The sequence below is a fragment of the Streptomyces candidus genome (assembly GCF_014207445.1).
In the GTDB taxonomy this organism is placed as follows: Bacteria; Actinomycetota; Actinomycetes; order Streptomycetales; family Streptomycetaceae; genus Streptomyces; species Streptomyces candidus.
Map to the genome: position 1 here is coordinate 1 of NZ_JACHEM010000015.1, position 56,805 is coordinate 56,805.

A 56,805-nucleotide genomic window follows, 5' to 3' on the forward strand; every position below is an offset into this window, starting at 1 on the left:
GGGGGGACCCTGTGGGAGAGTAGGACGCCGCCGAACAATCATTGCGAAGAGCCCCGTGCCGGGGATACCGGTACGGGGCTTTTCTGCGTTCACGGCGTCCATTACGCTGGCTGCGTCGGCGCGCACCCGTCACGGGGCGCGACCATTTTCTCGCAGGAGTGTGAACGCTGTGCTGCGCACCATGTTCAAGTCGAAGATCCACCGGGCCACGGTGACCCATGCAGACCTCCACTACGTCGGCTCCGTCACAGTCGACGCCGATCTCATGGAAGCCGCCGATCTGTTGGCCGGCGAGCTCGTGCACATCGTGGACATCACCAATGGGGCCCGGCTGGAGACGTACGTCATCGAAGGTGAACGCGGCACCGGAGTCATCGGGATCAACGGCGCTGCCGCCCATCTCGTTCACCCCGGCGACCTTGTGATCCTCATCAGTTACGCCCAGGTCGACGACGCGGAGGCACGGAAGCTCACGCCGACCGTCGTCCATGTGGGGGAGGGCAACCGGATCGTCGGCACAGGCACTGACACCGCCGAACCCGTGCCGGGCGGTACCGCCCGGCGGCCCGCCGGTGCCGCGAGTGTGGACTCGGCGGGCGGGGGCAGCCGCATGGGGAGAGAGTGGTGAGCAACCGCCCGACAGAAGGCGGTTCCCGACACTCGACCAGACTCCGCAACCTGGAGGTCGATCAAGCATGACCCAGCCCCACCCCGATCCCGTACCGCCCGCGCCGACTCCGTCGCCCGGACCCACGGGCCCGGACCCGGGACCGCTTCCCGGCCCGCTGCCGGGGCCGTCGCCCGTACCGCCCGGCCCGGCACCGGATCCCATTCCGCCGGGGCCGCTGCCCGGCCCCGTACCGCCCGGCCCCGGCCCCGACCCGGCCCCCGAGCCGGCGCCGGGTCCAGCAAGCTGACACAAGGGCCCATGGAAGGCCGTAGGGCCGCCCGGAGGCCGTTCCGGGGCGGGGTACCGAGGCGTGTGACAGCCTGGGTACCCCGCCCCGTTGCGTTCAGAGGCGCGGCTCCGAAGTGGCCTCCCGCGCATGGGCGCAAGATGCCCCGCGATCGAGTAGCGGCTCCCCGGGCACAGCGCACGCAATGCGAGTGCGGGCAACCCCCAAATGGTTGGACCCAGTCCGTGGCGCCCCGCTAATGTGCGAACGTGTCCAGCCCCGAGGCGTCAAGACTCTAGCCACCGGCCGTCCGGTGGCCTTCCCACGTGAACGTGTACGGCTGTGCGTATGCGTCCGTTGCCATGCCACTGGACCGTCGGCGTCGTCAGTAAGAGTCGGAACACGACGTCGTTGTGGAATCCTGCTGTGCCGTTCGCTCTCTACCTGCTCGGGCTCGCCGTCTTCGCCCAGGGCACTTCCGAATTCATGCTGGCCGGTCTCGGCCCCGACATCGCCCGGGACCTGGACGTCTCTCTGCCCGCCGCCGGGGCGCTGACCTCTGCGTTCGCCGTGGGAATGGTGCTTGGAGCGCCGCTGACGGCCCTGCTCAGCGTGCGCTGGCCGCGGCGGTTCGCGCTGTTGGTCTTCCTCGCGGTCTTTCTGCTCGTCCATGTCGTCGGCGCGGTCACCGACAGTTTCGCGGTGCTTCTGGTGAGCAGGGTCGTCGGGGCGCTGGCCAATGCGGGTTTTCTCGCGGTCGCCCTTGTGACAGCTGTGGGGATGGTTCCGCCCGATGCCAAGGGGAGGGCCACCTCGGTGCTCCTCGGCGGAGTCACCCTCGCCTGCGTCGTGGGCGTGCCCGCGGGTGCCTGGATCGGTCAACTCCGGGACTGGCGTGCCGCGTTCTGGGCGGTCGCCCTGCTGGCGGTGCCCGCCCTGGCGGCGGTCCCGTACTCCGTACCGGGGGGCCGTCCCCGGTACGGACGGGTCGGCGTACGGCGGGAACTACGGGCGCTGCGCAGTGGGCGACTGCTGCTGACGCTCTTCCTCGGCGCCCTCGTCAACGGGGCGACCTTCTGCACCTTCACCTACCTCGCGCCGCTGGCCACCCGGATCGGCGGAGTGGCGGAGGCATGGGTGCCCGCCGTACTGGCGCTCTTCGGCCTCGGGTCGTTCGTGGGCGTGGCGGTGGGTGGCCGGATCGTCGACGTACGGCCGGGTTCCGTGCTGGTGGGTGGGGGAGTGGTGCTGTGCGGGGGATGGGCGCTGTTCGCCGTGGTGGCGGGGAATCCGGCCGTGTTGTTCGTGCTCGTGTTCGTGCAAGGGGCGTTGTCCTTTGGGGTGGGGTCCGCGCTGATCTCGCAGGCGCTGTACGCGGGCGAGGGCGCACCGACCCTGGCCGGGGCCTGCGCGACCGCCGCCTTCAACGTGGGCGCGGCCATGGGGCCATGGGCCGGAGGTGCGACGATCGGGGTGGGGTGGGGCCTCCGTTCGCCGTCGGCAGTGAGTGCCCTGCTGGTGCTGATTGCCCTCGTCAGCGCGGGTGCGGGGCGCCGGGTGTGGCAGAGGCAGCGGGGGCCCGTTGCAACTCTCGTGGAAGTGAAGTGAGTTGGCACCCTTGTCACGACCTGCGCCGTGCCCGTACTTTTGCCGATTGCTACGTGTCGGACAGTGCGAGTGGAGGACGCGAGACATGGCCTCAACCGGTCGTCACCGGCGGTACCAGCCAAGTCGTATCAACAACGCCTCGTTGACGGCTGCGGCGGGTGGCGTCGGCATCGCCCTGCCACTTGTCGCCCCGGGCGCGGCCGGTGCGGCGCCCGTGGATGTCTGGGAGAAGGTCGCCGCGTGCGAGTCGACCAACAACTGGAAGATCAACACGGGCAACGGCTACTACGGCGGGCTCCAGTTCCGTCAGGCCACCTGGCAGGCGTACGGCGGCCGGGACTACGCGCCGCGCGCCGACCTGGCATCCAAGGATGAGCAAATAGCCGTTGCCGAGAGAGTGCTGAAGGGGCAGGGGCCCACGGCCTGGCCCGTCTGCTCGGTCAAGGCCGGTCTGGTGCGGGGCGGAGCCGCACCCGACATCACCGTGACCACCCAGGGCTCGGGCAAGGGCAAAACCACGCAGCAGGAGGGGCGGAAGTCCGCCCCGCCTCCGGCCAGGAAGGCCCCCGCTCCTCCCGTCAGGAAGACGCCCGCGCCGCCCGCCCAGCAGACGCCACCGCCCCGTGCCGAGCCGCAACCGCAGCGCCCTTCGCCCGGCCCCGTCGGCAAGAAGGACACGTACACCGTCGCCCGCGGCGACACGCTCTCGGGGATCGCGCACACGGAGCGGGTCAGCGGCGGCTGGCAGCGGCTGTACGAGAGCAACCGGCAGGTCATCGGCAGGGACCCGGACGTCATCCAGCCGGGTCAGCGTCTGCTGGTGCGCATCGGTGCCCCGGCCAAGCCCGACCAGGCCGGCCGTGACAAGCAGGGCGGCGGATCCGACCGGGCCGGCCAGGACAGCCGTGCGAGCGACGCGGCGGCGAAGGCGAGCGCGGCCGTGGAGCGGGCCGAGGCCGCCGAGCGCGCGAGGAAGGCAGAGCAGCGGAAGAAGGCTGAGGCGGAGCGGAAGCGCGAGGCCGACAGGCGCGAGTCGGACAAGCGCGAGGCGGAGAAGAAGAAGTCCCGTACGGAGTCCGTCTCCTCCCGGTCCGCACGCAAGACCTCGCTCAGCTCCCCGGTGGAAGCCGGGCCCAGCACGCCCTACCGCGCCGCCGGTTCCTCCTGGTCGAAGGGCTACCACACGGGTGTCGACTTCCCCGTTCCCACGGGCACCTCCGTGAAGGCCGTCGCGCCGGGGAACGTGGTGTCCGCCGGTTACGCGGGAAGTTACGGCTACCAGGTGGTGATCCGCCACACGGACGGCAGGTACAGCCAGTACGCGCACCTGTCCGCCCTCACCGTGCGCGAGGGACAGAAGGTCGACTCGGGCCAGCGCATCGGACGGTCCGGTTCCACCGGCAACAGCACCGGCCCCCACCTGCACTTCGAAGTGCGCACAGGGCCCGGCTTCGGCTCGGACATCGACCCGGTCGCCTACCTGAGGGCCGGTGGAGTAGCCCTCTGACCGGCCGGTCGAAAGGGAACTCACCCGTTGGCGCACGCAGTTCCGTCGTTCCGGCGGCACACCGGCCAGGAGCCCTACAGGCCTCGTCCCGGTGTGCCGCCGTCCGCGTCGTCATGGGCCGGGTGCGGCCGCCAGGAACAGGCGCGGCGTCGGGCTGCTCGGGGACCAGCACGTCGTCGGCCACGAGGCGGCGAGGCGGCGACGGGCGGTGGCGCCGGCGCGGCACGGGCGTACAGCCGAGGCGGATCGTCCCGACCGCCGGGGTGACGCGGGCTGCGGCTGTCGGTAATTGCTTTCGGCGGTCGCCCGTCATGCATACGGTGACCGGAAACGCGGTGCGGACAACCGTCCCCCGCGGCGAAAGGTGACAAACGTGGACTTGACGGGACTGGCCGCGGTGAACGGCTTCTTCGCGCTGCGGGCAGGGGAACCGCCCACGCCGGCCGACGGCCAGGTGCCCCTCTCGCAGGTGTACGCGGGTGACCCCGCCCCCCTCGCGTTCCGCATCGACAAGGTGTCCGCCAGGCTGCGAGCCCCCGAGCGGAGGGTCGCCGCCTCCATCGCCCACCTCGGGATCGCGGCCCGGCTCTGGTCGGTGGCGCTCGGGTCCGCAGCCCTGTACGACGAGGTGCCCGACCTCGCCGCCGACGCGCTGCACTGGGACCCGGACGGCAGCAGCCCCGACGACCTGTGGCTCGTGTCCGAACGGCCCGCTCTGCCCGCGACCGCCGAGACGCTGCGCGAGACGATCCAGAACGGCCACCTCGTGCCCTTGGCGGCCGCGTTCCGCCGGGACGGGAACATCTCGCCGCAGCTCCTGTGGGGCAACGCCGGCTCGGCGCTCGCCGCGGCGGTCTCGCAACTCCGTTCGTGGGCCCGGGACGCGGAGCGGCCCGAGGTCGGCAAGCGGGCCGCCGTGATCGCCCACGAGCTGTTCGCGCACCCCGACCTCCGCTCCACGGGCGCGCTCAGGGCCGGAGCCTTCCGCCGCCACAGCTGCTGCCTCTACTACCGGTGCCCCGACGGCGGACTGTGCGGCGACTGCGTCTTCGACCGCCCGCCGAAGCCGAGCACGACGCGGTCTTCCCCAAAGCTCGTATCTGAGTGACCATCGTGGAGTGAAGGTGGGGCTGCTTACACGCGAGTATCCGCCGGACGTCTACGGAGGCGCCGGTGTCCATGTGGAATTCCTGGCGCGCGAGTTACGGCACCTGGCCGACGTCGAGGTGCACTGCTGGGGCGACGGCGGGGACAGCGCGGGCGTGGAGCGCGGGGTGGTCCGGCACCCGGTGTGCACCGGACTCGACGGCGCCAACGACGCCCTGCGCACCTTCTCCGTCGACCTGGCCATGACCGCCGCCCTCGAAGGGCGCGAGATCGTCCACTCGCACACCTGGTACGCCAACCTCGCCGGTCACCTCGCCAAACTCCTTTACGGAATTCCGCATGTGATGACCTGTCACTCGCTGGAGCCGCTGCGGCCGTGGAAGGCCGAGCAGCTCGGCGGCGGTTACGCCCTGTCGTCCTGGGCCGAGCGCAGTGCCGTCGAGTCGGCCGACGCCGTGATCGCGGTGTCCCGCGGCATGCGCACCGACATCCTCGACTGCTACCCGGCACTCGACCCGGCGAAGGTCCGCGTCGTGCACAACGGCATCGACACCGACCTCTACCGTCCCGCGCACGGCACCGCGGTACTGGAGCGCATCGGGATCGACCTCGAACGCCCCTACGTCCTCTTCGTCGGCCGTATCACCCGCCAGAAGGGCGTCCCGCACCTGCTGCGCGCCGCCCGCGCCCTCGACCCCGCCGCACAGCTCGTACTGTGCGCCGGAGCGCCGGACACCCCGGAGATCGAGCGCGAATTCCGTGAGCTGGTCGGTGAACTGGAGCGGGTCAGGGACGGTGTGTTCTGGATCCCCGAGATGCTCCCGCGGCCCGAGATCGTGCAACTCCTCACCCATGCAGCGGTGTTCGCCTGCCCATCGGTGTACGAGCCGCTCGGCATCGTCAACCTGGAGGCCATGGCGTGCGGCACCACCGTCGTCGCCTCCTCGGTCGGCGGCATCCCGGAGGTCGTGGACGACGGCCGGACCGGGCTGCTCGTGCCGTACGACGCCGGGCGCGCCCAGCGGCATCCGGAGGAGTTCGAGGACGGGCTCACAGAGGCGCTGAACCGGGTGCTCGACGAGCCGGAGGCGGCACGGAGGATGGGTGCGGCCGGGCGGGAGCGCGCGGTGCGTGAGTTCGGGTGGGACGCCGTGGCACGGCGGACCGCCGACGTGTACGCGGAGTTGGTCAAGTGACCCTTGCTGGTTGACCCTTGGGAGCGGCGATGCGCGGTGGACCTTCGGTGCTCGGGATCGTACTGGCGGGCGGGGAGGGCAAACGGCTGATGCCGCTCACCGCCGACCGGGCGAAACCGGCGGTGACCTTCGGCGGCACCTACCGCCTCGTGGACTTTGTCCTGTCCAACCTCGTCAACGGCGACATCCTGCGCAACTGCGTCCTCACGCAGTACAAGTCGCACTCCCTGGACCGGCACGTCACCACCACCTGGCGGATGTCGAGCCTGCTCGGCAACTACGTCACCCCGGTGCCCGCCCAGCAGCGGCTCGGCCCGCGCTGGTACCTGGGCAGTGCGGACGCCATCCTGCAGTCGCTCAACCTCGTGCACGACGAGCAGCCGGACTTCATCGCCGTGTTCGGTGCCGACCACGTCTACCGGATGGACCCGCGGCAGATGCTCCAGCAGCACATCGACAGCGGTGCGGGCGTCACCGTCGCCGGGATACGGGTGCCGCGCAAGGAAGCCCCGTCCTTCGGGATCATCACGCCGGGTTCGGACGGTCGCAGGGTCGAACAGTTCCTGGAGAAGCCGACCGATCCGCCAGGACTGCCCGGCGACCCGCGCCGCGTGTACGCCTCCATGGGCAACTACATCTTCACCACGAAGGTCCTCGTCGACGCGCTGATCAGGGACGCCGAGGACGAGGAGTCGGCCCATGACATGGGCGGCAGCATCCTGCCCCAGCTCACCGAGCGCGGCGCCGCCCAGGTGTACGACTTCGACGACAACCACGTCCCCGGCGAGACCGCCCGCGACCATGGCTACTGGCGCGATGTCGGCACCCTCGACACCTACTACGACGCCCACATGGACCTGGTCGCCGAGCAGCCCGAGTTCAACCTCTACAACAGGCGGTGGCCGATCTACACCCACTTCGGGCAGCTGCCGCCCGCCCGGTTCTGCGCGGCCGGCATCGCGAGCGAGTCCATCGTCGGACCGGGCTGTGTGATCAGCGGGCAGGTCACCGGGTCGGTGCTCTCGCCAGGCGTGATCGTGGAGCCGGGCGCGGTCGTGCAGGGCTCCGTACTGCACGACAACGTGCGGATCGGCCGGGGCGCGGTCGTACGGGGTGCGATCCTCGACAAGAACGTGGACGTACCGCCCGGAGCCACCATCGGCGTCAATCCGGAGCGCGACGCCGAGCTGTACACGGTCTCCGGGAACGGGGTGATCGCCCTCGGCAAGGGCCAGCAGGTCTCGTAACGCTGTGTGCCCGCACACCTCGTGGTTTGTCGCAGCCGCCCCTGTCTCCGTACGCTTTCGCTTTTGAGGACTCAATCAGGCGCAGGCAGGCCTGGGCGGGCGACACGTGAACGAGAGACGGCAGCGGCGATGACGGTGACAGAGGACAGCCCCGTGCACGGCGGCGACGAGCCGACCGGCCAGGACACCCCTGTGGAGTACGGCCCCGGAATCGACCCGGAGCGCATGGCCCTGTGCCTGGAGGTGCTCGCCGAACTCGACACGCTCGACGTCGACCACCCGGACGCCATCGCCGTGCGCCGTGCCACCGCGGGCATCTACCGCACGGTGAAGCAGCGCCGCCGCCAGGAGCGCCGGGCCGCCAAGACCGCCAACGACAAGGCCGTCACCGAGGCCACCGCCACCGGCTCCGCCGTGCGCATCGACGACGAGACCGAGGGCCTGCTGCCCCAGTCGGCCACCGAGGAGGGCCGGATCGCCGGGATACTTCAGCGGCCCCGCTCCTGCTACATCTGCAAGACCCGGTACGTCGAGGTCGACTACTTCTACCACCAGCTCTGCCAGCCCTGCGCCGCCCAGAACCGGGCGAAGCGCGACGCCCGCGCCGACCTCACCGGCAAGCGCGCACTGCTCACCGGCGGGCGCGCCAAGATCGGCATGTACATCGCGCTCAGGCTGCTGCGCGACGGCGCGCACACCACCATCACCACCCGCTTCCCCAAGGACGCCATCCGCCGTTTCAAGGCGATGGAGGACTCGGCGGACTGGATGCACCGCCTGGAGGTCGTCGGCATCGACCTGCGTGACCCCGCGCAGGCCGTCGAACTCGCGGGACGCGTCACCGAGGCGGGCCCGCTGGACATTCTGATCAACAACGCCACCCAGACCGTGCGCCGCCTGCCCTCCGCGTACGCGGCCCTGGTCGACGGCGAGAACGCCCCGCTGCCCCCCGGCGAGCTGCCCGCCCACCAGGTCATCGGCGCGTTCAACTCCGGTGCCGTCGACGGCCTCACCGCCCTGCCCCTGGGCGTCAGTGGCCTCGACGCGCAGCAGGTCGCCGATCTGGCCCTCGTCGCGGGCAACGCCAGTGTCGAGCGGCACCGCGACGGCAGCGCCATCGACGCGGGCGGCCTGGTGCCCGACGTCGTCGACACCAACACCTGGGTGCAGACCATCGAGCAGATCTCCCCGGTGGAGCTGCTCGAAACCCAGCTGTGCAACTACACCTCGCCCTTCATCCTCATCAGCCAACTCCGGCCGGCGATGGCCGAGGCCGCGAAGAAGGCGGGCAGCGGGCGCGCGCACATCGTCAACGTCTCCGCGATGGAGGGTGTGTTCGGCCGCGGCTACAAGGGCGCAGGACACCCCAACACCAACGCTGCCAAGGCCGCCATGAACATGGTCACCCGAACCAGCGCCCAGGAGATGTTCCAGACCGACGGCATCCTCATGACCTCCGTCGACACCGGCTGGATCACCGACGAGCGCCCGCACTTCGACAAGCTGCGCCTCGCCGAGGAAGGCTTCCACGCCCCGCTCGACCTGGTCGACGGCGCGGCACGCGTGTACGACCCGGTGGTGCGGGGCGAGGCCGGCGAGGACCTCTACGGGGTCTTCCTGAAGGACTACGCACCCGCCGGCTGGTAGCGCCCGCGCCTGCGGATTCCGTCGCGCCGGGGGAGGCCCGACGGGTGTCCCGTGACCCCTGGGCAAGGTGTGCCGTGCGCGGCCCGGCGCACCTGAGGCCGAAAGTCGACGGAATCCATCGAGCGCGCGGGCGCTCATATGGGTACTCTGTTCGTCACGGACAGAGCAACACCCTCGGCCCGTACCCGGAAGCGGCCCACCACCACGGCCGCTTCCGAACGCGTAACACCGGCGCCACCGCGACCGAAGATCCACTTTCTTCCCGCCCTCGGGCGGTCCGGCGGCCCTGTCGAGGGCGGCGCGGAACCGTCCGACGGGTTACGACCCAAAGGAGTGCGCGGTGACACCGAAGATGGCCGAACAGGATCAGCGACGGTCGGAGCGTTCGACGACGTACAAGGCCGGTGCCGGAGGCCGGGCGGGCACGCCCAAGGAGATCGGCAACCTGGAGGTGTGGGCCAGGTCCGCCCCGATCCGGCTCGCCGGATACGAGGACGACCTGGCGGAGTCGCACATCCTGCCCGGCGTCGACTGATCCGCGCCCCGGTCCGGGCGGGCCCACCCCGCCGGCCGGACCCGACCGTACGGGCCGTACCCCCGGAGTCCCGGGGGTACGGCCCGTACGTGTCACGGCGGGCCGGGCCGCCGTGGAGCGCGGGCACAGCATCCGCGCACGCGGCCCGTGCGGGGGCGATGAGCCGAGAGCGAATCCGCTGGCGCCCGGCCGCAGCCCGTGGGCAGGATGATCGACATGCCCACAACCCCCAGCGGACGCACCGCATTCCACGACCTGTCCACCTTTCTGGCGACCTCCCGGGTGAGCTCCCTCGCCCTGTCGCCCGACGGCAGTCGCCTCGTCGCCGCCGTGCAGGACCTCAACGGGGAGGGGACGGCATACGTTTCCGGCCTCTGGGAGATCGACCCGGCGGGCAAGCGCGAGCCGCACCGGCTGACCCGGTCCGTGACGGGCGAGTCCGCGCCCGCGTTCGCCGCCGACGGCACGCTGTTCTTCCTGTCCGGCCGCGGGAACACCGACCCCGGCGCGGACAAGGCCGAGGACAAGGACGGCGCCACGCTGTGGGCGTTGCCCGAGCGCGGGGAGGCCGTGCAGGTCGTCCGCCACTACGGCGGGATCTCCGGCTACGCGCTCGCGGCCCGCGGCGCGGCTCTCGCCTACACGGCACAGCTGCTGCCGGGGGCGGCCGACGCACAGGCGCATGCCGAGCGCAGCAAGGAGCGCGCGGAAGCGAAGGTCACGGCCGTGCTCTACGAGGCCGGGCCCACCCGGTTCTGGGACCACGACCTGGGACCCGCCGAACCGCACGCCCTCGTGCGGCGCCTCGCGGACGACGGGATGACGGCCGAAGAGGCGACGGTCGACGCCGGAAGCTTGGGAGCCATCGCCGATACGGAGACGGCCCTGTCGCCCGACGGTTCCCGCGTCGCTCTCGTCCGCTTCGTCCCCGGGGACGTGCCCAACGGCAACCGGACGGCCCTGGTGGTCGCCGACGCGGCCACCGGCGAGGAACTGCACGTCCTCGACCACCTCGAACACGACTACCACGAGGCGGTGTTCAGCGCCGACGGGCGTTCCCTCGTCTGCCTGCGGCAGCTCAAGGAGACGTACGAGACGCCGTACGACATGACCCTCGTGCGCGTCGACGTGGCCTCGGGCGAGGAGACCGACCTGCTGCCGGACTTCGACAACTGGCCCTCCTCGGTTGCCGTTTCACCGGTCGAGGGCGACGCTACGGTGTGGTTCACCGCCGACGAGCTCGGCCGGGCCCCGATCTTCCGGCGCGACCCGGACGGCACCGTCACCCGGCTGACCGCCCACGGTGCGTACGCCTCGGTGCAGGTCGCCCCGGACGCGGCCACCCTGTACGCGCTGCGCACCGACATCGACGCGGTGCCCGCTCCGGTGCGGCTGGCGGCGGCGGGCGCGGACCAGAGCCCCGAAGCGCTCAGGGCGCCGGGGGCGATCGACGCGTTCCCCGGGACGCTGACCGAAGTGCACACCGAGGGCGACGACGGCTTCCCGCTGCGCGGCTGGCTCGCGGTGCCCAAGGGCGCGTCGGCGGACGCGCCGGCGCCGCTCCTGGTGTTCGTGCACGGCGGCCCGCAGGGCAGCTGGAACGCCTGGACCTGGCGGTGGAACCCCTGGCCGTTCGTCGCCCGGGGCTACGCGGTACTGATGCCGGACCCGGCCCTGTCCACCGGCTACGGACAGCAGATGCACGAGCGGGGCTGGGGGCAGTGGGGCGGGCGGCCGTACGAGGACCTGATGCGGCTCACCGACGCGACCGCGGAGCGGCCCGAGATCGACAGGACACGGACGGGGCTGGCGGGCGGCTCGTACGGCGGCTACATGGCCAACCGCGTCGCCACCAGCACCGACCGCTTCAAGGGCATCGTCTCCCATGCCGGGCTGTGGGACCTGCGTTCCTTCCAGGGGGACACCGACGCGTCGTGGTTCTTCCGGCGGATCTTCGGCGATCCGCTCTCCCAGCCGCAGCGGTACGAGGAGAACTCGCCGGCCCCGGCCGTGCAACGGGTGCGCACGCCGATGCTGGTGGTGCACGGGGCGAAGGACTACCGGGTGCCGGTGGGGCAGGCGATGGCGCTCTTCCAGGACCTGCAGCGCTGCGAGGTGCCGGTGAGGTTCCTGTACTTCCCGGACGAGAACCACTGGGTGCTGAAGCCGAGGCACGCGCAGCTCTGGTACGAGACGGTGCTGAACTTCTTCGACGAGCGGGTGCTGGGCAAGGACTGGGTGCGGCCGGGGCTGGTGTAGGAGCCACCGCGGCGGTGGAACGCCGACGGGGACGGATGCGGGGGCCGCCTCGGCGGAGCTCCGCGACCCGGCGCCCCGCCGGCGGTTCCGGCCGGCGCCGGGCTACAGCCGTGCCGTGCGCGCCCAGGGCCTGCGGGTTTCGATGCGGGCGGCGAGCGCGAGCAGGCGGTACTCGCCGCCCGGCCGGGTGACCAGTTGCACCGCGCAGGGCGCGGCCGAACCGGGCAGGGTGCCCAGCGGGAGCGTGAGCGCGGGCCAGCCGGCGAGGTTCCACGGCGGGGTGGTCGGCGCGTACGCCGTGTTGACCGCGACGTTGCGCAGCCAGCCGCGCTCGTGCCACGGCGCGGCGGCCGGGCCCCGCCGGGCCAGCGCGGGCATGACCAGGACGTCGTACCGCTCGAAGAACGGGGTGAGGCGACGGCGCAGCAGTTCCCGGTGGTCGGCCCGCAGGAGGGGCGTGCGGGCGAGGAGGCGGCCGACGGCGGCGTGCCGCCGGGTGCGTGCGGCGAGCAGTTCCGGGTCCAGGTCCGCCGCGTCCTTGGCGGTGCCCGCGGTCCAGCGGGCCAGCGCGGTGGCGGAGAGGGACAGCGGGTACGGCGGGTCGTCGTGCCGCACACGGTGGCCGTCGTCGACCAGGAGGCGGGCCGCCGCACGTACCGCGTCGGCGTACGGACGGGTGACCGGGACGCCGGCGAGCGGCGAGCGGCCGGAGGCGGCGATGCGCAGTCCGGTCGTGTCCGGGTTCCCCGCGGGGGCCTCCTCTCCCGCGAGCACCCCGAAGACCAGGCGGGCGTCCTCGGAGGTGGTCGCGAGCGGGCCGTTCTCCGCCATGCCGTACCAGTCGCCTTCGCCGATCCCGGCGGGCACCCGGCCGTAACCCGGCTTGAGGCCGATCACCCCGCAGTTCGCGGCGGGTATGCGCAGCGAGCCCATGCCGTCGTTGCCGAGAGCCACCGGCACCATGCCGGCTGCGACGGCCGCCGCGCTGCCCCCGGAGGAGCCGCCGGCCGTGCGCGAGAGGTCCCACGGGTTGCGGGCGATGCCGTGCACCCCGTCGGTCGTGCCGAAGACACACAACTCCGGGACGTGGGTCAGGCCGACGACGAGCGCCCCGGCGGCCCGCAGCCGGGCCACGGTCTCGTGGTCGGCGTCGGCGGGCGCGCAGGAGGTGGCAGCGGTGCCGACGCGCATCGATTCGCCGCGTACCGGAAGGTTGTCCTTGACCGCCAACGGCACTCCGGCGAGCGGGAGCCGGCCCAGGTCGGCGCGGTCGGCGAGCGCGTCGGCCTCGGCCAGGGCCCGCGCGGCGCGTACGACCCGGAAGGCGCCGACCCGGGAATCCAGCGCCTCGATGCGGGCGAGCGAGGCGAGCACGGCCTCGCGCGGGGCGAGCGTCCCGGCGCGGACGGCGGCGGCGACGGCGGCGGCCGTTTCCGGGGCACGGACGGCGGAGGTGAGGGCAGCGGCGAAAGGGGCTCCGGCGGGAGTCACGGCGTCAGTCATGCGGCCCACTGTGCCCGGCGGGAACGCGGCCGTCGAGGGTCCGCCGCCCGGCGCCGACGCGTCCGGCGGGACGTCGTCCACTTGCGGCGGCCCCGAATGTGCGGCAGACATAGAGGAGCAATACCGACAGAACGTACGTACCGGCGAACCGGCGAGCATCCAGGACGAGGACGGGAGAGCCACGTGCACGCAACCATGCGCCGCCACACGGTGGTGGCGGCAGTGTCGGCGCTGTCCCACGGCCTGCCGGCCGGCGGCTGCGGCAACTCGGGGACCGGGCCGGCCCCCGTACACGCGGCGGACAGCCAGGGCGTACTGCTCCACCCGTATCCCGGCACCCAGCCCGGACCGGACGGTGGCTGAGCCTTCCGACGGCGCACGGCGCCCGGCGGCCGGGGACGCGCGGAGCGAAGCCGCCGGGGCGGCCCCGGACGGTGCCACCGAGGACGTCCGGGGCAAACCGGTCACGCGCGACCGGGACGGCACGCACGCACGCAGGGCCGGCGAGAACGTACCGGACGGGCCGGGCGCGGCGGAGTGGCCCGTACGCCCCGAACTGGGACTCGCGCTCAACCGGATGGGAATCTTCGACTGGGACCTCGACCAGGCGCACCTGCACCTCGACCCGTCCGCCATCGAGGTGTTCGGCCTCGCACCCGAGGAGTTCGACGGCGACCCCCTCACCCTGGCGTCCCGGGTGGCGCCGGGCGAGGGCGAACGGATGGACCGCATCGTCGCGCAGGCGCTGAAGAGCGGCGAGTCCTCCTACGGCGCGTACTTCCGGGTGCGCCGCCGGGACGGCTCGCTGCGCTGGGCACACACGCAGGGTTCCGTGCGGCGCGACGCGTCCGGGCGCCCGTACCGGATCATCGGTGTCGTCCGGGACGCCACCCAGGAGATGGGCGACTTCGCCGACCGCAGCGCGCACGACACGGGCGGGCGGGGCGGCACCGGCGTCGTCGCCTCCACCACGGCGGCACTCGCGCACGCCCGCAGCGTCCGCGACGTCATCGACGTGCTCAGGGACACCCACGAACTCGGCGGATTCGAGTCGTCGTCCCTCGTGATGGGGCTCGTCGAAGCAGGACGCATCCATCTGGTGGCCGAAGGCCCCGAGTTCATGCCGGGCTCCCGGCACACCCGTATCGACGACCCCGGGTGGCCGATGAGCGAGGTGGTGCGGACGTTGCGGCCCCGGTTCATCGAGTCCGCGGAGGACTTCGCCGCCCTCTATCCGCGCCTGTGGGACCACGTCCGCAAGTTCGGGGTCACCTCGGCGGCGTATCTGCCGCTGATCGCCCAGGCCCGGCCCGTCGGCGCGTTCGGCCTGCTGTACAGCGGGCGCACCAGCTTCGGTTCGGACGAGCGGAACCTCCTCATCGCCCTCGGCAGCAGCATCGCGCAGAGCCTCAAACGGGCCATGCTGTACGAGCAGGAGAAGGACCTCGCCGAGGGCCTCCAGCAGTCGATGCTGCCGAGCCGGGTCCCCGCGGTCCCCGGGGCGCAGATCGCCGTCCGCTACCGCTCGGCCCGCGACGGGCAGGACGTCGGCGGCGACTGGTACGACGTGATCCCGCTGCCGGGCGGCCGGGTCGGCGCGGTCATCGGCGACGTCCAGGGGCACGACACGCACGCGGCGGCGGTGATGGGCCAGCTGCGGATCGTGCTGCGCGCCTATGCCGCCGAGGGACACGCACCCGCGACCGTGATGGCCCGTGCCTCGCGCTTCCTGTCCGAACTCGACACCGACCGGTTCGCCACCTGCACGTACGCCGAGATCGACCTCACGACGGGAGTCGTCCAGCTCGTACGGGCCGGGCACATGGACCCGCTGCTGCGGCTGACGGACGGCTCCTGCTGCCGGATGAAGGTGGAGGGCGGACTGCCGCTCGGCCTGTCCGCCGAGTTCGGCCAGCTCGAATACCCGGTGACAACACGGGAGTTGGACCCGGGACAGACCTTGCTGCTCTATACCGACGGCCTGGTGGAACAGCCCGGCAGTGACCTCGACGAAGGGCTGTCCGCCCTCGCCGACATGGTGCACCGGGGCCCGGACGACCTCCAGCGGCTCGCCGACCGCCTGTGCGGAGCCGTCGACGAACGCGGCGGCGAGGACGACGTGGCGCTGCTGCTCCTGCGCCGCCGTACGGCCGCCGACGCGCCCCGCGCCGGTGGCCGGCTCCAGCAGCACGTGGCGCCGAACGACCCCGAGGCGCTGTCCTCCGCACGGCACATGATCCGGGCCGCCGTGCGGGCCTGGGGGTCCGAGGGCCGCGCCGACGAGATCGAACTCGTCGCCGACGAGCTCATGGTGAACGCGCTCATGCACACGGACGGCGGCGCGATCCTGTCACTGCGGATGCTGACCGCCCCCGAGCGCAGACTGCGCGTCGAGGTGGCGGACGCCTCCAGCGCGCTGCCGCGCCGCAGGGAGGCGGGCGAGGCGGCGGTATCCGGGCGCGGGCTGCTCCTGGTGGACCGGCTGGCCGACGTGTGGGGAGTCGACCCGAGGGGTGCGGGCAAGGTGCTGTGGTGCGAGTTCGCGGTCCCGCCCGACGAGCCGCAGGGCTCCTGACCGTGCGGTGGAGGAGTGCCGCCGCAACGTGCCGCGGCGGTACGAAGGCAGCTGCGGTGCGGTGAACGGGGCGAGACGGAACTCCTGCTGACGCCCCGCTGCGTACGGCGGCGGAGGGCCGCTGCGTGACGGGCGGTCGCCGCCCGCCGGGCCACCGCGGCAGGCACCCACCGGCGGGGCCCGTCGTACCGTATGCCCATGCTCCGCGTACTCGCCGTCGACGACGAAAAGCCCGCCCTGGAGGAACTCCTCTACTTCCTCCGCGCCGATCCCCGCGTCCACAGCGCCGAAGGAGCCACCGACGCCACCGAGGCCCTGCTCCGGATCAACCGGGCCCTCGACGCGGGCCCCGACGGCGACGACGCCATCGACGTCGTCTTCCTGGACATCCACATGGCCGGTCTCACCGGCCTCGATGTCGCCCGCCTCCTCGCCGGCTTCGCCCGGCCCCCGCTCATCGTCTTCGTCACCGCCCACGAGGGATTCGCCGTCCAGGCCTTCGACCTCAAGGCCGTCGACTACGTCCTCAAGCCCGTCCGGCGCGAGCGTCTGGCCGAAGCGGTCCGCCGCGCGGCCGATGGCGCCGCGAGCAGCCGCGAGGTCCCGCCCGGCAGGGACCGCGGCAGCAGCGCGACGGCCCAGGACCAGATCCCCGTCGAACTCGGCGGCATCACCCGCTTCGTCCCCGTCGCCGACATCGCCTACGCGGAGGCCCACGGCGACTACGCCCGCCTCCACACGGTGCCGCCCGCCAACGCCGGCGCCGGTCACCTGGTCCGCATCCCGCTCTCCACCCTGGAGGAGCGCTGGTCCTCCCGCGGCTTCGTCCGCATCCACCGGCGTCACCTCGTCGCCCTCGACCGCATCGAGGAACTCCGCCTCGACGCGGGCACCACCACCGTCCGGGTCGCGGGCACCGAACTCGTCGTGAGCCGCCGCCACGCCCGTGAACTGCGCGACCTGCTGATGCGCCAGGCCGGCAGGCGGTAGGGGACGTGGACCGGGACGGCGGGCGCCCGACCGTCCGGCGCGCCGGGACCGCCGTTCGCCGACGCACGTCCGCCGCAGGGCGACCGGCGACCGCCCCATCCCCGGCCGCACCCGGCACAGCCCTACCCTGACCCTGAACCGGAGGGTGAGACATGGAGAAGGTGAGCCGGCTGACCGAAGTGGAAGCGCTGCTCGTGGAACTGCACGAACTGCGCGAACTCCCCGGAATTCGCCCCTCCGCCCCGCACGAGCTCGATGCGCTCCTCACCCGCGTCAGAAGTGCCGCCGCCCGGTGGGCCGACATCCTCTACGAGGTGCAGGAATCCGCGCGACTGTGCGCGACCCCCCGTACCGCCGCCGCCCTGGAAGTCGCGTTCCGGCGGGCCGAGGAGTCGTACGTGGAACTGGAGATCGCCCTCGGCGAAGCGAGCCGCACCTGAGCCCGTGAGCCCGGACCTACCCCGGACCGGCCCCGCTGCGTAGACTCCAGCCTCCGTACGGGGCCGGCACGAGAACCGCCCCACCGCCAGCGAACGACCCCCGGAGCGCACCCCCATGCCCACCACCCCGCGCCCCCGCCGCGAGACCGTGACCGGCGTGCCCCGGGGAAGCCGCGCAAGCCAGGGGGCGCGCGGCTCCCGGACACCCGGACACGCCCCCGCCCGTTCCGAGATCAGCGAGCAGACGACCCTCGGCGCCACCTACGTCCGCTCGCTGATGCGCAGCCAGCTGCGCACCGCACTCCTCGGGCTCGGTGCGCTCGCCCCGCTGATCGGCACCCTGCCCCTGCTCTTCCTGCTGCCGCGCGTCCTCACCGGCGCCGCGCTGCCCGCCTCCGGGCCGTTCGTCTGGGCTGCGCTGGGCCTCGTCGCCTACCCGGTCATGTGGCTGATCGCCCGCTGGTACGTGCACCGGGCCGAACGCAACGAGCGCGACTTCCGCGGTCTCCTCGAAGGCCGCTGACGAAACCCCATGAACCACGCGTACTCCGTCGCGGCAGTCACCGTCGTCGTTCTCGTCACCCTGCTGATCGGCGCGCTCGGTCTGCGCATCTCCCGCACCACCTCCGACTTCTACGTCGCCTCGCGCACCGTCGGCCCCCGCCTCAACGCCGCCGCCATCAGCGGGGAATACCTCTCCGCCGCCTCCTTCCTCGGCGTCGCGGGACTGGTCCTCCTCCAGGGACCCGAGATGCTCTGGTACCCGGTCGGCTACACCGCCGGTTACCTCGTGCTGCTGCTCTTCGTCGCCGCCCCGCTGCGCCGCTCCGGCGCGTACACGCTCTCCGACTTCGCCGAGGCCCGGCTCGAATCGACCCAGGTCAGACGTCTCGCCAGCCTCTTCGTCGTGGGCATCGGCTGGCTGTACCTGCTGCCCCAGCTACAGGGCGCGGGGCTGACCCTGGAGATCCTGACCGGAGCGCCCGGCTGGCTCGGCGGGCTTGTGGTGGCCGTGGTCGTCACCGGGGCCGTCGCCGCCGGAGGCATGCGCAGCATCACCTTCGTCCAGGCCTTCCAGTACTGGCTCAAACTGACCGCGCTGCTCGTCCCCGCCCTCTTCCTGCTCGCCGCCTGGTACGGGGACGACGCGCCCCGCGCCCGGTTCGACGCCCCGGCCACCTTCCGCGAGCACACCTCCGTGCGGTTCCAGGAGACCGTGCGCATCGACCTCGACCAGCCGCTGACCGTCTCCGTGTCCGGCACCGTCGACGACCGGGCGTACGAGGGGGACCACGACGTCGCGCTCGCCTCCGGGCCGCACCGGGTCACCGGCGGCACCGTCCTGCGCTTCCCGGCCGGCGCCGCAGTCCCGGAGAAGAGCACCGGGAAGGGGGACGGCCGGGCCGCGGGTTCCTCCACATGGGCCCATCCGCTCGCCGACAGCCGCGAGGAGCACCCGCTCTACGCCACCTACGGACTCATCCTCGCCACCTTCCTCGGCACCATGGGACTCCCGCACGTCGCCGTCCGCTTCTACACCAGCCCGAACGGAAGGGCCGCCCGCCGCACCACCCTCGTCGTCCTGGCACTCATCGGCGCCTTCTACCTGCTGCCACCGGTCTACGGGGTGCTCGGCAGGATCTACGCGCCGGAACTCGTCCTCACCGGGGACGCGGACGCCGCCGTGCTCGTCCTCCCCGAACGCGTCCTGGGCGGCGTCCTGGGCGACCTGCTGGGGGCGCTGCTCGCGGGCGGGGCGTTCGCCGCGTTCCTGTCGACCGCGTCCGGAGTGACCATGGCGGTGGCCGGAGTGCTCACCCAGGACGTCCTCCCGGCGCGCGGCGTACGGCACTTCCGGCTGGCCACCGTGCTCGCGATCGCCGTTCCGCTCGCGGTGAGCACCGTCGTCGCCAACGTGCCGGTCGCGGACGCCGTCGGGCTCGCCTTCGCGGTGTCCGCGTCGTCTTTCTGCCCGCTGCTGGTGCTGGGCATCTGGTGGCGCGGACTCACCCCGCCCGGCGCGGTGGCGGGCCTGGTCGTCGGGGGAGGAGCCGCGCTGACGGCGGTCATGACGACCAGAGCGGGACTCTCCGTCTCAGGGTGGACGCACACACTGCTCGCCTGGCCCGCGGTGTGGTCCGTGCCGCTGGGCTTCCTGACGATGGTGGCCGTCTCCCTCGCCACCCGCGACCGGATACCCGGGGGAACCGCCGCCATCCTGGCCCGCCTGCACCTTCCCGAGGAACTGACCGACACCCCCGAGGGAGCGGCCGACCAGTGACCGTCATAGAGATCGCCGCTCTCACCGCCGCCGGAACACTGCTCCTCGCCGCGGGCACCGCTCTCGGCCGCCTCACCGCGCGCGGCGGCGGGAAGAACCTCGACCTCGGCACTCCGGTCGAGCGCGCCACCTTCCTCACCCTGCACACCGCCTCCCTCGCCGCGCCCCCGCTGCGTGCCGGACTCACCGAGGACACCGCCCGCAAGGCCGCCCGCCGGCTGCGCTCCCTCCTCGGCACCGAGACCCTCTGCCTCACGAGCCGCACCGCCGTCCTCGCGTGGGACGGTCCCGGCGCGGACCACCACCAGGAGAAGGTGATGCTCAAGGTCGCCGAGATGCTCGACTCGGGGCGCAGCCAGAGCGTCCACACCGACTGCGACGACCCGGCATGTCCGCTGCGCTGGGCGGTCATCGCGCCGCTCACGGGTGAGGACGGCGTGCTCGGGGCCCTCGTCGCCTACGGCTCCCGCGAGTCGGCCGTCCTCGTCCGGGCGGCCACCGAGGTCGCCCGCTGGGTCTCCGTACAGCTGGAACTCGCCGAGCTGGACCGTTCCCGCACCCGTATCGTCGAGGCGGAGATCCGCGCCCTGCGCGCCCAGATCTCCCCGCACTTCATCTTCAACTCACTGGCCGCCATCGCCTCGTTCGTCCGGACCGACCCCGAGCGGGCCCGAGAACTCCTGCTGGAATTCGCCGACTTCACCCGCTACTCGTTCCGCAGACACGGCGACTTCACCCAGCTCGCCGACGAACTCCGCTGCATCGAGCAGTACTTGGCACTCGCCGGGGCGCGCTTCGGTGAGCGGCTCAAGGTGACGCTCCAGATCGCCCCCGAGGTGCTGCCCGTCTCCCTGCCCTTCCTGGTACTGCAACCCCTCGTGGAGAACGCCGTCAAGCACGGCCTGGAGGACTCCCGCGAGGACTGCCGGATCACCCTCGCCGCCCAGGACGCCGGCGCCGAGGCGATCGTCACCATCGAGGACGACGGCGTCGGCATGGAACCCGACAGGCTGCGCCGCATTCTCGCCGGACAGGAACCCGCCACCGCCGGCATCGGCCTGTCCAACGTCGACGAGCGGCTGCGCCAGGTGTACGGCGACGACTACGGCCTGGTCATCGAGACGGGCGTCGGCGCCGGAATGAAGATCACCGTCAGACTGCCCAAGTACCGCGCGGGCGTGCACAGTGCGCCCCGCCCGCGGAACTGAGGAACAGGCGTCCGGCCGGAACGGTCCGGGCGGGACGGCTCGGTCAGAACAGATGGACGGACAGGTGTCCCAGCGGCAGTCCCAGCTGCCACGCGGGAAGCCACACCTGCGTGCTCTCGTCCACCCGGACCAGTCCGTCGATGCCGTCCAGCAAATCCGGGTCCACCGCTTCCTCGCCCTCGACGCCCGTGCCGCCGAGGTCCGTCGCCAGCAGCTCCGTGGACGCCAGCCAGCGCCAGGAGGCCCGCGCCAGCTCCAGGTCGGGCCCCGCTTCGCCCCGGCGGGCAGCGAAGCGCTCCCGTACCCAGCGCTCCCACGGATGGCCGTACGCCGTCAGCGAGAGCCACTCGTCGAGCTGGGAGATCACACCCACCCCGGACAGTTCGTCCGTCGAGTCCGACAGGTAGACGGTCAGCGCGAGGGCCTCCCGGCCCGCGCGGAACTCCAGCGTGCCGGGCGGGATCAACTGCCCGGTGCGCAGCAGCTCGTCGGCGATGTACTCGGCATACAGCCATGCCATGGGTACGGCAAGACTGCTTCCGCCGGTGCCATTGGCGCTCTCGGGCAGCACAGCATTCCACCTTCTCCGGTCGTGCTTCCGGTGTACGGGGCTCCGGACTCGGGCCCCCGGCGAAGAGCTTTCACGCTGCGAGGGGTTTGGCGGGGCATCTTTACCGAACTTGATGCCGCGCTTTCGAAATCGTCGCGCCTTCGCCGTGGCGCGGGAGGAGGGGGTGTACGAGCGGTGCGGGTGTGACGCACGGGTTGACGCGCGCGGCGGCTCCGGGGCTCACGCGGCGCCGCGTCCGGTGCGCCTTACCGCGCCGTCCTCGTATCCCGGGAGTACACCGCGCAGTGCCCGGAGTGCGTAGTACGTACGGGACTTGACGGTTCCTTCCGGAATGCCCAGCTCGTTCGACGTCTCCGCCACCGAACGTCCCCGGAAGTACACCTGCACCAGAACCTCGCGGTGCTCGGTGCGCAGTGCCCGTACCGCCTCCCGCACGTCGAGTCCGGTGACCGAGCGCTCCGCGAGGTCCTCCGGCGCCGCCGAGTGGGCGAGCACCTCCGCGCCGACCTCGTTCGGCCGGGACCGGCGGGCACGGCGGGCGTCGATCGCGAGCCGTCGGGCGACCGTGAACAGCCAGGGCCGCATCGACTCGTGGTCGCCGTCCAGTGCCTCCGGATGCTGCCAGGCGCGAACCAGCGTCTCCTGTACGAGGTCCTCGGCGCGCTGCCGGTCGCCATGGGTGAGGCCGAGGAGGAAGCCGAAGAGCGCGGAGCCGTGCTCCTGCTGGAGAGCGGCCAGGGCGCGTTCGTCGGTGCGCGGGGCGAGGGACGTGGCGGTGGTCACCGTGGACGCTCCTTCGGGCGGGAGGACGGGCGGGCGGGAGGGCGTGGGGCCGTACGCGGGTGCGGCGGTCGCGGGGTGCGGACGGCGGGCCCGGCCGGGCGGGTGACGACGATCACAGCCGGGCCGAGCTCAGGGGAGAAGATAACCGTCCGTTCCGGGCTCCGCTGGCGGGCGGTGTCCGCCGTGCGAACAGGCGGCCGGTGCGTGCGACGAACGGTCGAGCGGCGCGACGAGCGGCACGGTGAGCGGTCGGCCGTCGCGGGCACCGCGCGTGGGCCGGTTGCGTCCTTACGGGGGAGCTGTTCGGGCTAGCTTGACTGGTAATCATATTAAATGTCCTTGACTTCTCCCTTGTTCCTGGATGGATTCTCCGTGCGTATATCCAGCGCATGTTCGAGACGCATCCACCTGAGGGAAGCCGGTCCGATGACGAAGCGCACTGCGAACCCGAGGCGGCACGGAGCAGGTCGGTACGGAGGGAGCCGGTACGGGGTGGCCGCCGCGGCCGCACTGCTGATCACCGCCGCGACCGCCTGTACCGCCGGACCGGACGACGCCACCCGCGCGGCCGCCCCGAAGCCCGCCGGCTCCGCCGTCCCGAAGGCCGGCGCCCCCGAGACCCCCCGGCGCGGGTTCTCCCTCGTCGCCTCCGGCGACGTCCTCCCGCACGACTCGATCATCCGTCAGGCCCGTGCCGACGCGGGCGATGACGGCTACGACTTCGGGCCGATGCTCGCGGGCGCCAAGCCGGTGATCTCCCGGGCCGACCTGGCGATCTGTCACATGGAGACGGTGTACGGCGACGAGGACGGCCCCTACAGCGGCTACCCGGCGTTCGTCTCCCCGCCCCAGGTGGCCGCCGCCCTCAAGGCCACCGGCTACGACTCGTGTTCCACCGCCTCCAACCACACCCTCGACGCGGGCCGTGCCGGCATCCGCCGCACCCTCGACGCCTTCGACCGGGCCGGCCTCGCCCACGCGGGCTCCGCCCGCACCGCCCGGGAGGCCGCCCGCCCCACCCTCCTGACGGCGGGCACCGCCAAGGTCGCCCAGCTCGCGTACACCTACGGCACGAACGGCTACCCGCTGCCCGACGGGCAGCCCTGGGCGGTCAACCTCATCGACAGGGACACGATCATCGCGGACGCCCGCGCCGCCCGCAGGGCCGGAGCCGACGTGGTCGTCGTCTCCCTGCACTGGGGCACCGAGTGGCAGGAAGCCCCCGACGCCGACCAGCTCTCCCTCGGCCGCGCGCTCACCGCATCGTCCACCGGTGGACGCAAGGACGTCGATCTCATCCTGGGAACACATGCCCACGTTCCCCAGCCCTACGAGAAGGTGAACGGCACCTACATCGTCTACGGGATGGGTGACCAGATCGCCGGCGCCATGGTCAACCACTCCGGTGCACCGGACGACCGGGGCAACATGAGTTCCATCGGCCGCTTCACCTTCGCGCCGCCCGCCGGCCCGGGCAAGGGCTGGGAGGTCGAGAAGGCGGAGTTCATTCCCCAGCTCTTCGACGTGGGTGCCAACCGCGTCATCAACCTCGGGGCGCCGGACAGCGGCTACGAAGAGATCCGCGACCGGATCCGCCGGGTCGTCCTGAGCCGCGGCGCCTCCGCGTCCGGGCTCACCATGGGGCGCTGAACCGGTCCGGTCACGGTACGACCGTGACCGGCCACCGCCCCGCCTTCACCAGCCGGACCGCCACCGAGCCCACGAACCTGTGTCCCGCCGACTCCGAGGCACCCACCACCACCGCGTCCGCCGTCAACTCGTCGGCGGCCGTGACGAGCCCGTTGTACGGGTCCCCGCGGAAGGTGTGGAACTCCCACCGCACGTCGAACATCCCCTTCACCCGCTCCGCCGCCCGCCGGATCTCCCCGATCAGGTCCTCGGCGATCTCGTCGGTGGCCCCCGCCACCGGGGCCCCGAGCGCCGCGCCCGCGGGGATCAGCGGCTGTACGTACACGAGGGCGAGCAACGCGTTCTGCCGACGGGCCAGCCCCGCCGCGTAGGAGGCCGCGCGCAGGGAGGAAGAGGATCCGTCGATTCCGGCGACGATCACCTTGGGGCCGTCGGTACCGCGTTCGAAGGCGGGGCGCTGCTGTTCGGGCTGTTCGGTCACAGAGCGGAGGCTATCCCCTGGGAGACACGCCCGCCGAAACGCGTCGGGCGGCCGTCTCCCACCGCCCGCACCGCGGCTACACGCAGGTGAAGGGCCTGACCCCGGGAGGCGTGGGGGTGTGGCGCTCCCTAGAGTTTCCTCCATGAGTGTCAGCGTGGAGGAGACTCCCACCAGCCGTAACCGCTTCCTCGGCCGGGTGCCCGACGGATTCGCGACCTTCTTCGGTCTGCTCGGTCTGTACTGTGCCCTGCTCGCGATCAGTCAGCCCCTGCGCAGACTGGTGAGGCCGCTCACCGGACTCCTGGAGTTCCTCACCGTCCCGGTGAGCGCGAACCTGGCGTACGCGGTGTTCTTCTTCCTGCTCGCCGCCGCCGTCGGGGCACGCAAGAAGATCGCCTGGTGGCTGGTGGTCGGATACCTGGGTCTGCTGCTCATCAGCGACGTGCTCTGGACCATCCTGAAGGACTGGGAGGCGCTGGCCTCCACGGTGGTGTGCGCCGCCGCGCTGGTGGTGCTGATCCTCGCGCGCAAGGAGTTCTACGCGGCCTCCCGGCACGGCGCGGTGCGCCGGGCAGTAGGCGTCCTGGTCGCCTCGCTGGCGGCCGCGGTGCTCGTCGGCTGGGGACTCGTCTCCCTCTTCCCGGGAACGCTGGTGGCCGCCGACCGCCTGCCATGGGTGATCGTCCGCGTCTTCGGCGGGGTGCTGTACGGGGAGTTCGACGGCCGGGGGCCGCGCTTCCTCTACTTCCTGTGCGGACTCCTCGGCGCGCTCGCCCTGCTGGCCGCCGCCGCGACCCTGTTCCGTTCCCAGCGCATGGAGTCCTCCCTGCACGGCGACGAGGAGCCCCGCATCCGGGCGCTGCTCGGCGCCTATGGGGCACAGGACTCCCTCGGGTACTTCGCCACCCGCCGCGACAAGGCCGTCGTCTTCGCCCCGAACGGACGGGCCGCCGTCACCTACCGCGTCGAGGCCGGTGTCTCCCTCGCCTCCGGCGACCCCGTCGGCGACAAGGCGGCCTGGCCGCAGGCGATCGAGGCATGGCTGGACGTGGCCAAGCGGTACGCCTGGGCGCCCGCCGTCATGGGCGCATCCGAGGAGGGCGCCACCGCGTTCGCCCGCGCCGGCCTCAGCGCCATGCAGCTCGGCGACGAGGCCATCCTCGACGTGGCCTCCTTCGACCTCGACGGCCGCGACATGCGGGTCACCCGGCAGGCCGTCAACCGGGTCCGCCGTACCGGAGCCACCACCCGCATCCGCCGCCACTCCGCCCTCTCCGACGCCGAGATGGAGCAGATCATCGACCGCGCCGACGCCTGGCGCGGCACCGAGACCGAGCGCGGCTTCTCCATGGCGCTCGACCGGCTCGGCGACCCCGAGGACGGCGACTGCCTGCTCGTCGAGGCCTTCGCCGCCGACGGCACGCTCATCGCCCTGCTGTCCTTCGTGCCCTGGGGCAAGGACGGCATCTCCCTGGACCTGATGCGCCGCGACCGGCAGGCGCCCAACGGCGTCATGGAGTTCATGGTCGCCGAGATCTGCGCCCAGGTCCCCAAGCTCGGCATCCGCCGCATCTCCCTCAACTTCGCGGTCTTCCGCTCCGCCTTCGAGGAGGGTGCCCGGATCGGCGCCGGCCCGATCCTGCGGCTGTGGCGCAGACTGCTGCTCTTCTTCTCCAAGTGGTGGCAGCTCGAAGCGCTCTACCGCTCGAACGTCAAGTACCAGCCCGCCTGGTACCCCCGCTTCCTCTGCTACGGAGACGCGGGCTCCCTCGCCCGGGTCTCCCTCGCCTCCGGCATCGCCGAAGGCTTCGTCGCCGTGCCCAGCCTGCGCAAGAGGTGGGGCCGCGGGCACACCCCGCGCCGTACCTTCACCAACCCGGCCAGCACCGCGGGCCTGCCCTCCGTCGAGGAACTCGGCCTGGCCCGCGCGGCGGACGCCGCGGACTCCGACCCCGTCGCGCACCTGCCCGAGCAGATCCGCATCCGGCACCGCAAGCTGACCCGGCTGCGCGCCGAGGGCACCGACCCGTACCCCGTGGGCGTCCGGCCCGCCACCCATACCCTGGCCGCGATCCGCGCCGCACACCCCACGGCCGCACCCGGCGTCCGCACCGGCGAAACCGCCACCGTCTGCGGCCGCGTGATGGTCGTACGGGACTTCGGCGGCGTCGTCTTCGCCGACCTCCGCGACTGGTCGGGGGACCTCCAGATCGCCTTCACCCGCGACGGCTCCGGAACGGACATCCTCGACCGGTTCACCGCCGACGTCGACTTCGGCGACCTCGTCTCCGTCACCGGCGAGATCGGCACGTCCGAGAAGGGCGAGCTGAGCCTCTTCGTCACCGACTGGCAGCTCACCGGCAAGTGCCTGCGTCCGCTGCCCGACAAGCGCCTGGGCCTCACCGACCCCGAGGCCAAGGTGCGCCGCCGGTACGTCGACCTGGTGGCCAGCCCGGACGCCCGCGAGGTCGTCCGCTCCCGCTCCGCCGTCGTCCAGGGACTGCGCCAGGGACTGCTGGAACGCGGCTACCTGGAGGTCGAGACGCCGATGCTCCAGCAGATCCACGGCGGCGCCAACGCCCGCCCCTTCACCACCCACATCAACGCCTACGACCTCGACCTCTACCTGCGCATCGCCCCCGAGCTCTACCTCAAGCGGCTGTGTGTCGGCGGCATGGAGAAGGTCTTCGAGATGGGCCGCACCTTCCGCAACGAGGGCGTCTCCTACAAGCACAACCCCGAGTTCACGATGCTGGAGGCCTACCAGGCGTACGCCGACTACGACGTGATGCTGGACCTCACCCGCGAACTCGTCCAGGGCGCGGCCACCGCCGCCTTCGGCTCCCCGGTCGCCCGCAAGACGGACGCCGACGGCAAGGTCGTCGAGTACGACATCTCCGGGATCTGGCCGGTCAAGACGCTGTACGGGGCCGTCTCCGAAGCCCTCGGCGAAGAGGTGGACGCCGACACCGCGGAGCCGGTGCTGCGCCGTCTCTGCGACCGCTCCGGCGTGCCGCACTCCCCCGAGAAGACCCGCGGCGACCTCGTTCTGGAGATGTACGAGCGCCTCGTCGAGGAGCGCACCACGCTGCCCACCTTCTACAAGGACTTTCCCACCGACGTCTCCCCGCTGACCCGCCAGCACCGCAAGGACCCGCGCCTCGCGGAGCGCTGGGACCTGGTCGCCTTCGGTACCGAACTGGGTACCGCCTACTCAGAGTTGACCGACCCCGTCGAGCAGCGCCGACGGCTGCGGGCACAGTCGCTGCTCGCCGCGGGCGGCGACCCCGAGGCCATGGAGGTCGACGAGGACTTCCTCGACGCGCTGGAGTACGCGATGCCCCCCACCGGAGGCCTGGGCATCGGCGTCGACCGGCTCGTCATGTTCCTCACCGGCCGTACCATCCGCGAGACGCTGCCGTTCCCGCTGGTACGCCGCTGAGACGCGTGCGGAGCCTCGCTCCCTAGTTCCATCGGGTGCAATCGCGACCCCGAAAAGTGTTGATCAATGGCTCGCACGCCACGGCGTGCGAGCCATTAGTCATGAAAGCAGAAGATCAGCCGACTTCGTCTCGCCGGGCCCTGCTGCGTCTCGCCGCCTGTGTCGGAGCCGCCGCCACCGTGCACGTGCTCAGCACGGACACGGCGCAGACCCCCGACGCCCCCACCGCCGCGAAGCCCGGCCCGGCCGCCGGCCCGCCCCGGGCCGGCGCACCGCTCAAGGCGTCCGCGTACCGGCTGCGTCCGATGACCGCGTACGGACCCCCGAAGCTCAGGCCCGCGGTCCCGCCCGTCCGCCGCAAACCGTTCCTGCGGATGGACGCGCCGGGTCGCACCATGGTCCTCACCTTCGACGACGGGCCGGACCCCCGCTACACCCCGGCCCTCCTCAAGACGCTGCGACGCCACGGCGCACGGGCGATGTTCTTCGTCTGCGGCGAGATGGCGGCCGAGAACCAGGATCTGCTGCGCGAGATGACCGACGACGGCCACGTCATCGGAAACCACTCCTGGTCGCACCCTCTGATCCCCAAGCTGTCCCGTTCGCGCATCCGCTCCCAGCTGGGACGCACCAGTGACGTGGTGGAACGGACGGTGGGGGCGGCACCGCGCTGGTACCGGGCCCCCTACGGTGCGTGGAACCGGGCCTCTTTCGAGATCGGCGCGGAGCTGGGGATGGAACCGCTCGGCTGGACGCTGGACACCCTGGACTGGACCGAACCGGGCAGCTCGGCCATTGTCCGCAGGGTCCGCGCCGGTGCCGGGCCGGGCGTGGTCGTCCTCTCGCACGACGCGGGCGGCGACCGCTCGGGCACCGTCCGCGCCCTGCGCACGTACCTGCCCGAACTCCTCGACCAGGGCTACCGGATCACCGTCCCGCAGGACTGAGGCGAGGACGCGGGAGCTACCGCGTGGCCACGAGCCGGGCGAAGACGACCACGTTCCCCGCGTAGCCCGTGTCCTTCGAGTAGCCCCCGCCGCAGGTGATCACCCGCAGTTCCGGTCGCCCGGTGTCGCCGTACACCCGGGCACCCGGGAAGCTCTCCTTGTCGTACACCTCCACCCCGTACACCTCGAACACCGCGGTGCGGCCGTCGAAGCGGTCGACTTCCACGCGCTGCCCCTTCTTCACCGAGCCGAGCCCGAAGAAGACCGCGGGCCCCGTGGAGTTGTCGACGTGGCCGACGACGATGGAGGTGCCGCTCTGGCCGGGGGCGATCCCGTTCTGGTACCAGCCGGCGAGGTTGGGGTCCTGCGGGGGAGGGGCTTCGATCCACCCCTCCCGGTCGAGGCCGACGTCCACCATGGGGGCGTCGACCTTGATCGCGGGGAGGCGCACCCGGGAGGCCGGCGCGTGGGGGAGGGCGGGGGCGCCGGCCGCGTGTCCCGGGGCGGAGGGAATCTCGGCGGCGCTGTTCCGTGCCGCTGCCGCGGCCGGTTGCGGCGGGCCGAACCCGACGTCGCTGCCGTTGCGCAACAGGGCGAGCCCGGTGAGCAGTGCCAGCGTCAGCGGGCCCCATGGCGCCCGCCGCCTCGGGTGCGCGCCACGCCATTCCTGCCGGTGCCCCATAGTGCTGCTCCCTTCGTCGCGCCCACCCGCCGGTCGTGCACGATCAGGCCCGCCGTGCACGGGCCCGCCCGTCTGGTACGGACGCTAAGCGCCCCGCGGTACGGCGGCGAGGTGCGGAGCGCGAACGGGTGGCGAAGTGCTTCCTGACCTGGCATCAGAAGGCGCGTGGGCATGCGCATCTGAGAAGGCGTCAGGAGGCGCGCCGCCCCGTCGTCAGGTCGGCACCACCCGCGATGGGGCCGTCCCGTCACCGGTCCGGCCCAGTACGAAATGCGTAGATCACACCGGTAGGTGAGGGTTCGTCATGGAAGGCGTACTCGTCGAATTTCCCGGAGCACCGCCCCGGAGCGTCTTCCGATGGAGGTTCTACGATGCGTGCTTCACGCGCCTGTGCGGCGACCGCGCTCGCCTGCGCCGCAGTCGCCTTGACCGCCCCCGTGGCTTCCGCCACCAATGGGCCGAGCAGCGTCACGGTCAATCCGTACTCGGTCCACCAGGGCGGCACGATTTCGATCACGGCGCACGGCTGCGGCCACGGCGGCACCGTGACGTCCAACGCCTTCCCGCAGGCCAGCCTGTCGGCGGGCGGCAAGGGGTACGCGTCGGCCCGGATCAACGACCACGCCACTCCCGGCCACTACAACCTGGCCGTGAAGTGCAGCGACAACGCGATGGTGGCCACCCACCGGTTCACCGTGCTCGCCGGACGCGGGGCGCACGGCGGTCTCGGCGGCTCGATCGGACCGAGCGACACGGACGTGGCGGTCGGTGCCGGCCTGGTCGCCTCGGCGGCACTCGGCGCCGCGGTCTTCGTCGCCCGCCGCCGCAACGCGGCCGGCGGCAGGGCCTGATCCGTTCTGTGACGCCGGTGGGCCCGGGTCCCCGTACGGGGACCCGGGCCCACCGGCGTCTGTACGTGGTGCCCGGCCTCGCTCAGTGCCGGCCAGGACCCGAAGCCCGGCGCCGGACCGCGTAGAAGGTGCCGCCGACGGCCAGCGCCGTCAGGGCGGCGCCGGCGGCGACCTGGGTGGCGTTCATCTCCGAGACGCTGCCGCCGAGTCCGCCCCGCACTCCGCGTACGGCAGAGGCGGAGGTGACGGGGGATGCCGAGGTCACCGGGGACGGGCGGGAGGTCGAGCTGGTCGTCGGCAGGCTGCCGCCCGCGACGGTCAACGAGGTGGAGCCTTTGGTGCCGCTGCAGGTGAAAGACACGTCGTACACGGCGCCGTGCTTCGCTTCCCGGTCGATCGCGACCCGGGCGGAGCGGCCGGGCTCGACGACGACCGTGTCGAAGATCCCGGAGGAGACGGTAGCGGCCGTCGTGCAGCCGGGGACGGCGAGGGTGACCTCGCCGCCGGCGGCGATGGTGGAGGGCGTCACGGTGAGGGCGTTCGAGAGGCCCGCCCCGGTGTCCTCACTGCCACTGGCGGCGCCGCCCTCCGCGGCCGCGCAACCGACGCCGCCGACGACGAGAGCGGCGGCGCCCAACGCGGCGGCCGCGGTGGGAGCGAGTCTTGTTGAACGCATGGTGATTCTCCGGGTCCCCGAGGAGCACAGCGGCGGAACTGATTTCCACTCATATCGGAAAAATGCACCTCGATACCCGGAACGCTAGGAGTGCCCGGTGAGCCCCGCGATCACAGTCGCGCGAATGGGGCATGGATGTCCCCCGGCCGGCCCCGGTCGAGGCGGTGCGGCCGCACGGTGAGTGCGGTCGAAGCAGCGCGCGCAGTGTTACTCAGTTGTGTTTGAGTCTTAGTTGTGTTTTCTTCGTGTGGTGAAGAATCCCGCGACGAAGAAGGGCGGCGGTGCCGCGTGCCCGACACAGGCGCAGCAGTGAGCAGTGTGCTGATCGTGGGGGCCGGGCCGACCGGCCTGACGCTGGCGTGCGACCTCGCCCGGCGGGGCGTGGACCTCCGGATCGTCGAGAAGTCCTCTTCCGTCCGCCGGAGTTCACGGGCCAAAGGGCCCAACGCGCGCAGCCTGGAAGTACTGGAGGACCTCGGCGTCGTCGGCCGGATTGTGGACGAGGGCTCCGCCCCGCTCGTCATGCGCAAGTACCGCGACGCGGCCGTCGTCGCGGACTCCGACCCGTACGCGGGCTGCCGGCCGGCCCCCGACGCGCCCTACGACCGGGGCCGGCTGATCGCGCAGTGGACGCTGGAGGAGATCCTGCGGGCCGAGCTGGCCGGGTACGGCGTGCACGTCGAACTCGCCGTCGGGATCGTCTCGTACGAGCAGTGCGTGGACCGGGTCGTCGCCCGCACCTCCCGCGGCCGTCGCATCGAGGCGCGCTACCTGGTCGGCTGCGACGGCGGCCACAGCCGCGTCCGCACGCTCATGGGCGTCACCTTCGACGGCACGACCCACGCGGAGCAGGTCATGGTCAACGGCGACGTCGAACTGACCGGAGCCGGCAGCCTTGCCCGTGACCGCTGGCACCAGTGGTTCGACGAGGACGGCGCGGTGCTGCTCTGTCCGATCCCGGGCACGGATCGCGGCTGGTGGTTCCAGGCTTCACCCGAACGCGACGCGGACGGCGAGCCGCTGCCCGCTTCCCGCGAAAGCTTCCAGCGGCTTCTCGACCGGCACGCCCGGTTGCCCGGCGTCCGGCTTCACGACGCCGCGCTCCTGTCCACGTACCGCGTCAACGTGCGCATGGCCGATCGCTACCGCACCGGTCGTGTCCTGCTGGCGGGCGACGCCGCGCACGTCCACCCGGTCGCGGGCGGCCTCGGCATGAACACCGGCATCCAGGATGCCTACAACCTGGGCTGGAAACTGGCCGCCGTCGTCACCGGCCGGGCGGGCGAAGGACTGCTCGACACGTACGAGGAGGAGCGCCTGCCCGTCGCCGCCTGGACGCTGAAGACGTCGTCCGCGCGGCTCGACACGGTCATGGCGGCCATCCGGAAACCCGGCGGCGGACTCGACGCGGGCATCACGGACGACACCTCCGGCCTGGGCCTCGGCTACCGGTGGAGCTCGCTCTCGCAGGGGGCGACGCCGCACGACGGCCGGCTGAGCGCGGGCGACCGGGCCCCGGACGCGCCGTGCACGGATGCGGAGAGCGGGGATCGGGTCCGGCTGTTCGACAGGTTCGCGGGGCCACACTTCACCCTCCTCGGCTTCGGCGGCGGGGCCGCCCCGGCACTGGGGCATGTGGCGCAGGGGCAGTCCGTCCATCCGCTGCGGACGTGCGCCGTGGACGCCGGGCCGCACGGCGGGCTGCGCGACGACGCGGGACACGCCAGGACCGCATACGGAGTCCAGGGCGACGCTCTGGTCCTGGTCCGCCCCGACAATCACGTGGCACTGATCACGGAGGGGCACCGCCACGGCGCCGTGCTCACTTACCTGCGCCTCCTCGGGAGCTGACCGGACCTCTCCTACGGGTGGCGCCGGCCGGAGGGACGTTTCCCCCCCGGCCGGCCCCACCCTGGCGGCCCACCGGCCCGGTTGCCGCCCCACCCTCAGTCGCCGGCTCCTGGGAGCAGGTCGACGAAGGGTTCGGGGGTGGCGGAGATGCCGTGGCCGAACGGGGCGTCGAGGTCCCAGATGAGGAAGAGGAGGAAGGCGATCATGACGCTGAAGAGCCCGGCGAGCAGCAGTTCTCTTCCGGTGCGGCGGATCTGCAGGGCGAAGATGAGGCCGATGGTGATGAGGGCGCCGGTGATGAGGCCGAACCAGACGACGGTGGGCATCGTCGCCCCGGTGTTCTGGGCGCGACTGTTGCGGGCGTCGTCGGCGGCGGCGACCTGGTCGACGAGGGGCTGGTAGGCCTGGCCTTCGAGGTCGGTCCTGGGCGCGTAGAGGGTGACGTCGTGACGGACGCGGTCGAGGAGTTCGCCGCCCCGTTCGGTGACCTCGTTGTGTTCCGTCATGTGCGGCCACTCGGTGTCGATGACGTAGTCGACGTACGCGTCGATGTCGGCGCGGATGCGGGCGCGGACGTCGGCCGGGTAGACCTCGGCGCGTGCGCTGACCTCGTGCAGGGCCTGTGCCTCCTGACGGACGGACTCCTGGGCGGCGCCGCGTCCCTCCCAGACGCCGGCGATGGCGAGGCCGAGGACGATGGCGTAGATCACGCCGATCATCATCGTCATGTATTCGAGGACGTCGGGGGTCTGGGTCGGGTCGTCGTCGTCGCCGACCCGGCGGTGGTTGATCACCACGATGGTGAGGACGATCGCGCAGGCCGAAGCCATCGCGATGCTCAGAACGAGCCATTCCGACAAGGGAACCTCCGTCGGTGGGACCGCATCAGCGGGAAGAACGGGGACGCAGTACCGCGACGGCGAAGACCGCGGGCGCTGTGATCATGAGGGCGAGGGTGAGCATGGACGTGCGGTTCTTCGAGGGTTTGCGCGCGGGCTTGCGGTAGGTGGGGATGGCGACCGCCCGGGACGCGGGCGGTGCGGGGAGGGCCGAGGGGCGGCCGGGGGGAGAGGGGGGTTCGGTAGCGGGGGAGGGCGGCGGAGTCAGCGGGGGCCTCTCGGGCACAGGTGCAGGCACGGGCTCGGGCGGACGAGGCCGGGGCGGCGGTTTCGGCTCCGGTTCCGGCGCGGGTGGCGGTACGGGAGGTGGCGCGGGCGGGGGCACCGGGGCCGGCGCCGGAGGAGGAGCCGGCGCCGGGGGCTTGGGGTCCGGCGGGATCGGTGGCGGAGGGGGCGGTGGCGGCGGCGGGGGAACGGGCTTCGGTGAGCACGACGTGCCGTCGCCGCCCGCCACCGCGATCGCCGACGTTCCGCCGCCCTCGCCGATCGAGGCGTAGGCACAGCTGTCGGCCGAGGCGGGAGCCGAGCCCGCCAGCACCAAGCCCAAAGTGGCCGCGGACAGCAGTCGCAGCAGGAGCGGAGCGGACTTCCGGCGTGATCCGTGGACGAGGGGCCTCATGAATCTGCCCAACGAGCGGCACGCGGAAGAAGTATGGGATTCCCCTGATGGGAGTCACGGGCTCGAATTTGCGCATGAGAAGGGTTCTGGTGTGCGAACCGCTGTGGGAGGCGACCGTCGATTTCTTCTCCCCGCCGTTGAACGCGGCGGTGTTCCCCGCACGTACCTAGGGCCGGGTGCGACGCACGGACGCGTCGGACACAGCCCTACGAGAACCTTCGGGAAACGGGAGTCGACATGAACAGCTGGCGGAACGTCTCGCTCGCGGTGACGGCGGCGGCGGTACTGGCGATGACGACGGCGTGCGGCCAGGACGGCGCCGACGGCGCCCCGGGATCCCGGACCGTCGGCAACCCGGCCCCCGCCCAGCGGCCCGCTCAGGACGGGTACGGCGAGGACCAGGCGCCGGCCGCTGAGCCGCGGCCGGCGGGGCAGCTCGCCGCCCGCGACACCGGACAGCTCGGCAAGGTCGTCACCGACAGCGCGGGCATGACCCTCTACCGCTTCGACAAGGACACCGCGAAACCGCCGACGTCGAATTGCGGCGGCGACTGTGCGAAAACCTGGCCGCCGGTACCCGCGGCGAGCGTCACCGCGCCCCCCGGGACCGCCCCCGACCTGGTCGGCGAGGTGACCCGCGGCGACGGCCGCAAGCAGCTCACCCTGGGCGGCTGGCCGATGTACCGGTACGCCGGGGACGCCGCGGCGGGGGACGCCAAGGGGCAGGGTGTGGGCGGCACTTGGTTCGCTTCCGCTCCCGACGGCAAGAAGGCCGCCGCGTCGCCCGAGAAGCCGGACGCCGGAACGGAGAAGCCGGACGCCGCCGCCCCCGGGGCCGAGGGCCCGGAGGGTGCCGCCTCCCCCGGTGCGCCCGCCGACCGACCCGGCATGTCCGTGCGGAAGGACCCCGAACTCGGCGAGATCGTCGTCGACCGGCGCGGCCGTACCGTCTACCGCTTCAAGAAGGACTCGGCCTGGCCCATGAAGTCCGCCTGCACCGGCGACTGCCTGGCCAAGTGGCCGGCCGTCGCCCCCGTACCGAAGAACGACACCGAGGGCATCCTCAAGAAGGGCTACGTCGTCTTCGACCGCCCCGACGGGGCCAAGCAGCAGACGATCGACTGCTGGCCGCTCTACACCTACTCGGGCGACACCGGGCCCGGCGACACCAACGGCCAGGGCGTGGGCGGCACTTGGTACGCCGTGTCGCCGCAGGGCAGGATGGTGGGCGCTCCCAGGTGACATTCCCGGCGGGTCCCCGTAACGGAGGGTCCCGAGTGGGAGCCGTACCACGTATGCCCCTACAGTCGGCCCGTCGTCCCCGTTCGCGCGGGGGTGACGGGCCGGGCGCGTGCACGGGTGCACTTGCCATCCGGGTGTGACCGAGAACGGACGGGTAATTTCCGTTTTCGCTCGCCCCACTGGCGGTGGATCAGTAGCCTCAGCTCGAACACCGGGCACGTACGTCAGCCGTGCCCGCATTCGTCGCGGCGACTGTTGGAGACATTGATGGAGCGTCCCGCCTGGGCACCGCCGGGCATCGACATCTCGATGCCGAGCGTGTCCCGTATTTACGACTACTACCTGGGCGGTTCGCACAACTTCGAGGTCGACCGGGAGGCGGCCCGCAGGGCGATGGAGTTCATGCCGGGCCTGCCCAAGATCATGCAGGCGAACCGGGCGGTCATGCGCCGCGCCGTACGGCACGCGCTGTCCGAGGGCGTTACCCAGTTCCTCGACATCGGATCCGGCATCCCCACCTTCGGCAACGTCCACGAGGTGGCCCAGGCCGCCGACCCCGCCGCGCGTGTGGTGTACGTGGACCACGATCCGGTGGCCGTCGCGCACAGCCGGGCCGTCCTCGAAGGGAACGAGCTGGCGACCGTCGTCGCCGCGGACTTCCGCAAGCCCGGCGAGATCCTCGAAGCCGCCGAGCTCCGCCAACTCCTCGATCTGGAAAGGCCGGTGGCGCTCCTGCTGGTCGCCCTCCTGCACTTCATCGAGGACGCGGACGACCCGTACGCCGCCGTCGCCACGCTCCGCGACGCCCTGGCCCCCGGCAGCATGCTGATCCTCACCCACGCCTCCTACGAGGGCGTGCCGCTCACCGAGGAACTGACGGGCGGTGTCGTCGACATCTACCAGAAGATCAAGAACCCGCTGATCATGCGTTCGCGTTCCGAGGTCGCGCGGTTCTTCGAGGGCTTCCGGATGGTCGAACCCGGTCTGGTGCCGATGGCCGAATGGCGGCCCGAGACGCCCGTCGCGCAGGAAGACCCGTACGCCTTCTCGGGCTTCGCAGGGGTGGGGCGCAAGGCGTGAGCGCGCAGGCGCAGGCCTCCGACGGGGAACGGGACGGCGCAGCGGCCGGCGTGCCCGACTCCGGGCCGGGCGGCGGCGGCCGGGCCCGGACCCGGCCCCGCAGCCCCGGCACGGTCCGGTCCTCGGGCGCCGTCCCGGTCCAGGGGTCCGGCCCGAGCAGGGGTACGGAACCGGCCCTGGCCTCCGCGCCGGGCGCGGTCGTCTACCCGACGGGTACGGCATCCGCTCCTTCCCCCTCCGCCGGGAAGCAGGCGGCCGTCCCCGACGGGCCCGAGGACCGGCTCAGACGGTTCGCGACGATCTGGAGCCGGGCCATCTTCCCGGCCACCGCCACCTCCCTCACCCGGCCCGAGTTCGAGCAGCTCCTGCTGCCGCTGGCCCGCCTGCTCGGCGAGGCGCTGCACCGGCGGCCCTTCGACGCGAACCCCGCGCACGAGGTCGGGGCAGCCCTCGTCGAGGCGCACTGCACCGACCCGGACGCCCTCGTCCGCACCCTCGGCGTCGTCGAGTCGTATCTCGTCCTGTACTGCGCCGCGGCCGACGGGCCGCCGGCCGCCGCCGAGGAGAACCGCGCCCGCTGCGCCCGGCTCCAGCACGGCATCGCCGCCGGGTTCGCCCGCGCGCTGCGCGAGCGCACCCTGCGCGAGCAGGAGGCCATCGCCCGTTCCGCGCTCTGTGCGCGCACCGAGGCCCGCCAGGCCCTGCACGCCACCGAGGAACGTTTCCGCGCGGTCTTCGAAGGGGCGGCCGTCGGTATCGGCATCGCCGCCCTGGACGGCACGATCCTGGAGGTCAACGAGACCCTCACCCGGATGTTCGGCGGCCTCGACACCCAGATCCGCGGCCGCAAGGTCAGCGACTGGGACCACCCCGAGGACACCGCCCAGATCTGGCGGATGTACGAGGAGCTGGTGCGCGGCGAGCGCGACCACTACCGCTGCGAGAAGGCCTTCTACCGGGGTGACGGCACCGTCCTGTGGACCAACCTCACCGTGTCGCTGCTGCGCGACGCCGAGGGCCGCCCGCAGTACCAGCTCGCCCTCATGGAGGACACCACCGAGCGGCGGCTGCTCAATCTGCGCCTGCGCTACGAGGCAACCCACGACGCGCTCACCGGACTGCCCAACCGGACGTTGTTCTTCGAACGCCTGGAGAAGGTCCTGTCCGCCGGGGGCGACGCCCGCTTCGGTCTCTGCTACCTCGACCTGGACGGCTTCAAGGCGGTCAACGACAGTCTCGGGCACTCCGCGGGCGACCGCCTCCTCGTCGAGGTCGCCGACCGCCTGCAGAGCTGCGCGACGGCGCCCGGCGAGATGGTGGCCCGGCTCGGCGGCGACGAGTTCGTGGCGCTGACCACGGGTCCCGACACCCGCCGCGAGGTCGACGACCTGGCTGCCCGGATACTGAACGCCCTGGCCACCCCCATCCACCTGGAGGGCCGCGAGATCACGGTGCGCGGCTCCATCGGCATCGTCGAGGGCCCGGCCGCCGAACGCGGTCCCGCCGACGTCCTGCGCAGCGCCGACATCACCATGTACCGCGCCAAGGCGGCGGGCGGCAACCGCTTCGAGTTCGCCGACGCGGAGGCCGACGAGCGTGCCATCACCCGGCACGGCCTCACCCACGCGCTGCCGGCCGCCCTGGAGCGCGGCGAGTTCTTCATCGAGTACCAGCCCCTCGTCCACCTCGGCGACGGCAGCGTCCACGGCGCGGAGGCCCTGGTCCGCTGGAGCCACCCGCAGCACGGCGTCCTGGGGCCGGACCGGTTCATCCCGCTCGCCGAGCACACCGGGCTGATCGTGCCGCTCGGCCGCTGGGTGCTCCAGGAATCCGTACGGCAGGCCAGGTTCTGGCAGGAGAAGCACGCCGACGGCGGCCCGCTGCGCATCAACGTCAACCTCTCGCCCACCCAGCTCCACCACCCCGGCCTCGTCGCGGACACGGTCGAAGTCCTCGAACGGGCGGGCCTCTCCCCGGGCGCCCTCTGTCTGGAAGTGACCGAGTCCGCACTGATAGGTGCCGACGAGGGCCTGCTCAAGCCGCTGCGCCAGCTCGCCGAGATGGGCATCGACATCGCCCTCGACGACTTCGGCACCGGTTACTCCAACCTGGCCAACCTGCGCCGCCTGCCGGTCAGCGTCCTCAAGCTCGACCGCTCCTTCACCCAGAGCATGCAACGCCTGCCCGCCGACCCCGTCGACATCAAGATCGTCGAAGGGATCGTCTCGCTGGCACACAGCCTGGAACTCGCCGTAACGGTCGAAGGCGTCGAAACGGGCGCCCAGGCCGAGCAGTTGCGGGAACTGGGCTGCGACACCGCGCAGGGCTGGTACTACGCCAGGCCCGGCGCCCCCGACATGATCCACTCGCTGGTGCTGATGGACGCCGTCTGAGCGGACGGGCCGTCCGAAGCGGCGGTTCCTCCGATGCGGTAGCTCGCCTCCGGTGCGGGTGGACGCGCCCGGAGGAAGGATGCCACGACTCTCAGGAGGCGGGCTCCCACAGCCCCACCATCATCCGCTGCAACTCCCGTGCCGCCCGCGGTGGCGCCACGTCGCTGCGGTGCGCCAGCGCGATCGTGCGCCGCAGTCCCGGCCTGGCCAGCGGGGTCACCCGCAGGCCGGTGCCGGCGTGTTCCGCCACCATGCGCGGTACCACGGCCAGCCCCAGGCCCGCCCGGACAAAGCCCAGGACCGCGTCCATCTCGCCGCCCTCCACCGTGAACGTCGGCTCGAAGCCCTCGGCGCGGCACGCGGCCACGGTCAGTTCCCGAAGGTCGTAGCCGTGGCGGAACATCACCATCGGCGTGTCGCGCAGGTCGGCGACGCGGACCGGACGGCGCGGCGCGCGGGCGGACGGCGCGGACACCACCACCAGGTCCTCGTGCAGCAGTTCCACCGCGGTGAGCGCCGGGGAGGGCGTCGGCAGGGGCAGTACGACCAGGGCCAGGTCGAGAGCGCCGCGCGCCAGCTGCCGGACGAGGTCGTGCGAGCCGCCCTCCTCGACGAGGAGCTGGATGCCGGGGTGCGCGTCGTGGAAGGCGCGCAGCACGTCCGGGAGCAGGCCCGTGCACAGACTCGGGGTCGCGCCCAGACGGACCCGGCCGCGCCGCAGCTGCGCCAGCTCCTGCACCTCCCGGCGGGCGGTGTCGGTGTCGGCGAGGATCCGGCGGGCCAGCGGCAGCAGCGCCTCGCCCGCGTCGGTGAGCGCGATGTTGCCGCGTGCACGCGTGAACAGGTCCGCGCCCAGCTCCCGCTCCAGCGAGCGGATCTGCTGGGAGAGCGAGGGCTGCGCCACGTGCATCTCCTCGGCGGCCCGGGTGAAGTGCCGCGCCTCGGCCACGGCCACGAAATAGCGGAGCTGCTGGAACTGCATGCCCTCAGCATAGGCACGCCCGATAGCGGCAGCCTATGGACTTGAGCCGAACCATGTCTTGGACCTTTCGGGCCCTTCGGCCCTAGCGTCCTGACCCATGGCTCTGGCATCGCGGCAGGACACCGCCCCCTCCCGAAAACCGCCCGTACGGCGCCCCACCGGACTGCGCGGATTCTGGGGATCGACCGTCGGCAAGAAGACGGTCATGGCGGTCAGCGGGCTGATCATGCTCGGCTATCTGGTCGCCCACATGATCGGCAACCTGAAGATCTTCTTCGGGACGGACGAGTTCAACGGTTACGCGCACTGGCTGCGCACCATGGGCGAACCGGTCCTGCACTACGAGTGGGCCCTGTGGATCGTCCGCGTGCTGCTGCTCGCGGCCGTCGTCGGGCACGCGGCGGCCGCGTACCAGCTCAGCCGCCGCGACCTCAGGGCCAGACCCGTCGCCTACGCCCACAAGCGCAGGCGCGCGAGCTACGCGACGCGCACCATGCGATGGGGCGGCATCATCCTGCTGCTGTTCATCGTGTGGCACCTGCTGGACCTGACCACCCTCACCGTCAACGAGAACGCACAGGCGGGGCGCCCGTACGAGAACGTCGTCGCGACCTTCTCCACCTGGTACGGGAACACGATCTACGTCGTCGCCATGCTCGCCGTCGGCCTGCACATCCGGCACGGCTTCTGGAGCGCCGCCCAGACGCTGGGCGTCGGCAACGCGACCCGCGAACGCTTCCTGAAGGTGACGGCCAACCTCCTCGCCCTCGTACTGACCGTGGGCTTCCTCTCCGTGCCGGTCGCCGTGATGACCGGATTGGTGGGCTGACATGACCTCCTCGTACACCGCCTACACCGTCGGCGCCCCTCTCGCCGACACCAAGGCCCCCGCCGGCCCGGTCGCGGAACGCTGGGACACCCGCCGCTTCGAGGCGAAGCTGGTGAACCCGGCGAACCGCCGCAAGCACACCGTCATCGTCGTCGGCACCGGCCTCGCGGGCGGCGCGGCCGGTGCGACCCTCGCCGAACAGGGCTACCACGTCGTCCAGTTCTGCTACCAGGACTCCCCGCGCCGCGCCCACTCCATCGCCGCCCAGGGCGGCATCAACGCCGCCAAGAACTACCGCAACGACGGCGACTCCATCCACCGCCTCTTCTACGACACCGTCAAGGGCGGCGACTTCCGGGCCCGCGAGTCCAACGTGCACCGGCTCGCCCAGATCTCCGTGGAGATCATCGACCAGTGCGTCGCCCAGGGAGTCCCCTTCGCGCGGGAGTACGGCGGACTGCTCGACACCCGCTCCTTCGGCGGCGTACAGGTGTCACGGACGTTCTACGCACGCGGCCAGACCGGACAGCAGCTCCTGCTCGGCGCCTACCAGGCGCTGTCCCGCCAAATCGCCGCGGGAACGGTCGAGATGCACGCCCGCACCGAGATGCTGGACCTGATCGTCGTCGACGGGAAGGCACGCGGCATCGTCGCCCGCGACCTCGTCACGGGCGAGATCTCCAGCCACTTCGCGGACGCCGTCGTCCTCGCCACCGGCGGATACGGCAACGTCTTCTACCTGTCCACCAACGCGATGAACTCCAACGCCACCGCGGTCTGGCGGGCCCACCGGCGCGGCGCGTACTTCGCCAACCCCTGCTTCACCCAGATCCACCCCACCTGCATCCCGCGCACCGGCGACCACCAGTCCAAGCTGACCCTGATGAGCGAGTCGCTGCGCAACGACGGCCGCATCTGGGTACCGAAGGCCCGGGGCGACGACCGGCCCGCCCGCGAGATCCCCGAGGAGGAGCGCGACTACTACCTGGAGCGCATCTACCCCTCCTTCGGCAATCTCGTCCCCCGCGACATCGCCTCCCGCGCCGCCAAGAACGTCTGCGACGAAGGCCGCGGCGTCGGCCCCGGCGGGCAGGGCGTCTACCTCGACTTCGCCGACGCCATCGCGCGGATGGGGCGGGCGAAGGTCGAGGAGAAGTACGGCAACCTCTTCGACATGTACGCGCGGATCACCGCCGAGGACCCGTACGAGACGCCGATGCGCATCTACCCCGCCGTGCACTACACGATGGGCGGCCTCTGGGTCGACTACGACCTCCAGACCACCGTCCCGGGCCTCTTCGCGATCGGCGAGGCCAACTTCTCCGACCACGGCGCGAACCGGCTCGGCGCGTCCGCCCTCATGCAGGGCCTGGCCGACGGCTACTTCGTGCTGCCCTCCACCATCAACGACTACCTGGCCCGCAACGCCCGGCCGGAACCCGTCGACGCCTCCCACCCGGCCGCCGAGAGTGCCCTGCGGGAGACCCGTCGGCGCATCGAGCGGCTGCTCGCCGTCGACGGTGACCGCACCCCCGACTCCTTCCACCGCGAACTCGGCGAACTCATGTGGGAGTACTGCGGGATGGCCCGTACGGAGGAGGGGCTGCGCAAGGCGCTCGGGCGCATCCCGGAGATCCGCGAGGAGTTCTGGCGGCGGATCAAGGTCCCCGGCTCCGGCGAGGAGTTCAACCAGTCGCTGGAGAAGGCCAACCGCATCGTCGACTACCTGGAGCTCGCCGAGCTGATGTGCCTCGACGCCCTGCACCGCGAGGAGTCCTGCGGTGGACACTTCCGCGAGGAGTCCCAGACCCCGGACGGAGAGGCCGCCCGCGACGACGAACGCTTCGCGTACGCCGCCGCCTGGGAGTTCGCCCCGGGCGCCGCCCCCGTTCTGCACAAGGAAGACCTCGTCTTCGAGTACGTCCACCCCACCCAGCGGAGCTACGCATGAGGCTCACCCTGCGCGTCTGGCGCCAGAAGAACCCCCACACCCCCGGGCAGATGGCCACTTACGACGTCGACAACATCTCCGCCGACATGTCCTTCCTGGAGATGCTCGACACTCTCAACGAGGAGCTGATCCTCAGGGGCGACGACCCCGTAGCCTTCGACCACGACTGCCGCGAGGGCATCTGCGGCGCCTGTTCCCTCGTCATCAACGGCGACGCCCACGGACCCGAACGCACCACCACCTGCCAGCTCCACATGCGGTCCTTCTCCGACGGCGACACCATCGACGTCGAACCGTGGCGGGCCTCCGCCTTCCCCGTCGTCAAGGACCTCGTGGTGGACCGGTCGTCCTTCGACCGGATCATCCAGGCGGGCGGTTACGTGAGCGTGCCGACCGGCGCCGCGCCCGACGCCCACGCGACTCCGGTGCCCAAGGCCGACGCCGACTTCGCCTTCGAGCACGCCGAGTGCATCGGCTGCGGGGCGTGCGTCGCCGCCTGCCCCAACGGGTCGGCGATGCTGTTCACCTCGGCGAAGGTCAACCACCTCAACGTGCTGCCACAGGGCGCGCCCGAGCGGGAGACCCGGGTCCTTGACATGGTCGCGCAGATGGACGACGAGGGCTTCGGCGGCTGCACCCTTGCCGGGGAGTGCGCCACCGCCTGCCCCAAGGGCATCCCGCTCCCGTCCATCGCGGCGATGAACAAGGAGTGGCTGCGGGCGAACCGCAAGGCGAAGCGCTGAGAGAAATGACGAGACGTCAAGATGCGGACCACCGGCCAGGGTGTCACGCCTCGCCCGCGAACTCCCGAGCCAGATAAGGGGCGGTCCGGCTCCGCGGGTCCGCCGCCACGTCGCGCGGCGGGCCCGCCGCCACGACCCGGCCGCCCTCGGCGCCGCCGCCCGGACCCAGATCGAGGACCCAGTCGGCCTCTGCCACGACGGCCATGTCGTGCTCGACGACGACCACCGAGTTGCCCGCGTCGACCAGGCGCTGCAACTGCCGCATCAGGACCTCCACATCGGCCGGATGCAGCCCGGTCGTCGGCTCGTCGAGCACGTAGAGGGTGTTGCCGCGCCGGGTCGTCGCCCGCTGCAACTCGGTCGCCAGCTTGATGCGCTGGGCCTCGCCGCCCGACAGCTCCGTGGCAGGCTGGCCGAGGCGCAGATAGCCGAGCCCCACGTCCAGCAGGGCGCGCAGACTCCGCAGGGCGGCCGGGGCGTCCGTGAAGAACCCGGCCGCCGCCTCCACGGTCAGATCCAGCACTTCGGCGATGTTCAGGCCGCGGTGGGTGACCTGGAGGGTCTCGGGGCGGTAGCGGGCGCCGTGGCACTGCGGGCACGGCGCGTACGTGCTGGGCAGGAAGAGCAGCTCGACCGAGACGAAGCCCTCGCCCTGGCAGGTCTCGCACCGCCCGCCGGTCACGTTGAAGGAGAACCTGCCCGCCTGGTAGCCGCGCGCCTTCGCCTCGTCCGTCGCCGCGAACAGCTTGCGCACGACGTCGAAGAGGCCCGTGTACGTGGCCAGGTTGGAACGGGGGGTGCGGCCGATCGGCTTCTGATCGACCGTCACCAGCCGCCCGACGCCGGGTTCCTCCTCGGTGATCGCGCCGACGAGCGTGGATTTCCCGGACCCCGACACCCCGGTGACCGCCGTGAACACGCCCAGCGGCAGCTCCGCCTCCAGCGCCGCGAGGTTGTGCCGGGTGACCGGGCCCAGCTTCAGCCACCCCGACGCCCCGCGCACCGCACGCGTCGGCACGGGCCGCCGGTCGAAGAGGTAGGGGCGGGTCGCCGACTCCGCCACCTCTGCGAGGCCGGCGGGCGGCCCGCTGTGCAGCACCCGTCCGCCGTGGACGCCCGCCGCCGGTCCGACGTCCACCAGCCAGTCGGCCCGGCGTACGACATCGAGGTGGTGTTCCACGACGAAGACCGAATTGCCCGCCGCCTTCAGCCGGTCCAGCACGACGAGGAGAGCCTCGGCGTCCGCGGGGTGCAGGCCCGCCGACGGTTCGTCCAGGACGTACACGACGCCGAAGAGGCCGGACCGCAACTGCGTTGCCAGGCGGAGGCGTTGCAGCTCTCCGTTGGAGAGTGTGGGAGTCGTGCGGTCCAGGGAGAGGTAGCCGAGACCGAGTTCGGTGACGACGGCGATACGGGCGCGCAGATCGTCGGTGAGGACCCGCGCCGTCTCGTTCGCACCGGCACCGCTCTCCAGCGTCTGCGCCAGCTCGGCGAGAGGGAGCGCGGCCAGGTCCGCGATCGTGCGGCCCGTGAACGTGACCGCGAGAGCTTCCGGACGGAGCCTGCTGCCGCCGCACGCCGGGCACGGCGAGCTGGTCAGGAAGCGCTCAGCCCTGGCGCGCAGCGACTGGCTCCGGGTGTCGGCGAAGGTGTGCAGGACGTACCGCCGGGCGCTCGTGTACGTGCCCTGGTACGGGCGCTGGATGCGCCCCGCCTCGCGCACCGGGTGCACGGTGACGACCGGCTGCTCGTCGGTGAACAGGATCCAGTCGCGCTCCGCCTGCGGGAGGTCCCGCCACGGGCGGTCCACGTCGTACCCCAGGGCGTCCAGTACGTCCCGGAGGTTCTTGCCCTGCCATGCGCCCGGCCACGCGGCGATCGCACCCTCGCGGATCGACAGTGCGGGATCCGGCACGAGCAGCGCTTCATCGGTGTCGTGCACGCGGCCCAGGCCATGACAGGCGGGGCACGCTCCGGCCGCCGTGTTCGGCGAGAACGCGTCCGAATCGAGGCGCTCGGCACCCACCGGATAGGTCCCGGCGCGGGAGAGGAGCATCCGCAGCGAATTGGACAGGGTGGTGACGGTGCCGACCGAGGACCGTGCGGAGGGCGCCGACCTGCGCTGCTCCAGGGACACGGCGGGCGGCAGCCCGGTGATCTCTGCGACGCGCGGCGCACCGGCCTGGTGGATCAGCCGGCGGGCGTACGGAGCGACGGATTCGAAGTAGCGGCGCTGGGCCTCCGCGTAGATCGTCCCGAAGGCGAGCGAGGACTTGCCGGATCCGGAGACCCCGGTGAAGACGACGAGCGAGTCGCGCGGCACGTCGACGTCGACGTCGCGCAGGTTGTGCTCGCGGGCGCCTCGGACGCGGACGTACGGATCGTGCGGGCTGTGCATGGGGAACTCCGTACGCGGGGCGGGGCGGACCGAAGGGGGCCCGGTGATTCTGGGCGAATATTCAGTGCGGGAGGTGCGGGCAAACAGTTCGATTCTAGGCTTCCGTCCGCTTCTGCCCCGGCTCGGCCGGGTGACCCGCCGTACCCTCCCGCCCCACCAGGGCTGTCTGCGCCGTCGGCCGTCCCGCCAATGCCGCCAGCCGACGGTACGAGTCCAGCAGGCCCTCCCGGTCGTAGGTACTGGTGGTGACCAGCACCTCGTCCGCGCCGCTCCCCGCGAGTATCTCCTCCAGCCCGGCGGCCACCTGCTCCTCCGTGCCGTACAGGTGTCCCTGCAGTCCGCTCTCGTAGAAACCGCGCTCCCTCTCGGTCATACCGCCCGACGCGCGGTCCGTACGGGCCAGCCGCTCCACGTGCTCGGCGGGCAGCAACGGCGGGAAAGTGCCGTGCGTGCGCGAGTACGCCATGGACCACGCCTCCGGCACCAGGAGCCGACGGGCCGCCTCCTCGGTGTCCGCGACGGCGACCGTCCCGGCGATCACCACGTACGGTTCGGCCGCCCAGGCCGACGGCCGGAAGTCCGCCCGGTAGCGTTCCACGGCCGCCAGCAGCTTCGCGCGGCCCCGGAGGTCCCCGACGACGACGGGCAGGCCCGCCGCCGCGGCGATCGCGGCGCCCTCCCCGGTGGCCAGCACGAACGGCGGCACCCGCAGCCCTTCCGCCGGGTACGCGTGCACCGGAGCGCCGCCGGTGAACCAGCCCAGCAGTTCGTCCAGTTGTTCCGCGAACCGGTCGGCGTCGTCCTTGTCCCGGCCCAGGGCCCTGCGTACACCGTCGGTGAAGCCCACGGACCGGCCGAGACCCATGTCGATCCGCCCCGGGAACAGTGCCTCCAGCACCCCGAACTGCTCGGCCACGACAAGGGGCTGGTGGTTGGGCAGCATCACCCCGCCCGTGCCGACGCGGATCGCGGAGGTCGCGGCGGCCACCGCGGCGGCCAGTACCGTCGGCGCGGAACCGGCGACGCCGGGCACACTGTGGTGCTCGGAGACCCAGAAACGGTGGTAGCCGAGCGCTTCGAGCTGCTGGGCCAGGCGCACCGAGTCGCGCAGCGCCTGCGGCCCGTCGTACCCCTCGCGGGTGCGGGAACGGTCGAGGACGGAGAACTTCGTCTGCGCGATCACTGTGTTCACACAGGGTTCAACACCTTCGCGCCGACAGGATTCCCGGACCGCCTCCGTACGCGGCGCTCCGGTCCGCTCCGTGCGCCGCGACCCGGACCCTCCTTACGCTGTGATCATGACCGACCGCCGCAGCCCCGCTCCCCGGCCCCTCGCCGTCTTCGACCTCGACGGGACCCTCGCCGACAGCGCCCACCGGCAGCACTTCCTGGAACGCCGTCCGCGCGACTGGAACGCCTTCTTCGCCGCGGCGACGCAGGACCCGCCCCTGGCCGAAGGGGTCGCACTCGCCCTGCGCCGGGCCCAGGACTGCGAGGTCGTCTACCTCACCGGGCGCCCCGAGAAGTGCCGCCCCGACACCCTCGGGTGGCTGTCCGCCCAGGGGCTGCCGGAAGGACGCGTGTGGATGCGGCGGGACAACGACCGCCGCCCCGCCCGAGTGACGAAGCTGGAGATCCTGCGAGGTCTGGCGCGCGACCGGGAGATCCGGGTGCTGGTGGACGACGACGCCCTGGTGTGCGAGGCGGCCGAGCGGGCGGGATTCGCTGTCGTACGAGCCGGCTGGACGACCCCCTCCGAGGCGCTGAAGAACGCCCAGGAACGGGAGGGTCTCACCTGAGGGACGCCGGTTGATCCCGGTGCGGGAGAGGTTGCCCCGTCATGGCACCACACTCGTGGTTGTTCGCGGTTCGAGATGTGTTCGAGATGTGCAGACCAAACCCTTGACCCGCCCATTGGTACATGCCAATTTCTAGACCCGTGAACTGTGCGAAGAAGCGCCTCCTGTCCGCCTCCGCGGCCCTCGTCATGTCCGGCGTCCTGCTGGCCGGCTGCGGCCTGCTGCCGGCGTCCTCGGACGAGGGGACGAGGACTGTGACCGTCTGGCTGATGAAGGACAGCGCGTCCGGCGACTTCCTCAAGAGGTTCACGGAGGCGTACGAGAAGGAACACGTCCGTACGAAGCTGGACATACAGATCAAGTCGTGGGACGGCATAGGTTCCCAGATCAAGAAGGCGCTGAGGGGCGACGACCCGCCGGACGTCATCGAGGTGGGCAACACGCAGGTGGCCCACTACGCCGACCACGGCGGTCTGGAGAACCTCACCCTGGAGTCCCTGCGCGATTTCGGCAGTGAGGACTGGCTGCCGGGACTCGCCGAGCCGGGAAAGATCAACCACGCCCAGTTCGGCATTCCCTGGTACGCCGCCAATCGCGTCGTTGTCTACCGCAAGGACCTCTTCCAGCAGGCCGGGGTGCGGGAGCCGCGCGACCGCGAGGAGTGGCTGACCGCCACGGAGAAGCTCAACACCGGCGGCAGGCAGGGCATCTATCTGGCGGGCCAGGACTGGTACACCCTCGCGGGCTTCATCTGGGAGGAGGGCGGCGAGCTCGCCGTCGACGCCGGTGGGCGGTGGACGGGCGTCCTGCACTCCGAGGCGGCGCTGCGCGGCATGAGTTTCTACAAGGAGCTGCAGGCGCTCGGAGGCGGCCCGCGGGACGCGGACGAGGAGAAACCCCCGCAGGCGGGCGTCTTCGCGCAGGGGAACGTCGCGCAGATCGTCGCCACGCCCGGAGCCGCGAAGATCATCGAGGAGAAGAATCCCGCGCTGCGCGGCAAGCTCGGCTTCTTTCCCGTCCCGGGCAAGTCCGCCGACAAGCCCGGTGCGGTCTTCACCGGCGGCTCCGACCTGGTGATCCCCGAGAGGACGGGCCAGCGGCAGGCCGCGGTCGAGGTGGTGCAGGCCCTCACCGACAAGAAGTGGCAGGTCGATCTGGCCCGCACCATGAGCTACGTGCCCAACAAGGGCAGCCTGATCTCCGAGGTGGCGGACGAGGAGGGCGTCGCCGCGATGTCGCGGGGGGCGCTCCAGGGCAGGGCCACCCCGGCGTCACCCAAATGGGGGGACGTCGAGGCGAACAACCCCATCAAGACGTACATGTCGCAGGTACTGGGTGGAGCCGACCCGAAGGACGCCGCGAAACGGGCGTCGGACCGCATCACGCTGACCCTGCAACGGTTCGAGGAGGAGTAGGACGCGCATCCGGGGCACGGCGGGCCCTGCGCAGGGTATGTCTCGCAGGACCGTGCCCCGTCGATTACACCGGGGTGGCCAGCGACAGCGCGAAGCGCCCCGCACGGTCGGTCCACCAGCGACTCAACTCCAGTCCCGCTACGCCCAGTTCGCCGCGTATCCCTTCCTTGCGGAACTTCGCGGACACCTCGGTCCGCAGTTCCTCGCCCTGCTCGAAGGTCACCGCCAGGTCCAGTTCCCGCACTTTCACGGTCAGCCCGGAGCGGGCCCGCAGCCGCATCTCGATCCACTCGTGCTCGCCGTCCCAGCGGGCGACATGGGTGAAGTCGTCCGGATCGAAGTCCGCGTCCAGTTCACGGTTGAGGACATTCAGCACGTTCTTGTTGAAGGCGGCGGTCACCCCCGCCGCGTCGTCGTACGCGGCGACCAGCGTGGCCTCGTCCTTCACCAGGTCCGTGCCCAGCAGCAGGCTGTCGCCCGCACGGAGCAGCGACCGTACGGATTTGAGGAACACGTCCCGCTCACCGGGCAGCAGATTGCCCAGCGTCCCGCCGAGGAATGCCACCAGCCGTGGTCCCGGCGTGTCCGGCAGGACGAGCCCCCGCGTGAAGTCGGCGATCAGCGCGTGCACGGACAGGGCGGGTCGCTCGGCGAGCAGCGCTTCGGCGGCGAGCGTCAGGGCGCTCTCGCTGACGTCCACCGGAAGATAGCTGTGCAGGCTGGGGAGGGCGTCGAGGAGGAAGCGGGTCTTCTCCGAGGAACCCGAACCCAGCTCGACGAGCGTCCGCGCACCGCACGCTGCGGCGATCTCCGCGGCGCGGTCCCGCAGGATCTCGCGCTCCGCACGCGTCGGGTAGTACTCGGGCAGGCGGGTGATCTCCTCGAACAGCGCGCTGCCCCGGGCGTCGTAGAACCACTTCGGCGGGAGCGTCTTGGGGCTGTGGCCGAGCCCCTGGCGGACGTCGGCGCGCAGGTCGGCGCCGGTCGCGTCGGCGGGCAGGGTGCGGGTGAGGCGGAGAGGGCTCACGTGGTCGGCTCCTCGAACGGGGTCAGCAGGACATCGGTGCGGGTGGCGACGAGCAGACAGCGGTCGGGTACCTCGGTCCAGAGCGGGTCGTCGTCGTACGGCTCGGAGGCGACCACGGTGCGCCGGCCCGGTTCGAGCAGGTACCAGAGGGTGTCGCCCCAGGCGGACGCCGTGACCGTGCGGCCGTCGGTGAGCAGCAGGTTCAGCCGGGAGGCGGGCGCTGCGGCAGCGACCTCCCGCACGGTTTCGGTGAGCGCCCGGCCCGTCCCCTCGCCGTTCCGCAGCCGGTGCAGCAGCAGCGCCCACACCAGTGCGGAGTCGCAGCGCGCCTCCAGGGCCAGCAGCTCGGCGGGAGGCAGTCCGGAGGCCAGCTGTGCCACGGACCCGGGCCAGTTGCCGAGTGCGCCGTTGTGGCTGAACAGGTAGGGGCCCCAGCTGAACGGGGCCGCTGCCGCTTCGCCGTCCGCACCGGCCTCGGTCGCGTCGCGCACCGCCGCGAGGAGCGCCCCGGTACGGACGACACGCGCCAGGTCGGCGAAGTTCGCGTCCGCCCACATGGGTCCCGTACGCCGGTACCGGGCGGGTGCGGGGTCGCCGTCGGCGTACCAGCCGACGCCGAAACCGTCCGCGTTGACCGTCCCGTGCTTCTGCATCCGGGGCTCCCATGCCTGCCGGTACAGCCCGTGGGCAGGGTCGACCACCACCTCGCCGATCGCCGACTCGTCCCCCAGAAAAACAAGATGCCGACACATCAGAGATCCCCCTCCGTCAAGTCACGGGCCGTGCGGAAACCGGCGAAGATCTGCCTGCGTACCGGCAGGTCCCAGTTGCGGAAGGTGCCCCGGCACGCCACCGCGTCCACCGCGAAGGAACCACCGCGCAGTACCTTGTGCGCGGGGCCGAAGAAGACCGCCGAGTACTCGCGGTACGGGAACGGGGCGAACCCCGGATACGGCAGGAAGTCGCTCGACGTCCACTCCCACACATCCCCCACCAACTGCCGCACACCGAGGGGGGATTCACCGCCCGGGTAGGCCCCTACGGGAGCCGGACGCAGGTGCCGCTGGCCCAGATTGGCGCGCTCCGGAGTCGGATCGGCGTCGCCCCACGGATAGCGCATCGAGCGCCCCGACACCGGATCGAAGCGAGCCGCCTTCTCCCACTCCGCCTCCGAAGGAAGCCGCCGTCCCGCCCACCGCGCGTACGCGTCCGCCTCGTACCAACTCACGTGCAGAACGGGCTCGTCGAGCGGTACGGGCTCCGTCACCCCGAAGTGCCGCCGCACCCACTGTCCGCCCTCGTGGCGCCAGAACAACGGTGCGTTCAGACCGTGGGTGCGCACCAAATCCCAGCCCGGTGCCGCCCACCAACGGGGCTCACGGTAGCCACCGTCCTCGATGAAGCGCAGATAGGCCGCATTGCTCACCGGCGCCGTGTCGAGCAGGAACGGCGGAACGAAGGTGGCGTGCGCGGGGCGCTCGTTGTCCAGGGCCCAGGGCTCCACGGACGTCCCCATGGTGAAAGGCCCGCCGGGAACCAGGACTTCCGCAGCGCTCGGGACCGCGTGGGCGGGAACGGACGGAGGCGGGGGAGCATGCAGTGCCGCCGGACCGCGCCGCAGTTGATGGGTGATCAGCATTGTTTCGTCGTGCTGCTGTTCGTGCTGCGCAATCATCCCGAAGGCGAACGCGGCACCCATGAGCGGCCCGCCGCCGTCCAGTGCACTGTGCTCCAGGACGTCCAGGGCCCGGCCGCGCACGTCGGCGGCATAGGAACGGGCCTCGGCCGGCGCGAGCAGCGGCAGCGTCGGGCGCTCGGCGCGCGGGTGCTCGAAGGCGTCGTACACGGAGTCGATCTCCGGGCGCATCGCCTGCCGCCCGGCGACGTTCCGCAGGAGCCACTGCTCCTCCTGGTTGCCGATGTGCGCCAGGTCCCACACCAGCGGAGACATCAACGGGGAGTGCTGCGAAATGAGTTCTCCGTCGTCGACGCACGAGGTGAGGAGATCGGTGCGGGCCCGTGCGGTGGTCAGCGCCTCGACGGCGCGCTTGCGAAGCCCCTCGGAGTCGACCTCCGGGGGCTGGAAGGGGTGAGTCATGGACGAGGGCCCTTCGCGGGTTCGAGGACTGTGCCGGGGGAGGGTGCGGGCTGGGAGGGCAGGCTGGAGCTGGAGCTGGAGCTGGAGCTGGAGCTGGAGCTGGAGCTGGAGCTGGAGCTGGAGCTGGAGCTGGAGCTGGCGTCGGGGCGCGGGCCGGGGCCGGGGGCGTCGTTCGGCCCGTGGCGAAGGCCGGCGTCGAGCAGGTCGTCCGCGGGACAGCGCCCCCGGGCCACGTACCTCTCCACGTACGCCGTCACCGCGTCCCGGACCGGTTCCGGCGCCCCGAGCCGCGGCAGGGCTTCGAGAGCCGCGGCGAAGCAGGTGACGGCGGCGGCGTGCAGATCCGGGTCGCGCAGCCCGTCCCGGGCCGCGGCCTCCCACAGCGGATTGTGCGGAGCCGCACGCGAACCAGCCATCTCCGCGAGGGGTTTGACTGCGCGGTAGGCGAGCTCCGCCGCCTGCGGCTCGTCGAACAGTGCCGCAGTCACCGCCAGCGGCACCATCCAGCCGTCCTCGCCCGGCTGCGCGTCGATCATCCGCAGTTCCAGGTGCCCCTGCGGTCGCACCGGCGGGAAGAGGGTCGTGAGGTGATAGGCGAGGTCGGACCGGTTCGGGGCGCGCGGTGTCCGGCGCCGCGTCCATTCCCGGAACGTCAGCCCGTCCGGCACCTCCCATTCCGCGCCCCCCTCGCCGCGCACGCACATCACCGGAGCGTCCAGGACCCGCTCGGCCCAGGCGGCGCGCGGCTCGGCACCGGGCTGCGGGGCGAGTGTGCGGGTCCGCTCGATACCTGCCCAGAGGTTCTGCCGGTGCGAGCGGTGGTTCGTCCGGATGCCCTCTGTGTAGGGAGAGTTGGCGAACGCGGCGACAAGGACCGCGCCCAGCAGATGTGCCATCAGCCAGCGTCGGCCGAGTCCCAGCGGCCCCGGCTCCTCGTGCCCGGCGTCCACGCACACCTGGATCGACGCCGAGGTGCACATCATGGCCCGGCCCGAGGGGCCCGTCCGGTCGAGGTAGCGCTCCATCGCCTCGTAACGCGGCTCGCGCAGGAAGCGTCGTGGGGGCTGCCAGGGGTCCTGGCCGAACCCCGCGAGGACCAGCCCAAGGGCGCGCAGCGCGCCGCGTACGGCGGCCAGATCGGCGGAGACGGAGGCGAGGCACTGGGCGAGCGAGGGGGCGGGCAGTGAGCTGAGCTCCAACTGGCCGCCCGGTTCGACGGTGAGCGCCGACTCCAGTGGCAGGGCGCGGGCGGCGGCATGGGCCGCGGCGAGACGGTCGGGGGAGAGGGGCAGGTGCGGCTCGTTCGCGTCATGGACGAGCCATTCGAGTTCCACACCGATCGCTTTGGGTGGGCCCGTCTTGAAGCAGATGCAGCGCAGCAGGTCCGCCGCCTCCGTCTCGGTAATCGGCGGACCGCCTTCGATGAACTCCACTGTGGGCATGGCCTGTTCCTCCCGTCGAACTGTCGAAGACCTGGAGACCGCGGACTGCTTCTGCCGTACGCGTCCACGGTGCGTGGCGCCCGCACCCGTCCGTTGCCCATGCGCTCCGGCGGATCGGACCGGGGCACAGCAGACCACCCAACCGACTGCCCGTGCCTCGCACAAGAGGTGCCTTTCGGTCGAGTTCGCCGCCACGGGAGCGTCCGGAATCCCGTTGCCCCGCGTGCCCGTATCGCGGAGGATCGACCAGGTGAGTGCACGCCTGCGCGGGATCGCGCGAGAAACGGAAGCCGTTGTCGCGGCCGGGCGGTACATCTGTCCCGACGGCCGAAACACATCCATTGCCGAAGATCTGACAGCGGCGCTGGCCGGAACCCGGCTGTACGGGCCGGAACCCGTCGCGGTTCCCGGCGCCCCGGCAGCCGACCGTTCCACCGTCTTCGAGGTGACCGGCGAGAGCAGCACCCAGGCGGCCCGGCGGCTGACCCGCGAGGCCCCCGGCCCGGTGGCCGTCCTCGTCTTCGCCTCGGCCCGCAACCCGGGCGGCGGCTATCTCAATGGGGCACAGGCCCAGGAGGAAGCCCTGTGCCGCGCCTCGGCGCTGCACGCCTGTCTGCTGCGCGTTCCGGAGTTCTACGCCCACCACCGGGCGGAGCGCGACCCGTTCTACACCGACCGGGTCATCCACGCCCCCGGAGTGCCGGTCTTCCGCGACGACCGGGGGCAACTGCTCCCGGCCCCGTACCGGGTCGGCTTCCTCACCTCGCCCGCGCCCAACGCGGGCGTGATCCGACGCAACACGCCGCAGGAGGCGCACCGCATCCCGGCCGTGCTCGCCGGTCGGGCGCAGCGGGTGCTGGAAGTGGCGTCCGTCTGCGGCTACCAGCGGCTCGTGCTCGGCGCCTGGGGCTGCGGCGTTTTCCAGAACGAACCTGCCGTGGTGGCGCAGACGTTCAGCAGCCTGCTGGCCGATGGCGGACGGTTCGCCGCACACTTCGCCCGGGTGACCTTCGCCGTACTGGACCGCACGGGCGAGAGCCCGGCACTCAGGGAGTTCCGCCGGGCCTTCCCCGCCGGCCCTTCCCTCGGTGGGCTGACAGCCGGCCTCTCCCGCACGACGCGCCGGGACAGCCGGTCCCTCCCGGCCGCGGGCCGGCATGCGAGCCCCCCGCGCGCCGACAACCGGCCCCTCCCCGGCGTCGGGCCGGCCTGAGGGTCAGCCCTGCCAGTCGTACCGCTCGCTCAACCGCCGTACCACCTGGTCGAACCGCGGCCGGTCCAGGGCGCACGCCTCGCGGCGCATCCCGCCCTCGTGCACCCGCAGCACCCGGTCCAGGTCCACCCACGACTCGCGGCCCGCGCTGTCCCAGGGGCCGGAACCGATCGGCAGCCACTCCCGCTCGTGGTCGTGCCGCTTGCTGGACAACCGCACGGCGAGCAACGTGCCCGCCGCCTCGCGCGCCACCACGAGCACCGGACGGTCCTTGCCCCGCCCGTCGTTCTCCTCGAAGGGCACCCACGTCCACACGATCTCGCCCGGGTCCGGATCGCCGTCGACCGCGGGGGCGTACTCCATGCGCACGTGGCCGATCCCGTGCGGCTCGGCCTCGGTGGTCGCGGACGGGCCGGTGCTGCCAGGGAGGGGGGTGCTGTCATCTGAAAGTGCCGTCATTTGGGGGAGATTACTAGGGTTTGCCGCTCGGCAGAACTCAGCGACCCGCCCGTGCGGAGAGGGTGCAGGCCGCCCGGGTCGGCCCTGCCGAGACACGGGCCGACCAGCGGGCGGGCCATGTCCCGGCGGAGCCGCACAGAAGCAGCGGATCAGCGGATCTGCAGGATGTGCAGCGTCGCGTTGAGACCCTCCACGTCGCGAATGGCCGACCACTTGGGCATGACCCGCACGTGATCGCCAAGGAGTATCTCGATGTTGTTGTTGCCGGAGGTGACGCGCGAAACGTTGGGGAGTCCCGGGGCCATGACGCCCGCGTTGGCGAAGCAGGCGGTCTGGCTGCCGTTGTACCAGACCTTGACCAGGTCCGTACGGTCGCCACAGGCCGTCTGGTTGGCCGCGGCGGCCGGGGAGACGGACACGAGAGCCGAGACGGCTCCCGCTGCCAGGACGAGACCGAGCCGGGAAAGGGTGCGCTTCATGGGGAAAGTCTTCCTTTCGAGATACGGCGGTGTTGCCGCGCAATACGGTTCGGTCTGCTGAACGCTGCGGACTGCTCGCCGGTTCACCTGCAGGCGACAGTGGATGCCCGGCCCCTGCGCCCGGTGCCGTGCCGGGTGCGGAGCCGCCGGTGCGGTTCGGTCAGCGGATCGCGGACCGCGTCCCGGAGCTCGATTCCAGAGCCCTTGCCGTCGGGGGAAGTGTTCCGGCAGGGTTCCGGCGCGCCCATCAGGACCCGTCGTCCGGGCAGGCGTGTCATCATGCCCGCCTCGGCAGTAGGGGGGGACGGCTGCGACGAGCAGTGGTCCCGTGGAGGAAAGGGACACGGCGTGGGGGGAGTTGGCCACGGAGGTGCGGCCGGTCCAGCAGCTGTGGCGACTCGGTTTCGCGATCGGCTACGGGTGACCCGGCCGTGGCCGCGAGAGCTGCGGCCGTACGTGCACAGTTACGACGGATACCGGGTGGCGGCGGCGACGTCATACCGCGTTCGGCTCGTGCCGAGCGGACGAGCCGTGGTAGTGATCAACCTCGGGGAGCCGTTCGCCCAGGTGTTCCGGCTGAGGGAAGCGGGTCCCGCCGTACGCGTGGTCGGGTCGCTGGTCGCGGGGCTCGAAGACGGGCCGCGGGTATGCGATCACCCGGGTGGCCAGGAGGCGATACGACTCGAACTCACCCCGCTCGGTGCGTACCGGCTCTTCGCCGTACCCATGCGGGAGTTGACGAACAGCGTGTTCGAACTGCGGGACGTCCTCGGGCCTGGGGCGGACGAGTTGGTGGAGCGGATG

General features: G+C 72.0%; 48 protein-coding genes (1 of these 48 only partly in view). 31 read left to right on the forward strand and 17 right to left on the reverse strand.

Translation table 11 applies throughout. The features are described 5' to 3' along the window. The first annotated feature begins 169 nt into the window (after positions 1-169). From panD to HNQ79_RS25720, 9 genes are all read left to right on the forward strand, one after another. Positions 170-628, forward strand: a complete 459-nt coding sequence (panD, locus tag HNQ79_RS25680) for an aspartate 1-decarboxylase (RefSeq protein WP_185035054.1) — start codon at positions 170-172, stop codon at positions 626-628. A gap of 694 nt (positions 629-1,322) precedes the next feature. Further along, on the forward strand, positions 1,323-2,504 hold the full coding sequence (locus HNQ79_RS25685; RefSeq protein WP_185035056.1) for a Cmx/CmrA family chloramphenicol efflux MFS transporter: 1,182 nt from the start codon (positions 1,323-1,325) through the stop codon (positions 2,502-2,504). A gap of 85 nt (positions 2,505-2,589) precedes the next feature. Beyond that, entirely contained in the window at positions 2,590-4,011 is a 1,422-nt protein-coding gene (locus HNQ79_RS25690; protein WP_185035058.1) for a transglycosylase family protein, read from the forward strand. A gap of 373 nt (positions 4,012-4,384) precedes the next feature. Beyond that, complete coding sequence (locus HNQ79_RS25695) at positions 4,385-5,119, forward strand: (2Fe-2S)-binding protein (protein ID WP_185035060.1); 735 nt, start codon at positions 4,385-4,387, stop codon at positions 5,117-5,119. Between the two features lie 10 nt (positions 5,120-5,129). Further along, the gene (gene glgA / locus HNQ79_RS25700) at positions 5,130-6,314 is read left to right on the forward strand and encodes a glycogen synthase (protein ID WP_185035062.1); all 1,185 of its coding nucleotides are present in this window, start codon (positions 5,130-5,132) and stop codon (positions 6,312-6,314) included. A gap of 29 nt (positions 6,315-6,343) precedes the next feature. Then, positions 6,344-7,561 carry a glucose-1-phosphate adenylyltransferase gene (gene glgC / locus HNQ79_RS25705; RefSeq protein ID WP_185035064.1) on the forward strand — a complete coding sequence of 406 codons (1,218 nt, stop codon included), beginning with the start codon at positions 6,344-6,346 and terminating at the stop codon, positions 7,559-7,561. A 129-nt stretch (positions 7,562-7,690) separates the two neighbouring features. After that, positions 7,691-9,208: an SDR family NAD(P)-dependent oxidoreductase gene (locus HNQ79_RS25710; RefSeq protein WP_221508163.1), complete on the forward strand. Its 1,518-nt coding sequence runs from the start codon at positions 7,691-7,693 to the stop codon at positions 9,206-9,208. 340 nt (positions 9,209-9,548) lie between these two features. Continuing rightward, a complete protein-coding gene (locus HNQ79_RS25715; RefSeq protein ID WP_185035066.1) occupies positions 9,549-9,743 on the forward strand; it encodes a hypothetical protein in 195 nt (64 codons plus the stop codon). 216 nt (positions 9,744-9,959) lie between these two features. After that, a complete protein-coding gene (locus tag HNQ79_RS25720; RefSeq protein WP_185035068.1) occupies positions 9,960-12,002 on the forward strand; it encodes a S9 family peptidase in 2,043 nt (680 codons plus the stop codon). 102 nt (positions 12,003-12,104) lie between these two features. Here the strand turns inward: HNQ79_RS25720 and HNQ79_RS25725 are convergent, their stop codons facing one another. Next, positions 12,105-13,505, reverse strand: a complete 1,401-nt coding sequence (locus tag HNQ79_RS25725; protein ID WP_185035070.1) for an amidase — start codon at positions 13,503-13,505, stop codon at positions 12,105-12,107. A 183-nt stretch (positions 13,506-13,688) separates the two neighbouring features. Between HNQ79_RS25725 and HNQ79_RS25730 the strand changes: the two genes are divergently transcribed. From HNQ79_RS25730 to HNQ79_RS25760, 7 genes are all read left to right on the forward strand, one after another. Next, the gene (locus tag HNQ79_RS25730) at positions 13,689-13,868 is read left to right on the forward strand and encodes a hypothetical protein (RefSeq protein WP_185035072.1); all 180 of its coding nucleotides are present in this window, start codon (positions 13,689-13,691) and stop codon (positions 13,866-13,868) included. Positions 13,869-14,061: 193 nt separating this feature from the next. Beyond that, positions 14,062-16,080: a SpoIIE family protein phosphatase gene (locus HNQ79_RS25735; RefSeq protein ID WP_229923684.1), complete on the forward strand. Its 2,019-nt coding sequence runs from the start codon at positions 14,062-14,064 to the stop codon at positions 16,078-16,080. A 198-nt stretch (positions 16,081-16,278) separates the two neighbouring features. After that, a complete protein-coding gene (locus HNQ79_RS25740; RefSeq protein WP_185035074.1) occupies positions 16,279-17,070 on the forward strand; it encodes a LytR/AlgR family response regulator transcription factor in 792 nt (263 codons plus the stop codon). 152 nt (positions 17,071-17,222) lie between these two features. Beyond that, positions 17,223-17,510 (forward strand): hypothetical protein, encoded by a 288-nt coding sequence (locus tag HNQ79_RS25745; RefSeq protein ID WP_185035076.1) that lies wholly within the window; start codon positions 17,223-17,225, stop codon positions 17,508-17,510. A 115-nt stretch (positions 17,511-17,625) separates the two neighbouring features. Next, a complete protein-coding gene (locus HNQ79_RS25750; protein ID WP_185035079.1) occupies positions 17,626-18,033 on the forward strand; it encodes a hypothetical protein in 408 nt (135 codons plus the stop codon). Between the two features lie 9 nt (positions 18,034-18,042). Beyond that, positions 18,043-19,791 carry a sodium/solute symporter gene (locus HNQ79_RS25755; protein WP_185035081.1) on the forward strand — a complete coding sequence of 583 codons (1,749 nt, stop codon included), beginning with the start codon at positions 18,043-18,045 and terminating at the stop codon, positions 19,789-19,791. Continuing rightward, positions 19,788-20,999: a sensor histidine kinase gene (locus tag HNQ79_RS25760; protein ID WP_185035083.1), complete on the forward strand. Its 1,212-nt coding sequence runs from the start codon at positions 19,788-19,790 to the stop codon at positions 20,997-20,999. The genes HNQ79_RS25755 and HNQ79_RS25760 overlap by 4 nt, the downstream gene beginning before the upstream one ends. Before the next feature lie 43 nt (positions 21,000-21,042). Here the strand turns inward: HNQ79_RS25760 and HNQ79_RS25765 are convergent, their stop codons facing one another. Together HNQ79_RS25765 and HNQ79_RS25770 are read right to left on the reverse strand one after the other, a co-directional pair. Beyond that, positions 21,043-21,519 (reverse strand): hypothetical protein, encoded by a 477-nt coding sequence (locus HNQ79_RS25765; RefSeq protein ID WP_185035404.1) that lies wholly within the window; start codon positions 21,517-21,519, stop codon positions 21,043-21,045. 270 nt (positions 21,520-21,789) lie between these two features. Continuing rightward, positions 21,790-22,353: a sigma-70 family RNA polymerase sigma factor gene (locus HNQ79_RS25770; RefSeq protein ID WP_185035085.1), complete on the reverse strand. Its 564-nt coding sequence runs from the start codon at positions 22,351-22,353 to the stop codon at positions 21,790-21,792. Between the two features lie 426 nt (positions 22,354-22,779). Here HNQ79_RS25770 and HNQ79_RS25775 point away from each other — a divergent pair, with 426 nt between their 5' ends. Then, positions 22,780-24,003, forward strand: coding sequence for a CapA family protein (locus HNQ79_RS25775; protein WP_185035087.1), 1,224 nt, complete (start codon positions 22,780-22,782; stop codon positions 24,001-24,003). A gap of 10 nt (positions 24,004-24,013) precedes the next feature. Here HNQ79_RS25775 and HNQ79_RS25780 read toward each other — a convergent pair whose 3' ends face one another. Further along, positions 24,014-24,484 (reverse strand): universal stress protein, encoded by a 471-nt coding sequence (locus HNQ79_RS25780; RefSeq protein ID WP_229923680.1) that lies wholly within the window; start codon positions 24,482-24,484, stop codon positions 24,014-24,016. 142 nt (positions 24,485-24,626) lie between these two features. Between HNQ79_RS25780 and lysX the strand changes: the two genes are divergently transcribed. Then, the gene (lysX, locus tag HNQ79_RS25785) at positions 24,627-27,926 is read left to right on the forward strand and encodes a bifunctional lysylphosphatidylglycerol synthetase/lysine--tRNA ligase LysX (protein ID WP_185035091.1); all 3,300 of its coding nucleotides are present in this window, start codon (positions 24,627-24,629) and stop codon (positions 27,924-27,926) included. Between the two features lie 101 nt (positions 27,927-28,027). Next, positions 28,028-28,873 (forward strand): polysaccharide deacetylase family protein, encoded by an 846-nt coding sequence (locus HNQ79_RS25790; RefSeq protein WP_185035094.1) that lies wholly within the window; start codon positions 28,028-28,030, stop codon positions 28,871-28,873. A gap of 16 nt (positions 28,874-28,889) precedes the next feature. On the opposite strand, the gene HNQ79_RS25795 is transcribed toward HNQ79_RS25790, so the two are convergent. Continuing rightward, on the reverse strand, positions 28,890-29,555 hold the full coding sequence (locus HNQ79_RS25795; protein WP_185035097.1) for a class F sortase: 666 nt from the start codon (positions 29,553-29,555) through the stop codon (positions 28,890-28,892). A 371-nt stretch (positions 29,556-29,926) separates the two neighbouring features. Here HNQ79_RS25795 and HNQ79_RS25800 point away from each other — a divergent pair, with 371 nt between their 5' ends. Next, on the forward strand, positions 29,927-30,406 hold the full coding sequence (locus tag HNQ79_RS25800; RefSeq protein WP_185035100.1) for a hypothetical protein: 480 nt from the start codon (positions 29,927-29,929) through the stop codon (positions 30,404-30,406). An 82-nt stretch (positions 30,407-30,488) separates the two neighbouring features. Here HNQ79_RS25800 and HNQ79_RS25805 read toward each other — a convergent pair whose 3' ends face one another. Next, the gene (locus HNQ79_RS25805) at positions 30,489-31,082 is read right to left on the reverse strand and encodes a hypothetical protein (protein ID WP_185035102.1); all 594 of its coding nucleotides are present in this window, start codon (positions 31,080-31,082) and stop codon (positions 30,489-30,491) included. Between the two features lie 288 nt (positions 31,083-31,370). Here HNQ79_RS25805 and HNQ79_RS25810 point away from each other — a divergent pair, with 288 nt between their 5' ends. After that, positions 31,371-32,933 carry an FAD-dependent monooxygenase gene (locus tag HNQ79_RS25810; protein ID WP_229923679.1) on the forward strand — a complete coding sequence of 521 codons (1,563 nt, stop codon included), beginning with the start codon at positions 31,371-31,373 and terminating at the stop codon, positions 32,931-32,933. Between the two features lie 95 nt (positions 32,934-33,028). On the opposite strand, the gene HNQ79_RS25815 is transcribed toward HNQ79_RS25810, so the two are convergent. Further along, the gene (locus tag HNQ79_RS25815; RefSeq protein ID WP_185035104.1) at positions 33,029-33,793 is read right to left on the reverse strand and encodes a bestrophin-like domain; all 765 of its coding nucleotides are present in this window, start codon (positions 33,791-33,793) and stop codon (positions 33,029-33,031) included. Between the two features lie 25 nt (positions 33,794-33,818). Further along, positions 33,819-34,058, reverse strand: a complete 240-nt coding sequence (locus tag HNQ79_RS33990; RefSeq protein ID WP_185035423.1) for a hypothetical protein — start codon at positions 34,056-34,058, stop codon at positions 33,819-33,821. 630 nt (positions 34,059-34,688) lie between these two features. Here HNQ79_RS33990 and HNQ79_RS25825 point away from each other — a divergent pair. The 3 genes from HNQ79_RS25825 (at position 34,689) to HNQ79_RS25835 (ending at position 39,166) form a co-directional block, all read left to right on the forward strand. Beyond that, the gene (locus HNQ79_RS25825) at positions 34,689-35,693 is read left to right on the forward strand and encodes an SCO0930 family lipoprotein (RefSeq protein WP_185035105.1); all 1,005 of its coding nucleotides are present in this window, start codon (positions 34,689-34,691) and stop codon (positions 35,691-35,693) included. A 267-nt stretch (positions 35,694-35,960) separates the two neighbouring features. Next, complete coding sequence (locus tag HNQ79_RS25830; protein WP_185035107.1) at positions 35,961-36,773, forward strand: SAM-dependent methyltransferase; 813 nt, start codon at positions 35,961-35,963, stop codon at positions 36,771-36,773. A 299-nt stretch (positions 36,774-37,072) separates the two neighbouring features. After that, on the forward strand, positions 37,073-39,166 hold the full coding sequence (locus HNQ79_RS25835; RefSeq protein ID WP_229923683.1) for a putative bifunctional diguanylate cyclase/phosphodiesterase: 2,094 nt from the start codon (positions 37,073-37,075) through the stop codon (positions 39,164-39,166). A 91-nt stretch (positions 39,167-39,257) separates the two neighbouring features. Here HNQ79_RS25835 and HNQ79_RS25840 read toward each other — a convergent pair whose 3' ends face one another. Beyond that, the gene (locus HNQ79_RS25840) at positions 39,258-40,148 is read right to left on the reverse strand and encodes a LysR family transcriptional regulator (RefSeq protein WP_185035109.1); all 891 of its coding nucleotides are present in this window, start codon (positions 40,146-40,148) and stop codon (positions 39,258-39,260) included. A 97-nt stretch (positions 40,149-40,245) separates the two neighbouring features. Here HNQ79_RS25840 and HNQ79_RS25845 point away from each other — a divergent pair, with 97 nt between their 5' ends. Genes HNQ79_RS25845 through HNQ79_RS25855 form a run of 3 tightly spaced genes read left to right on the forward strand, consistent with a single transcriptional unit; the run spans position 40,246 to position 43,671 of the window. Beyond that, positions 40,246-40,977, forward strand: coding sequence for a succinate dehydrogenase cytochrome b subunit (locus HNQ79_RS25845; protein ID WP_185035111.1), 732 nt, complete (start codon positions 40,246-40,248; stop codon positions 40,975-40,977). 1 nt (position 40,978) lies between these two features. Continuing rightward, positions 40,979-42,928 (forward strand): fumarate reductase/succinate dehydrogenase flavoprotein subunit, encoded by a 1,950-nt coding sequence (locus HNQ79_RS25850; protein WP_185035113.1) that lies wholly within the window; start codon positions 40,979-40,981, stop codon positions 42,926-42,928. Then, positions 42,925-43,671 carry a succinate dehydrogenase/fumarate reductase iron-sulfur subunit gene (locus HNQ79_RS25855; protein WP_185035115.1) on the forward strand — a complete coding sequence of 249 codons (747 nt, stop codon included), beginning with the start codon at positions 42,925-42,927 and terminating at the stop codon, positions 43,669-43,671. The genes HNQ79_RS25850 and HNQ79_RS25855 overlap by 4 nt, the downstream gene beginning before the upstream one ends. A gap of 43 nt (positions 43,672-43,714) precedes the next feature. On the opposite strand, the gene HNQ79_RS25860 is transcribed toward HNQ79_RS25855, so the two are convergent. Both HNQ79_RS25860 and HNQ79_RS25865 read right to left on the reverse strand, forming a co-directional pair. Further along, the gene (locus HNQ79_RS25860) at positions 43,715-46,069 is read right to left on the reverse strand and encodes an ATP-binding cassette domain-containing protein (RefSeq protein WP_185035117.1); all 2,355 of its coding nucleotides are present in this window, start codon (positions 46,067-46,069) and stop codon (positions 43,715-43,717) included. 94 nt (positions 46,070-46,163) lie between these two features. After that, positions 46,164-47,261, reverse strand: coding sequence for an MsnO8 family LLM class oxidoreductase (locus tag HNQ79_RS25865; protein ID WP_185035119.1), 1,098 nt, complete (start codon positions 47,259-47,261; stop codon positions 46,164-46,166). A 106-nt stretch (positions 47,262-47,367) separates the two neighbouring features. Here HNQ79_RS25865 and HNQ79_RS25870 point away from each other — a divergent pair, with 106 nt between their 5' ends. Together HNQ79_RS25870 and HNQ79_RS25875 are read left to right on the forward strand one after the other, a co-directional pair. Further along, a complete protein-coding gene (locus tag HNQ79_RS25870; protein ID WP_185035120.1) occupies positions 47,368-47,868 on the forward strand; it encodes a phosphatase domain-containing protein in 501 nt (166 codons plus the stop codon). Between the two features lie 122 nt (positions 47,869-47,990). Then, entirely contained in the window at positions 47,991-49,283 is a 1,293-nt protein-coding gene (locus HNQ79_RS25875; RefSeq protein ID WP_185035122.1) for an extracellular solute-binding protein, read from the forward strand. A gap of 64 nt (positions 49,284-49,347) precedes the next feature. Here the strand turns inward: HNQ79_RS25875 and egtD are convergent, their stop codons facing one another. The 4 genes from egtD to egtA are packed head-to-tail and all read right to left on the reverse strand — an operon-like array spanning position 49,348 to position 53,850. Continuing rightward, complete coding sequence (egtD, locus tag HNQ79_RS33995; protein WP_185035124.1) at positions 49,348-50,310, reverse strand: L-histidine N(alpha)-methyltransferase; 963 nt, start codon at positions 50,308-50,310, stop codon at positions 49,348-49,350. Beyond that, the gene (gene egtC / locus HNQ79_RS34000) at positions 50,307-51,062 is read right to left on the reverse strand and encodes an ergothioneine biosynthesis protein EgtC (RefSeq protein WP_185035126.1); all 756 of its coding nucleotides are present in this window, start codon (positions 51,060-51,062) and stop codon (positions 50,307-50,309) included. The genes egtD and egtC overlap by 4 nt, the downstream gene beginning before the upstream one ends. Next, entirely contained in the window at positions 51,062-52,408 is a 1,347-nt protein-coding gene (egtB, locus tag HNQ79_RS25890) for an ergothioneine biosynthesis protein EgtB (RefSeq protein WP_185035128.1), read from the reverse strand. Before egtB ends, egtC begins: the two co-directional genes overlap by 1 nt. Next, positions 52,405-53,850, reverse strand: a complete 1,446-nt coding sequence (gene egtA, locus HNQ79_RS25895) for an ergothioneine biosynthesis glutamate--cysteine ligase EgtA (RefSeq protein ID WP_221508166.1) — start codon at positions 53,848-53,850, stop codon at positions 52,405-52,407. The genes egtB and egtA overlap by 4 nt, the downstream gene beginning before the upstream one ends. A 250-nt stretch (positions 53,851-54,100) precedes the next feature. On the opposite strand from egtA, the gene HNQ79_RS25900 reads away from it, so the two are divergent. After that, complete coding sequence (locus HNQ79_RS25900) at positions 54,101-55,063, forward strand: TIGR02452 family protein (protein ID WP_185035130.1); 963 nt, start codon at positions 54,101-54,103, stop codon at positions 55,061-55,063. 3 nt (positions 55,064-55,066) lie between these two features. Here HNQ79_RS25900 and HNQ79_RS25905 read toward each other — a convergent pair whose 3' ends face one another. Together HNQ79_RS25905 and HNQ79_RS25910 are read right to left on the reverse strand one after the other, a co-directional pair. Then, positions 55,067-55,522 carry a type II toxin-antitoxin system PemK/MazF family toxin gene (locus HNQ79_RS25905; protein ID WP_185035132.1) on the reverse strand — a complete coding sequence of 152 codons (456 nt, stop codon included), beginning with the start codon at positions 55,520-55,522 and terminating at the stop codon, positions 55,067-55,069. Positions 55,523-55,671: 149 nt separating this feature from the next. Further along, positions 55,672-56,001 carry a beta/gamma crystallin domain-containing protein gene (locus HNQ79_RS25910; RefSeq protein WP_185035134.1) on the reverse strand — a complete coding sequence of 110 codons (330 nt, stop codon included), beginning with the start codon at positions 55,999-56,001 and terminating at the stop codon, positions 55,672-55,674. Between the two features lie 420 nt (positions 56,002-56,421). Here HNQ79_RS25910 and HNQ79_RS25915 point away from each other — a divergent pair, with 420 nt between their 5' ends. Beyond that, on the forward strand, positions 56,422-56,805 hold the start of the coding sequence (locus HNQ79_RS25915) for a helix-turn-helix domain-containing protein (protein WP_311772312.1). It continues 417 nt past the right edge of the window; only the first 384 of its 801 coding nucleotides appear in the window; it begins with the start codon at positions 56,422-56,424; the stop codon falls past the right edge of the window.

What these genes read in the sequence shown, in the direction of transcription:
- HNQ79_RS25690 (WP_185035058.1), top strand. Translation starts at nt 2,590, where the DNA reads ATGGCCTCAACCGGTCGTCACCGGCGGTACCAGCCAAGTCGTATCAAC.
- glgC (WP_185035064.1), top strand. Translation starts at nt 6,344, where the DNA reads ATGCGCGGTGGACCTTCGGTGCTCGGGATCGTACTGGCGGGCGGGGAG.
- HNQ79_RS25710 (WP_221508163.1), top strand. Translation starts at nt 7,691, where the DNA reads ATGACGGTGACAGAGGACAGCCCCGTGCACGGCGGCGACGAGCCGACC.
- HNQ79_RS25720 (WP_185035068.1), top strand. Translation starts at nt 9,960, where the DNA reads ATGCCCACAACCCCCAGCGGACGCACCGCATTCCACGACCTGTCCACC.
- HNQ79_RS25725 (WP_185035070.1), bottom strand. Translation starts at nt 13,505, where the DNA reads ATGACTGACGCCGTGACTCCCGCCGGAGCCCCTTTCGCCGCTGCCCTC.
- HNQ79_RS25740 (WP_185035074.1), top strand. Translation starts at nt 16,279, where the DNA reads ATGCTCCGCGTACTCGCCGTCGACGACGAAAAGCCCGCCCTGGAGGAA.
- HNQ79_RS25745 (WP_185035076.1), top strand. Translation starts at nt 17,223, where the DNA reads ATGGAGAAGGTGAGCCGGCTGACCGAAGTGGAAGCGCTGCTCGTGGAA.
- HNQ79_RS25750 (WP_185035079.1), top strand. Translation starts at nt 17,626, where the DNA reads ATGCCCACCACCCCGCGCCCCCGCCGCGAGACCGTGACCGGCGTGCCC.
- HNQ79_RS25755 (WP_185035081.1), top strand. Translation starts at nt 18,043, where the DNA reads ATGAACCACGCGTACTCCGTCGCGGCAGTCACCGTCGTCGTTCTCGTC.
- HNQ79_RS25765 (WP_185035404.1), bottom strand. Translation starts at nt 21,519, where the DNA reads ATGGCATGGCTGTATGCCGAGTACATCGCCGACGAGCTGCTGCGCACC.
- HNQ79_RS25775 (WP_185035087.1), top strand. Translation starts at nt 22,780, where the DNA reads ATGACGAAGCGCACTGCGAACCCGAGGCGGCACGGAGCAGGTCGGTAC.
- lysX (WP_185035091.1), top strand. Translation starts at nt 24,627, where the DNA reads ATGAGTGTCAGCGTGGAGGAGACTCCCACCAGCCGTAACCGCTTCCTC.
- HNQ79_RS25790 (WP_185035094.1), top strand. Translation starts at nt 28,028, where the DNA reads ATGAAAGCAGAAGATCAGCCGACTTCGTCTCGCCGGGCCCTGCTGCGT.
- HNQ79_RS25795 (WP_185035097.1), bottom strand. Translation starts at nt 29,555, where the DNA reads ATGGGGCACCGGCAGGAATGGCGTGGCGCGCACCCGAGGCGGCGGGCG.
- HNQ79_RS25800 (WP_185035100.1), top strand. Translation starts at nt 29,927, where the DNA reads ATGCGTGCTTCACGCGCCTGTGCGGCGACCGCGCTCGCCTGCGCCGCA.
- HNQ79_RS25805 (WP_185035102.1), bottom strand. Translation starts at nt 31,082, where the DNA reads ATGCGTTCAACAAGACTCGCTCCCACCGCGGCCGCCGCGTTGGGCGCC.
- HNQ79_RS25825 (WP_185035105.1), top strand. Translation starts at nt 34,689, where the DNA reads ATGAACAGCTGGCGGAACGTCTCGCTCGCGGTGACGGCGGCGGCGGTA.
- HNQ79_RS25830 (WP_185035107.1), top strand. Translation starts at nt 35,961, where the DNA reads ATGGAGCGTCCCGCCTGGGCACCGCCGGGCATCGACATCTCGATGCCG.
- HNQ79_RS25840 (WP_185035109.1), bottom strand. Translation starts at nt 40,148, where the DNA reads ATGCAGTTCCAGCAGCTCCGCTATTTCGTGGCCGTGGCCGAGGCGCGG.
- HNQ79_RS25845 (WP_185035111.1), top strand. Translation starts at nt 40,246, where the DNA reads ATGGCTCTGGCATCGCGGCAGGACACCGCCCCCTCCCGAAAACCGCCC.
- HNQ79_RS25850 (WP_185035113.1), top strand. Translation starts at nt 40,979, where the DNA reads ATGACCTCCTCGTACACCGCCTACACCGTCGGCGCCCCTCTCGCCGAC.
- HNQ79_RS25855 (WP_185035115.1), top strand. Translation starts at nt 42,925, where the DNA reads ATGAGGCTCACCCTGCGCGTCTGGCGCCAGAAGAACCCCCACACCCCC.
- HNQ79_RS25860 (WP_185035117.1), bottom strand. Translation starts at nt 46,069, where the DNA reads ATGCACAGCCCGCACGATCCGTACGTCCGCGTCCGAGGCGCCCGCGAG.
- HNQ79_RS25870 (WP_185035120.1), top strand. Translation starts at nt 47,368, where the DNA reads ATGACCGACCGCCGCAGCCCCGCTCCCCGGCCCCTCGCCGTCTTCGAC.
- HNQ79_RS25875 (WP_185035122.1), top strand. Translation starts at nt 47,991, where the DNA reads ATGCCAATTTCTAGACCCGTGAACTGTGCGAAGAAGCGCCTCCTGTCC.
- egtC (WP_185035126.1), bottom strand. Translation starts at nt 51,062, where the DNA reads ATGTGTCGGCATCTTGTTTTTCTGGGGGACGAGTCGGCGATCGGCGAG.
- egtB (WP_185035128.1), bottom strand. Translation starts at nt 52,408, where the DNA reads ATGACTCACCCCTTCCAGCCCCCGGAGGTCGACTCCGAGGGGCTTCGC.
- egtA (WP_221508166.1), bottom strand. Translation starts at nt 53,850, where the DNA reads ATGCCCACAGTGGAGTTCATCGAAGGCGGTCCGCCGATTACCGAGACG.
- HNQ79_RS25905 (WP_185035132.1), bottom strand. Translation starts at nt 55,522, where the DNA reads ATGACGGCACTTTCAGATGACAGCACCCCCCTCCCTGGCAGCACCGGC.
- HNQ79_RS25910 (WP_185035134.1), bottom strand. Translation starts at nt 56,001, where the DNA reads ATGAAGCGCACCCTTTCCCGGCTCGGTCTCGTCCTGGCAGCGGGAGCC.